Genomic DNA, 57,671 nt, shown 5'->3' on the forward strand with positions numbered 1-57,671 from the left:
GCAGATCGCCTTGGCCCTGGACAATCTGGAAGCCGTAATCAAAGGCGCCGGCATGGATCTGAGCAATGTCGTCAAGTTAGGCGTCTTTGCTACTGATGTGGATGAGGCATTGAAGAATTTCGATCTGCTGGGGATGCGCTTTGGCCCGCATCGGGTCGCCCCGCCCATGACCTTGCTGGGTGTCACACGCCTCGCTATCCCCGGATTGCTGTTTGAGATTGAAGCAACCGCAGCGGCATAGGTGAGATCAGGCGCTCCTTGTTGTCATCTCTCAAGCGGCCGCCTTGTCAGCAGGTTGTTAGTCGACCACCTCCAGATTTTGCGCTTACGGAGAAAGTCTGGTTTGACGGGCGCTCTATGGCATTTGCGCTGCTCGCTGATCCGTTGCCGGCATTGCGCAGAAAGCGGGCTTCGCAATTTCACCGTGGATTGCACAGCCTGCCGCAATGATTGGTTCCTGAGTTTATGTGTTTTGATGACCCTGCCCCGATGGATGCGCTTATGGCGCGATTTCGTGCACTGTCGGCCAAACTTGGGACGCCTCAAGGCATGGGTCTTTGGAGGTTCGTTCGGTCTTGGCGGCGCAGTGTAGCATGCAAAGCCGATTGAAAAAACTTGTTTCTGTGGCCGGATTGGCAACCAACCAGCCGAAAGAGAAGTGAGCGTCAATCGTGAAAAGTTTGCAACTAAGCCCTGCGAACGGGCTCCAGTTGAGAAGCTTGTTTTGAGGGTGCGAACCAATTTGCTGAGGATACGATAGATTTTACTCGCCTTCGGATGCCAATGCTCAACCGGTCATTCGGCGTTCTGAAGACAAAGGCTACGACTGCAAATAGCAGCGCGGCAACAGGTTTCGCAGGCTTCAATCAGAAAAAATTTCAACAGAACGTCGGCCGGGAAACAAATTGTGATTAGAAATTAGACAATTACGGATCATATTTGTGGTAGACTAGGATGAACTTAGCGCGCTGGGACGAAGGAGTACGAAACCTAGAGGAACTTAAAAATGGAGATTTTCGAGCAGTTTGCAGAAGAGTATGGGCGGACAAAGCTCATCGAAATGACATTGCAGGACTATTTGCTGGAATGTCGAGAAGACCTTACGATGCGGGCTACCGCCGCCGAGCGGATGGTCGCTGCGATTGGCGAGCCAGAGCTTATCGATACCAGTCAAGAGGCTCGGCTCAGTCGCATATTTCTTAACCGGACAATCAAGCGATACAAACCCTTCCAGGACATATATGGCGTCGAGGAAACCATCGAACGCATCGTTGGCTTTTTCCGCCATGCCAGCCAGGGTCTCGAGGAACGCAAGCAAATCCTCTATCTGCTGGGGCCGGTCGGCGGGGGCAAGTCAACGCTTGCCGAAATTCTCAAAAACCTGATGGAGCGGCAGCCGATCTATGTGCTGCGGGCAGGTGACGAGATCAGCCCCATTTTTGAATCGCCGCTCGGTCTTTTTGACGGCGAGCGAATGGGGGATCTGCTGGAGAACAAATACAACATTCCCAAACGGCTTTTGAACGGGTTGATTTCGCCTTGGGCCATCAAGCGTTTACAGGAATTCGACGGCGATATTTCCAAATTTTCGGTTGTCAAACTTTATCCGTCCAAACTGCGCCAGATTTGCGTGGCGAAGACTGAACCGGGTGATGAAAACAACCAGGACATTTCTTCGCTTGTCGGGAAGCTCGATATACGCAAGCTCGAAGAATTCAGCCAAAACGATCCAGACGCATATTCCTATTCCGGTGCCCTGAACCGCACCACGCAGGGGCTGATGGAATTCGTGGAGATGTTCAAGGCGCCGATCAAGGTATTGCATCCCTTGCTGACCGCCACGCAGGAGGGGTCGTATGCGGGGACAGAGAACATCGGTGCCTTCCCTTTCCAAGGTGTTATTGTTGCACATTCGAACGAAGCGGAATGGCAGCAGTTCAAAAACAACAAGAACAACGAGGCCTTCCTGGACCGGATCAGCCTGGTCAAAGTCCCCTACTGCTTACGTGCCTCGGATGAAACCCGGATTTACGAGAAGCTGCTTGAGGAAAGCAGTCTGGGCGAATCCCCCTGTGCACCTGAAACGCTGTCAATCCTGAGCCAGTTCAGTGTTCTGACACGATTGAAGGAACACGAAAACTCACCGGCTTTTTCCAAGCTCCGTGTCTATGACGGTGAAACACTGAAGGATACCGATCCCAAAGCCCGATCAGTGCAAGAATATCGGGATGAGGCCGGGGTGGACGAGGGGATGACGGGCACATCCACCCGCTTCGCGTTCAAGGTGCTGTCCGAGACTTTCAATCATGACACCGAAGAAGTCGGCGCCGATCCGGTTCATCTGCTTTATGTTCTTGAACAGGCGGTGAAACGCGAACAATTTCCCGACGAGGTGGAAAGCCGATACCTGTCTTTCATGAAGGACGATCTTTCGTCGCGCTATGCGGAATTCATCGGCAACGAGATCCAGAAAGCCTACTTGGAATCCTATTCTGACTTTGGTCAGAACCTTTTCGACAGATACATCGCGTTTGCTGATGCCTGGATCGAAGATCAGGACTTCAAGGACCCGGATACAGGCCAGATCCTCAATCGCAGTGTTTTGGAACAGGAACTTGAAAAGATCGAAAAACCGGCCGGAATTTCCAACCCCAAGGATTTCCGGAACGAAGTGGTCAAATTCGTGCTGCGCGCGCGGGCCAACAATCGCGGTCGTAACCCCGACTGGCGAAAATATGAGAAGCTGAGACGCGTTATCGAAAAGCGCATGTTTGGTCAGATTCAGGATCTGCTGCCGGTCATCAGTTTTGGGGCCAAAAGGGATAAGGAAACTGAAGCCAAGCATAACGAGTTCATCGATCGCATGATCGGTCGCGGGTATACGCGCCGACAGGTCAGGCGCTTGGTTGAATGGTACATGCGGGTCAACAAGGCAGGATGAGGAGTCTATGCTCAAATGGCCCATTTCATCGACCGAAGGCTAAACCCCAAAGATAAGAATCTTGGGAACCGCAGGCGATTTCTGCGCCGGGTTCGCTCTGCCGTCAAAGAGGCGGTTGAAGAAAGTGTCCGGCGCCGGAAAATCGCGGATGTCGGCCAGCAAGAAAACATCTCGGTACCGTCAGAAGGGATCGGTGAACCGCATTTTCAGCATGACAACAAAGGCGGTTCCAAACACAGGGTTCTGACCGGAAACAAGAAGTTTAAGGCGGGTGACCGTCTCAAGAAACCTCCGTCCGGCAAGGGCGGGCAGGGGCGACGTGAGGGGGCGCCCGAAGGGGAGGGCGAGGACGAGTTCATGTTCGTTCTGTCGCGGGACGAGTTTCTTTCCCTGTTCTTCGAGGATCTCGAACTGCCTGACATGGTCAAACGCAGTCTCAAAGAGGTCACCGTCTCGAAGCCGCATCGCATGGGCTATACTGCCGCCGGGACGCCCGCCAACCTCAGTGTTTCCCGAACGATGCGCAATGCTTTTGGCCGACGTCTTGCGATGCGACGACCGACCAACGCCGAGATCCAGGCTCTTACAGAACAGGTTGAAGAACTGGAGGCGCTGGAAAAGCCAGATGCAGCGCGAAAGGCGGAAAGGCAACTGCTGCGTGAGCAGCTCGACAAGATGCTACGGCGACGCCGGATCGTTCCCTATATTGACCCGCTTGATGTGCGTTACAAGTATTTCGAGATGTGCCCCGAACCGGCGGCGAATGCAGTGATGTTTTGCCTGATGGATGTTTCGGCCTCGATGGGGGAGCGTGAGAAGAACCTTGCCAAGCAGTTCTTCGTCCTGCTGCATCTTTTCCTCAAGCAACGCTACGATAAGATCGAACTTGTATTCATCCGCCACACCCAGGTCGCAGCGGAAGTTGATGAAGACACCTTTTTCCACTCGCGCCAAACTGGTGGTACGGTCGTGAGCAGCGCGCTCACCGAAATGAAAAAGATAATCGAAGCCCGCTATCCGCCTTCGCTATGGAACATTTATGCCGCGCAAGCATCAGATGGTGAGAATTTCAGCGGCGATTCACAACTATGCGCCGACCTGTTGACCAGCGATCTGATGAAGCGCTGCCAGTACTTTGCCTATACGGAAATTGTCGACGAGACCGAAGCAAATCTGATGAACAGCGAAGATAACGGCATGGAACTATGGCGTTCGTACCGACAAGTTGCAGAGGCCTGGCCAAACTTCGCCATGAAACGGATCGCGCGAGCGAGTGACATCTACCCGGTTCTGCACGAGCTGTTTGCGCGCAAGACGAACGGAGTTTCCAATGGTTGATCGGGCCGAAACTGGAGCGCCGCTGTTTGACGGCGCGGATTGGGATTTTGAGACCATCCAGCGCAGCTATGATGCAATCGAGCGTGTGGCGATTGATGACCTCGGACTTGACGTCTATCCGAACCAAATCGAAATCATCTCGTATCAGCAAATGCTGGATGCCTACTCGTCGACAGGGATGCCGCTCATGTATCGGCATTGGTCCTTTGGGAAGCGTTTTGTTCACGAAGAAAAGGCTTATAGCAAAGGCGCAAATGGCCTTGCCTATGAAATCGTGATCAATTCCGATCCATGTATTTCCTACTGCCTTGAAGACAACACGATGGCGCTTCAGGTCCTTGTGATTGCCCACGCGGCCTTCGGGCACAATCATTTCTTCAAGAACAATCACCTGTTTCGCCAGTGGAGCGATGCGCAAGGTATACTCGACTACCTCGACTATGCGCGCGGATTTATCGCCCAATGCGAAGAACAGCACGGGGAACGCGAGGTTGAGCATTTACTCGACGCGGCCCATGCGCTTATGCCGTCCAGCGTTTTCCGGCACAGGCGCCCAACCCACTTATCGCTCGCAGAGGAGAGAATCCGGCAGCGAGAGCGGCAAATCGAAGAAGAGCGGGCGGTCCATTACCTGTGGGACGCCTTCGATCATCCCACACAGTCTTCGAAAACCGATGAAGAAGCGGAAAAGCGCAAGCGCGAAATGGGGCTGCCGGAAGAAAACCTGCTCTATTTCGTCGAACGTCACAGCCCGGTTCTGAAGCCCTGGCAACGCGAAATTCTACGCATCGTTCGCAACATAGCACAGTATTTCTACCCGCAACGTCAGACCAAGGTTATGAATGAAGGATGCGCCTGCTTCGTCCACTATTATATTACCAACGAGTTGCACCGCGCTGGATTGCTGACGGATGGCGCGATGCTCGAAATATTGCACAGCCATACCAATGTTCTGTCCCAGCCCGACTTTGACGCCCCGAACGCGATCGGGATCAACCCTTATGCGTTGGGTTTCGCGATGATGCAGGATATCAAGCGCATCTGCACCGACCCGACCGATGAGGATCGGGAATGGTTTCCGGACATAGCGGGCAGCCGTGCGTGGCGCGAAATATTAAAGGATGCCTGGGCCCACTATCGCGACGAGAGTTTCGTTCAGCAGTTCCTCAGCCCCAATGTCATGCGCCGGTTCCGGATGTTTTCGCTAACTGATGACGAGGGGAAGCCCTTCTACACAGTCGACGCGATTCACGACGAACGCGGTTATCACCAAGTGCGCGACACCCTGGCGCGCGGCTTCGACGTTTCGGAATACGATCCCGATATTCAGATCGTTGATGTGGACTTAATGGGGGATCGCCACCTCAGACTGCATCACTCTGTGCGTGATGGTGTGCCGCTGGACAAAAAGACCAGCGAAATGACTTTGGGTTATCTGCGGCAAATTTGGGGTTTCGACGCGGCGTTCGAAAGCTAGTAGCGATTGTGTTGCAAGCTCTGAGCTTGGATGGACATGAGTGCTTTGGTTGTGCCCCTAACTTTTGGTTTTGATTGTCCCACAGTTCCCCGACACGGTCAGGGTTACTGGATGTATCTGTATCGGGCGGATGATCGCGATCGGAAAACCCTTGATTTCATGCTATCCGAACGGCGCGACGCCGCAGCGATTGGTCTGGAGCCTGGGCCTACTCAGCATCTGAATGGCTGAGGCACAGTCGTAGCGTTAAAAGGCGACGACTTGTAATTGGTAGCAAAAGGTGAGGACCGGTTATTTAGACAGATGTAGTAGAAGGGAAATTTGTTTTAGGTCTCTTCATTGACACTTTTCTCAGGTTTGCGTTCATAGCGAATGGCTGCGACTGCATCATTTTAACTTGGTGCCCAAGGTCAGCACTGGGCCGTGATACAACGTGTTCGGCTCAGCTGTTGAACCAAATCGGAGCGTCGCCTTCTGACCAAGTTGCGTATTTTCTCATCACAAGCGAAAATACTTCACTATCCAGGAATTGATCCAGCCATGCTGTTATATTCGGCCACTCCTGCACGTCAAACCACGCCCGATCTATAAACGCAAACTGGCGCACAAATGGTAGAAGCGCCAGGTCGGCTAGGCTGGGGCGATCTCCGAAAAGCCAAGCCTGCCCAACTAACCGCTCGTCGAGACTGAGCAAGTAGCTTGCCGCTTTCCTGCGTTCCTCTTTGGCATCTAAATCCGGATACCGCGTAGCGTATTTCGTGTGATCTAAAGCGGCCTTAAAGGGACCATCACTTACCCTAATCAGATCCCAACCTTCTTGAGGCATGTCCAAAAGCCGCTGTGGATCATTTTGTTGGAGCGCCCAAACCATGATTTCCAGACTTTCATCTATAACTTTGTCTGGAAGTCGAAGCGTGGGCACTGTTCCGGATTGGGATGTTTGTAAGAAGGCCTCTGGTTTGTCCCGTAGAACAATTTCGCGCAGCTCGACTGTAACTCGTGAACTCGCCAATGCGAGGCGAGCCCTTATCGCGTATGGGCAACGACGGAACGTCCATAAGATAGGGTGGTGAGCCATATGAGGATTTATCTCCAAACTACCAGCTTGGTCAAACCTCCCATTGTTTCCCAACAGGTACTCCTGCTTAACCGCAATCAAATTGTGATTTGGATGTCATGTGACACAAACTGCGGTGATCCATTGATTTTTCTCGCTTGGCAACAAGTCAACGCATCCAGCCGCTGACGGCGTCATGCCCAGGGTGTGTTGAGATCCGCGTGGCTCACATTGATCAATTGACAGGGCAGGGGGCCAACGCGCCACAGCGCGCGCACCGCGACCCTTGTCTTTGCGATAGCAGACCGCCTTGCGGTCTGCGGTGATTGTTTTTCCGGGCGTCAGGGGTCGAAAATCTCTCGCATCCGATCCTGGGGAAAGCGCGAAGTGAAAGCCGCACCGATTGTCCGACTCAAATTTCTAACTCCAATGCGGCTCAAGCAGAAATCGCGAAAATCCCGGTTCCTCCCACGCAGCCCGCGCGTTTCCCTCCCAAATATTCTTAATTTCAGCCTGACCCCTAGCCCTCAGATCAGAGACGGTTCTTTTTCATCGGCCCTACTCCTTTCCGGGAAAGGCGAACGCGGATTGCCCAGACGTGCTTAGGCTTCAAGGGGCGTTTTTGACCAGTGACGCGGCCCTTGTTCCACGCTGGTCGGCAGGCTCGAATGGCAGGTAAATTCGCAATTGTTATGGCGTTACTCCTATCCGCCTCAACGCCAATCCAACGTTGGCGCTGGAATGTACCAATGAAAGGCGCGTCAGATGCTAAGGTCTGTAGTGAGCCCTTAGCGCTGGATTTCGCGGCGTGGTATTTGGATTAAATCACCAAAGTTGGGGAAACCTCATGACGCTGTCCAATCCTATTAAGAGATTTTATCACGATATATGGAACATCGCGGACAATGTCTGCGCCTGGGAAATCCTACACCCAAAAGTTCGATTGTCGTCGGAGCCTCGGCACTAAGCGCTCGGGGTCGGATGAATTCATTCGATACATGGAGGAAGTTCGAGCGGCTCTCTCAGATTTTAATGCAATATCATAGAAAATTGTCGATGCAGGAGAAAACGCAGCTGCACGAATGCCCTTCGTCGGCACGCACCAAGGCAAATTTTTCGGGGTTGACGGAACAGAGCAGCGGATCGAGTGGTCCGGGGCAGCGTTCTTTACTTTAGGGACCATAAAAATCGGGAGCCTTTGGGCTCTGGGTGACATAGATTCAATCAAGAGACAATTGAATGCCCACCCGAAAGAAGCGTTTCTCGATCCATAGATATGACGGCAGTTTTGTTGCGCCAACTGGAAACCAAAGCGTTGGAACATCGTGCATCGAATGTTTTGTTCGATGAGCACACCGTGACGCCGGAGCGGCAGGGCCAAGGTTCGTTATGGGCCACTCGATACCCATGAAAGTGGATACTTTCCGGTCATTCGCTGCGCCAGAACTTATAGTCAGCTCCCATCTTTTATCGGCGGAGGAGCATGGTTGCTTTCAGATCGGAGCACATATGCGCAAGGCATCGAGAATTGCGGCGTGCATATTTCTGCTTGTAACAGCGTCGCCAATGCGCGCCAGATAGAATTGACCGCTACGATTGGTGTCAACGAATGGAAACGTTCCGTCAATGAGTGCCTTGTGTTCCACCTGCCCAAGGTTGCGCGAGATTGGTTTGAGTTCGTGATAGAGTTCCGCCATCGGGGAAAGTCCATGTTCAACGACCACGTAATCGACAAGACGTTCAGTGACATCCCGCGTAAACACATGCCGCAGGCTGGCGCGAACTCGGTCGCCCTTGCGCGTCAGAGAGGTAAGCTCTTGCAGACAGGTGAAGGCAACCCCGTTAGCGGCCAGATCGCGCAATGCAACGGCAGAGGTCGTTGGGCCGAGGTCATGCAGAAGGGTCCGGTCCGGGGTTACAAGATTTACGCTACAACCGGAACCAGCCAACGCGTCAGCCGTAACGGCCGCAGGGTGATCGCCGACTTCGTCAAATAACAGCACCTCACCTGAGACACGTGCCTCACCGGACAAAACTTCCCAACTGGAGATCGCCAGTTCTCTGCCGGGGATGGCTAATGTTTCAGGCCAGCCACCTGTCGCAATGATCACCAAATCGGGAGTTTCGGACAGCACGTCATCGGCTTCGGCAAAAGTGTTCAGGCGGATATTGACCCCAAGCACCGTCACTTCAGAAATCAACCAGTCAGCAACGCCCCAGACCTGCCTGCGCGTCATACCCTTGGCGGCCAGAACCAACTGCCCGCCCAGGCGATCCGACGCCTCGAACAGCGCCACATCGTGGCCACGCAAGGCACAAATCCGCGCGGCCTCCAGGCCTCCGGGCCCGCCACCAACGATAACCACTTTTTTAGGGGTGTCGCTGGGGGTGATGATGTGCGGCAAGGTCTGCTCACGCCCCGTCGCAGCATTGTGTCCGCACACGGCAGGTTTGCCCTGATTGACCCGGTCCACACAGTAGCCCAAGCCGACACAGGGGCGGATGCGCTCTTCTTCCCCGCGTGCGAGTTTTTCCACCAGATAGGGGTCGGCCATCTGTGCGCGGGTCATGCCCACCAGATCGACATGGCCGCCAGAGACAGCGTGGCGAGCCGTGGCAATATCAGCAATCCCTCCGGCGTGCAGAATCGGTAGATCGACGGCATCACGGATGCGTCCGGCCACTGTGATATGCGGGGCCGCTGGCAAACCCATGGGGCGCACCCATTCGGCCAAGCCAAGATCATCGTAGGGTGCGCCGGCAAGGATGTTGAGCAGATCGACATGGCCGGAGCCTTCCAACATCCGGGCGGCGGCAACGCAATCTTCTGAGTTCAGCCCTCCCTCGGTTAGTTCATCACCGGTGATACGCATCGACAGGATGAACTCGGAGCCGACTTCAGCACGTACTGCGTCAAGCACCTGCAAGGTTAGTTGCATGCGGTTCTCCAACGGCCCGCCATAGTCATCGTCGCGCTTGTTGGTAAGTGGAGACAGGAATTGCCCTAGAAGGTGTGAGTGGGACAGAAGCTCAATTCCGTCGAACCCGCCCTGCTGACAGCGTCGCGCAGCAGCTGCGAAATCGCCAACAATGCGGTTGATATCCTCTTGTTCCATCACTTTGGGAAAGGCGCGGTGAGCGCGTTCGCGGATACCGGATGGAGCCAAAACCGGCAGCCAATGCCCATCATCCCATGCCGTGCGGCGCCCCATATGGGTGATCTGACACATGATCGCGGCACCATGTTCGTGAACGCCATCCGTAAGCTTACGGAACCAAGGAATTATGCTGTCATCGCCGGCATAGAGCTGGCCAAACACCGATGGGCTATCAGGGGCGATATTGGTCGACCCGCCGACCATGGTCAGGGCGACTCCGCCCTTTGCCTTTTCCTCATGATACAACCTGTAACGGTCCCGGGGTTGGCCAGCTTCGACAAAATTCGGTGCATGGGATGTGCTTACGATACGGTTGCGCAAAGCCAGATGTTTCAATTGAAACGGATCAAGTAGGTTTGCCACATTCGTATCCCTTCGGCCAAATCTTCAGTTTGAAAACTGTCCAGGGTCGGGTCCGCTGGTCAAATTCCATGCCTGATGAGCTTCGTTCTCGAGGGAATGTTATTCGGGATACAACGTGTGAGAATTCGCAGCTTCCGACATGCTTGTATGAAAAGACGACTCCGCGACGAGACTCATATGTGGAAAACTCGTTGAGCAGAGACGGAGGCCCGACAGTTGCCGCTCGATCCACCAAGGTCGGTTAACCGGATCGACCCAAAGGAGTTCGCGAATGAAAGAAGGTATGGAACGGAACAATTACGCCCCCAGAGTCTGACGGCGCAATCGGTCTACATCGACCTTGCCGGTAACTAGATCACGGCGCGTGCGTAACTCCAACAAGGCCACGGCCTGCGGGCCGATCAATAGGCTGGATACATTTGAGCAACTTCCGGGAACATGCCACAAATCGTTTACGAACTGCAGGCGTTACATATAATTGGGTCGCCCACAGTTACTGGAAATCAGTACATCGCAAAATTTGCTGCGGCGCGACGAATGTCGGCTACGCACCAATACGGTGACTTCAGCTGAATCAATTTTACCACTGCTCACAACACTTCGCGTCTCGCCCTTCGTAGGGCTCCAAAACATTCGCCTGGTCCAGTTCGAATTGATGTTCGTTGTCTTCGTCAGCGCCGTCAAACGCATGCCGTTCAATGCGGAGGGGCGCGATGGAAATGCGCCGGTGGTGCTCTCTGGGCTGCGTCCGACACCAAACAGCAGGTGTTGCGGCTTCAGCAGCCTCTATCTGATATGTTGGACGGGGGCAGACCCGCTTGTCCGGCGCTATGGTGAAAGTTACGGTCAAGGGATGTAATGCAAATGGGAAAGCTCGGATGTCTGTTCAAACCGGTTACCTGCTAATCGCTGATATTACCGGTTATACCGGATATCTGACCCGGTCAGAGTTGGAGCACGCCAACCCAATCATCCGTTCTTTGCTTGAGGCGGTTGTAATTGAACTAAAGGACCCAATGAAATTGCGAGGTCTCGAAGGCGACGCCGTTCTTGCCTACTCGAGCGGGCCCTTCCCCTCTGGCGAGACTTTCCTCAATATATGTGAAAGCCTTTATCGGGCGTTCGCCGAACGCCGTCGGAACATCGTGCAGAACACAACTTGCCCCTGCAATGCTTGCCGCAACGTAGCCGATCTTGATCTGAAGATCCTCGCGCATCACGGAAAATATGAAGAACTGTCGATCGGACCGATGAAGGATATTTCCGGTGCTGACGTCATACTCGTGCATCGTATGGCGAAGACAGATGTGAAGGAGGATACTGGTATCCTCAGCTACGCCCTGTTCTCGGAAGACGCGTTCCGGGCAATGGGCATCGAGTCTGACCTCATGCAATACAGCGCTCAGTTCGAGCACTTTGGTGACGTGCCCATGCGGGTCTATGACCTTGCAGCCGCCTGGCAAAGATACCGCGAGATTGCCGGGCCGGTCCGCGTTTCCGATGAGGATGCTGTGTTCACAACCCGGCACACACTGAAGGCACCACCGGTAGTGGCCTAGGAGATGCTTACGGACCCCCGGCTCAAGATGCGCTGGATGATGTTGAGGGACGCTTATCGGGAAGGGGGCGCGTCGCGAACATCCGCCGGCGTCCGCCTGCACTGCGTGCATGAAGCGGCTCACTTTCAGATGCTGATCGTCGACTGGCATCCTTTCGAATACGTGACCGACGTCCTCCACAATTCTTCCACTGAGGGCCTTACAAACCTAGAGACCTATGAGTTGGTCCCGGTAGAAGAAGGAACCGAGATCGTGTTTCGGATGGGGCAGCTGACTGGCGCCAACGGCAAACATCATCCAGCAGAGGAATCTGCAGTAATCGATCTATTTGAGAATTTTTACCCGGTGGCTTTCAGTATTCTGGACGAAATGGCGTTGGAGTTCCAACAAGTGAAACAATAGTAATGAGAATGATGCTTGGGCGACTATTAATCGGAACCACCATTGTGAGGCAGCCGGTCGCTGTGAAAATCCCTCGCTCAGGGTTTTCAACCGCCCAGCGATCAGGAACGTGTTGCTGTCATAATTTTCGAAAGTTGGCTACAGAATAGGCGAGGTTTTATCATTGCCAACGTTAGGCAAAGCGGTCGCTGACGCAATGCTGTTTAACGGTGGCATCTTTGCGCTCTTCGGACCTCCATCCGTCTTCCAGTTTCGCTCGCGCAGCGAATGTCTCCTTTGACGGGCCACACCGCAGCGACGGTGATTAAGATCGAACGACCGCTAGGGACCGTCAAAGATGAGCCAACCCGCCGCGCCACTACAGATGCTGCGCTGCCTCTGAGGTCGGTTGTGAGTCCAAAGTATTTGAGACAGCGCGTCGTACGAACGTCTGATTACTAAGATTGGGATACAGTACCCGGTTTTTCCGCTAGGTTTCAATTTGAGGCGTGAACCCTTTTGGATGCACAACAGTCTTACTCTCGCCATCCACCAGCACACTCGGTGTTTTTTAGACCTCTTGTTTAATTGGACTATTCTGAGACCTCATGCGCCGCAAAGGCATCCGCATAGTCGGGATGCCATCGTGAAAGAGCCGGGCGATTGTTGATAATATCACCCGCGGCCCATTCAACCCGTTTGCGGTCGAGCTCTTCGGGCACATCATTGTCCGGGCAAAGTATATAGAAATCCCCGTCCGACATGCGCTTCAGCAAATAGTCAATTGCCTCTTCACTGGTCCAAGCGGCGGCAGGTTTTTCCGGCATGAACTTCTCAATCATTCTGGTATAGGTAAATCCCGGCACAAACAGATGAGCGGTGATAGGCACTTCAGCCTGTCGCAAATCGTGTGCCAACATTTCTGTCATGACCTTTACGGCGGCTTTGCTGGTATTATAAGCAGGGTTTCCGGGCGGTGTGGTAATGCCCTGTTTTGATCCGGTGTTGATCACGACAGCCGGGCGCGCCGCTTCGATCATGCGCGGCAGAAAAGCATGCACGCCATTCATGACGCCGAAAAGATTGACCTCTAGTAGTTTGCGCCAGTTTTCCGTGTTTTCCCAACTACCGGTTGGCGCGGCGATACCGGCATTATTCATCAGGACAGCCACCTCACCCAGCGCAAAAGCCTGATCCACCAAGGTGTTCACAGCAGAGGTGTCTGTGACATCAGTCGGAACTGCCTGAACAGTTGCGGACGACCCAGCTTGATCGCGCAATTCCGCCTCGGCGCTGGCCAAGGCCTCGCCCGCCAAATCGACCAGCACAACCCCTAGACCGTCCTGAATAAATCGTTGGGCCGCGGCTTTGCCGACGCCGCTGGCCGCCCCGGTTACAACGGCAAAGCCGCCTTTTTCGATAGCTTCGCGGTACATGGATCATCCTCTTTTCCTATGAATGACTGAACGGCCCTTCAAGGCGCCATCTTTTGCTTGAGATCGCCGATGAACGTTTCGTCATTCTGTTGTTTGCGCGCATCAAGCAGTTCTTCAGCATCAGGCCCTGCGCGAAAACGCAGGCGGTTTCGGGTCTCGGTTGCCGCATCCCAAATGACCTGCGCGACAGTTTCTGGTGCTGAAGGGTTCGCGGCCAGTTTGCCGAACAGGCGCCTCATGGCTTCGCCCATTGGTGCATAGTCCGGCAGGTTCTCATCCATTGCGAAATCGAAAGAGCTGCCGCCAAAGTTAGTCCGTATCATTCCAGGTTGGACGATACGGACCCGAATGCCAAGGGGTTCCATCTCGTAGTGCAGTGCTTCAGAAAGCCCCTCTACTGCGAACTTGGTGCCATGATAGAGCGCGCCGAGTGGAAATGCGATCTGTCCGCCGATGGAGGAGATGTTGATGACTGTGCCGGACCGGTTCTGGCGGAAATGAGGCAGAACCGCTTTGGTCACTTCCATCAACCCGAGCACGTTGGTGTCGAACTGACGCCGGATGCGGTCCATTGTGAAGGCCTCTAACGCACCATATGCGCCATAGCCCGCATTGTTCAGCAAAACATCAATCTGTCCAAACCGTTCGATGCCATCTCGCACGGCCGTTGCAATTGAGTCCGCATCCGTCACATCCAGTTGGGCCAGATGCACGCTATCCAAAGCCCCAAGATCCGTGCTGCCTGCAGGGTTGCGCATCGTGGCGACGACATTCCAACCCTTCGCTTGGAAATGTCGGGCGGTTGCCGCGCCAATTCCGGATGAGGCCCCGGTGATCAGAATGGTTTTCATGTTTTTGCTCCGCAAGTTACGAAACACATAATAGTATTTAGGCACGGATGGGTCTTTAAGTATTATCCAGTTTTCTTGCACAATGCTCCAGAAGTGGAGATCTTCTGTAAAGGTTTTCCCACCTCCGTGCTATCGATAAGAGCAACCACTGGAGGCGTATATGGGATCTCAGACACTATTGGACTATGTTCTGGCACTGCTTGACCGCGCGGGCGTCGCGCAGGGCGTACTGACACAGAAGGAAAGCGAGACGGTTTTTCTCATTCACCCGTCGACCACCCTAAACGACGCCAATGTCTACCGCCCGCTGTTGTGCGCGGTCCTACAAGGCGCCAAAGAGGTAGGAACCAGTAACAGAACACTCACTGTTCGGGCCGGGCAGTCGCTGATCGTCAGTAACGCGCTGCCGGTTGTCTCAAGGATCACAAAGGCCACACCCGAACGTCCCTACGTCGCGCTCGTGTTCCCCCTCGATCTGGAACTCTTGCGCGTCCTGGCCTCGTCAGGGCCGCGGTCGTCTACCTATCAAGTGTCGGATCCATTTTCGATCTGCCTCGCTGAAACCGATCACGAAATGAAAAGCGCCCTATTGCGATATTTTCGCCAGTGCGAAACCGAAGAGACACGTCACATGCTCGCTCCGATCACGGTGCGGGAAATCCATGCCCGCCTGCTGACTGGGCGACATGGTGGCACGCTCCGAAAACTGGCGTGGCACGAAAACACGGCAAGCCGGATTTTCGCAGCTACACACGAAATCCGGTCAGATTTAGCTAAATCCCTAGTCGTTGGAGAACTTGCAGGGCGCGTGGGTATGAGCACTTCGGCATTCTTCGAACAATTCAAGGCTGTTACGGGAACCTCGCCGCTGCAATACCAGAAAGACTTGCGTTTGCTCCAAGCCCGGAATGAGCTTCAAACCACCGGCTCAAAAGTCTCAGAGATTGCCTACGGGGTTGGATATGAAAGCTCGGCTCAATTCTCAAGAGAGTATGTCCGCAAATTCGGACGTTCCCCAAGACAGGACCGCGTTCCCGAATCTGTCCAATAGGGCTGCAGGTATAAAACCAAACGTCGCAGCCCCGACACGAACCTAGGCTTTCGAACCGATCAATTTTTGAAAGCGGCCATTGGCGCAATCGAGGAATTGGTACATTTTCTGCAAAGTGTGAATCGGCCGGGCCACAGGTACTCTGACTCGACCATGAGTTCGTCTACCACCCATTTCTCAATAGAGGCGCGGGTGCCCTTGGATATTTCGAAGCGCACAGGTTTCTGCGTCTCGCTTCGAAGTACTGAAGCCCGTTCCTTGATCTGACCCGATGACATGACATCTGTCACTTTTATTTTTACCAGATTGCAGCCGCGGAGCTTACTGTCGGTTGCCATGTTGAAGAGCGCAAGATCGCGATGGTTTTCGGCAAGCTCGAGGCGCACTCGGATCGCCCAGACATGTTTTGTTTTCAAGGGGTGCTTCTGACCCACGACACGGCCTTTGTTCCAGGCTGGGCGAAGTGCGCGAATGGCCGGTAAGTTTGGTGTTTCCTTAACTGATCCTCCAATCCGTCATGCCCACTCAGGAGGATAACCCGACGTTGACGCAACCCTCGCTGCCTGCCAAGACCTCCCTAACTATGTGTGCGAGCTTTTTCGGGGTCGTAAATTGGGCTGGACACAATTGTTGCGTTTGTCGCGAAATCATTTCCTGAAACCTTTAGCGTGGTTCCGATGGCAAGCTGTGGCTGAACATGCGCAAGGGCAAGCGATTTGCCCAAACGGTGCGAGAAGCAGGGGCTGTTGATGACGCCCACCTCCGCGCCATTCAATGACAGTGTTTCTCCGCCTTCGACCATGTCAGAATGATCGATATCCAGGCAGAAGTTATTGACCTTTTCGGAACCTTTTGCGGCCATGACGGCCGATTTGCCGCGAAAATCGCCCTTGGATTTGTTGACAGTAAAGCCAAGGCCGACCTCCCAGGGCGTGTTGACTTCGGTCATGTCATATCCGTAGAACAGCAGCCCCGCCTCGATCCGCACCTTGTCGAGTGCTGTAAAGGAGCAGGGCATGACGCCTGCCTCCGCCAGTTTGTCCCAAATGTCGGTGATCACAGAGCCATCGGCAAAAATCTCATAGCCGCGTTCGCCGGAATATCCGGTTCTCGAGATACGGCAGGGGTGACCGAAAAGCACCGCAGGCGTATGTTCGAAATAGGCCAGATCGGCCAGGTCAAAATCCGCGTTCGCGTTGAGAATTTCCAATGAGGCTGGCCCCTGTACTGACAGATCATGCAGATCATCGGTAAATTCGATCTGCACGTTCCGCCCTTCCGCCGAATTCTCCAGAAGCGCCATCGTGTTGCCCGAGCCATGCACGATCATCCATTCGTCGCCGCTGTTATTGGACACTATGGCATCGTCGGCGATCCCGCCCTCATCTGTCAGCACGCACAGGTAAGCCGCCTTTCCCGGTGTGACCTTGGAAAGATCGCGTGTGGTTAGGTGATCAAGAACCGCTTGGGCGTCAGGACCGCGCACGAACACCTTTTTCAGAGGCGACATGTCAAACATTCCCGCGCGCTCGCGAACCGCATCGTGTTCATCGTTGGGATCGGTGTGGTAGGTCCAGGCGGTGCCCATACCATTCCAATCCTCTAGTCCCGAGCCAAGGCTCTGGTGGCGGGATGCAAGCGCGGATGTGCGGCTAAGTTCTTCGGCCATGGGGGTTCCTCTCTCTAGTACCATTCGTCCGGCATTCGTGCTTTGCGATCTGACACGAAGTCTTCAAGCGCGGCTTGGATTTCGGGTTCCATTTCGGGGCATTGATAGTCGTTCAACATCTGACGCCACCGCCCAGTGGCACGTTGATCTGTTGTAAGAGCACCATTTTCGGACCAGGTTTCGAAGGGTCCGGCGTCAGAAATCTGTGGCTCAAAATTCGCCGTCGCATAGTGCCGTAGCGTGTGACTGGTCGACAGGAAATTTTCGCCCGGGCCTGCTTCGAAATAGGCATCACGACCAAAGGCCTCGTCATCCGTTTTGAAGCCCTGCAACAGTTTCAGCATCGCGCCACAGTGGTCGAGATCCATGATGAATTTCTCGTAGGACATCACAAGCCCACCTTCGAGCCAGCCCGCTGCGTGCCAAACCTGATGAGCCCCGGACAAAAGCGTGGACCACATTGCACCGGTGCTGTCCTGCATCGCGTGCCCGTCGGGCGCATTGGAGGCGGTGATCTGTCCGCCGCCGGACCGCACAGGCACGCCAAGCCTTCGTCCCAATTGAGTAAGCGCCATCGTGGTCATGTTCGCCTCGGGCGATCCAAAGGTCAGAGCGCCCGTACGCAAGTTCATTGTGGAGTGGAACGAGCCGAAGACCACCGGACAACCAGGGCGCACCAGTTGCGCAAGCGCAATGCCAACCATCGCTTCGGCCAGAGTTTGCGCTGCTACCGCCGCCGGCGAAAGCGGCCCCATGGCACCCGCGAAAATCGCTGGGGAGACGCAGACACATTGGCCTGCCTCCGCATAGATACGCAGAGCCGACGACATGGTATCATCATAAACCAGCGGCGAATTGACGTTGATATTTGCCTGCATCACCGCGTGACACTTCATGAAGTCGCGCCCAAAGACTAAGCGAGCCACCTCGATACTATCCCGCGCACGATCGGGAGTTGTGACAGATCCCATAAAGGGTTTGGACGACAGCGTCAGATGCGCCAGCATCATGTCCAGATGTCGTTTGTTCACCGGTACATCTGTCGGCTCGACCACCGTGCCGCCGGAATGGTGCAAGGCAGGCGCAGTGTAGGTCAGTTTGACGAAATTGCGGAAGTCCTCCAGCGTCGCATAGCGGCGGCCATTCGCCAGATCGCTGACAAACGGAGAGCCGTATCCCGGCATCAGCACAACATTGTCGCCGCCAAGTGTCACTGTTTTGGCCGGGTCTCGGCCATGCAACTGAAATTCACTAGGGGCGGTAGCGCAAAGCGCGCGGATGTGACCCGGTTCAAACCGTACACGTTCGCCATCGATGCGTGCACCAGTTTGGGCGAAGTGATCCAGCGCTGTACGATCTCCTCGGAACTCGACACCAATATTGTTCAAAATCCAATCGGCTTGATCTTCGATCCGGGTCAGTGCCGTTTCGCTCAGAAGATCGTATGCAGGTATTTTGCGCCCCGAGAACGGCGTGCCCTCAGAGGGCTCATTGTCACGGGCCAAGCGGCGTCGGCGCACGCGTTTGCGGTGCCCCGTCAGTGTTGATGTGTCTGCTACAGCGTTCAAAGGGTCCAACGTCATTTGTTCGTTTCGCGCAACTAGGTGCAAATTTTGGGCTTAAAAAATTATGTTGAAAATCGAAAATTTCTTTTCTCAGTGTTTAGAAAATTTGTACGCTATACTCATGGCTGCCCGCTTTCATCACCACGACTTGCTTAGGCTATTTGCTGAGATCGCCCGTTATTCCAGCTTTTCGACGGCGGCGTCGGCGCTCAATATGACAAAGGGTGCGATCAGTTATCAGATCAAAACGCTTGAGGCCGATCTGGGGATGGCCTTGTTTCAGCGCACAACGCGGGGTGTCACACTCACCGGTGAAGGACTGAAACTGCTCGCAATCTGCCAGACCCGATACGAAGAGATCGAAACCGAAATTCAGGCGTTGAAAGGGATTTCATCGCGCTCTTTGACTGTTGGTGTCTCGACCTATTTCGCTGCGCGTTGGCTGTCGCCACGCCTGATGTCATTCATGCAAAGCCACCCGGACGTGCAGCTTCGCATTCAGCCGATGGTCGAGTTTTCGCATGCAGAGATGCAGGAAGTGGACTTGGCAATCAGGTGGGGCAACGGGAATTGGAGTGACGGTACCGTTACACCGTTCATGCACTTACGGCCCTATCCAGTAGGTAATCGGGCGGCGGCCGACCTGGTGAATGAGTTGGGAATAGAAGGCGCAATGTCGCAACTTACGTTGCTGAGAGATCGCGATGACAGCAGCGCCTGGTCAGATTGGCTGAACGTCGCAAAGCTTCCTCGGCAATCAAGGCGAGATGTGCTGATCGTTCCTGACCCGAATGTCCGGGTGCAAGCCGTCATCGACGGACAGGGCATCGCTTTGATGGATGACTTGGTTGGGGACGATTTGAATGCAGAAAGGCTGTTTAGATTGTCGGAAACCGTTCTGCCTGAATACGGGTATTTCTTAGTTCAGCCGCACAGAACCGCCCCAATTGGCGCAGTGCGGGCATTCTCGGATTGGGTTCAGAGCCAGGCCTGATGGTACTCCCCCTTGAGCGGCGTCAAGAAAAATATTATACGGCATATAAATAATATGAGGAAGATCCAGACGATGCCCACAGGACATATTATGATGGCAATGAGTCTAGACGGCTTTGTTGCAAGGCCGGATCACAGGCTGGATTGGTTGGATAAGCAACCCACCAAGGATGAAGACCACGGGTTCACAGCCTTTCAAGACAGTGTCGACGTGATCGTAATGGGATCGGGATCATACCGGACGGTTAGGGGGTTTGGAGCGTGGCCATACACGAAACCGGTGGTGGTTCTCAGTCGTTCGATGACAGCCGACGACATCCCTAGTGACCTGCGCGACAAGGTTGAGGTTTCAGACAAATCTCCAACCGAATTGATGCAGAGCTTTGACGCGCGTGGTTTCAGCCGAGTTTATGTGGATGGCGGAGCAATCGTTCGCTCTTTCCTCAAAGCCGGGCTGATTGAAGACATGCGGATCACCTTGATTCCCATCCTAATCGGGGAAGGCATTCGGATATTCGGCGAGACACAAGGTGACGTTGATCTGGAACTGGTGTCGGTTAGCAGCTTTCCCTCCGGTCTGGTGGATCTCGATTACAGATTGAAAATCGGATGACGAAAACTTCCCCACCAGGGCGGCCGCCAAAGGCTGAGCAGCGCCTTTCGAAACAGCTGATCCTGAAAACTGCATTGCCGATTGTCCAAAGCAAAGGCGTTGACGCGCTATCGTTTCGCATGCTCGCCAATCAGCTTGGGGTCACCCCGATGGCGGTGACCTATCACGCTGGCACCAAGAGACAGCTTTTATCCGGTCTGGTGGAAAATGCTTTCGCCGGCGTTCTGGATGGCGTGGACGGAGATACTCCGGTTGAACGCGCCCAAAGCATCATGATGACCTACTATGGATACGCCTTGAAGAACGCCAACCTTCTGCGCGCGATCCTTGAGGATGTGACGCTGATGAGCGCGGATCTCATAAACGTGTCCGGGGAATTAAAGGCCAGCACGGACCAGCTTGAAAACAGCGATGGCGGCGACGTCCTTGTTCACGTGCTAATAGACTATGCACATGGGTTTGTACTCTCTGCCTCCAGCGGAGAAAACAATCCCCTGACAACAGATGACTTTCTGCGCGGGATTGACTGGATTCTTGATCAAGCAGCTGGTGACCGCGAGGTCCGGTTGCGGAGAAAACAAGCGTATCAGGGTGGTCCGGCAGAACGACCTTAACGACCCAAACATCCACACTGGGCTGTGTCTTCGCGACTGCAGCGAATGACCGGTAAGCGAACTGCGAGCGTAGAATCGTTAAGGCAGTGTGAAGGTCCGGAATGGGCCATCTTTGGGGATGGCCTTGTACCTAATTTCCATGACGCCTGAGCACAGTTCTGAGGTACTCGGTCGAATGCCAGGTTTGATATGCACAGAATACCCCGGCGCAGCCTTTAAGTGTCAACTGATGCTTGGCCGATTGCTGGATGGATCCACGATATGTCCGTCCAGTTTCTGGATCGCGTAGCGCGCTTTTCCATACCGTGCCGTCAAAGACCAATTCGGTCAGGATCATATCACCAACCTGCGCATGGGGCGTGTCGTCCTTGTTCCAAACCCAAACAAGACGTCCACACTTTATTGCTTTATTCGATGTGCAATCTTCAAACGCGACGATCACGCCGAGTCCGGGGGACGCGTAGTGGCCTTTTAGGTCAAAGGCATGTCCTTGGGTGGCCAACATACCCACGATAACCGCAATCACCAAAAGAGCTGTTTTGACCATTCGGATGCGCAATCGCGGCGCGACGCGGGCGAATTCGGTCAAGTATCTTGGATGCTCGGTCTTCATGAACCGATCCCACCACGAAAAATAGAGCCCGTGGTTATAGCCCGCATGTGCATGGTGCATATCGTGATGAGTAACGCTCGTGAGCCAGCCAAAGACCGGCCTGCCTTTTGCATTGGCAGGAAAGATTTCGATCCCACAGTGCCCGATTGCATTGCGCAGCATCATATGGGTCACAAAGATGAAAAGCGCGACAGGGTGTGTTGGCAGAATGATAAGAACGAAAGGCAAGTAGACGGCGTTCACCACGGCCTCGCCAACGTCAAAGCTGTAGGAGGTGAAGGGAGTCGGTTGGTGTGACTTGTGATGCAAGCGGTGAAACCGGCGAAACAGGGGCGGGTAGTGCAGGGCACGGTGCGTCCAATAGAACCACGCATCATGAAGGATAATCAGCACCGCGATACTGAACGCGAAATAGGTCCAGCCATATGCGGCTATGTCTTGGTAGATTGTGATGACACCTACCCTCGCACCAAGCGCGATGGATGTCCCTGCGGCAGTAAAGATAAGCACAGTGCGCAGGCTCGTTAGAATCTCGCGCAGGATTTGACCTTGTGGCACTGTAGAGGGTCTAATTTTCTGCGCACCAAGACGCCGTGCCAGCATGATATTGATCAATAGATACGTGCCGCCGGCGCCAAGAATATACCGTAAGAGGTCTCCGCCGAAGACATCCGTGTAGATGGATAAGAGTGTGGCTAACTGAGTCATTGTCTGCTCCGAATGCGAATTGACATGTGGCGGACACTGGCTGGCGACGCAAATCAGAGCGCGCTGAATTTGAAAACCGATCCGTTTCTTGCAAAATCGGCGAGGATTTTTCAGTTTCAGTATGGCTATACCGTTGACCGGCGGGGTAAATCCGACTTCGATTGCGCCTGTTATGTCAGACCCAATGATTTTGGATATCTTCCTGCGCGGCAGTGCCATCGGCACACTCGCGTTATGCGCCGCTGTCTTCATGAGAAACGGGGGATTCCAGCGCAAAAGCATGGCAGTAGTCTTGCTGTGCCTCAGTTTTGGCCCCTACTTGATTGTGTCCTCACCAAGCATTGATCTAACCGACAGCCCGGTTCGGATTGTGCTTGTGATGATCGCAGGTGTGATCCCTGTCTTGCTCTATTGGGCCGTGATTGAGCTGTTCCAGGATGACGTTTTTGTTCGACCTTGGCAGATCTTGACCGCTGCGTTGATAGTCGGGTTGGCATGGCTTTCTCAACTACAGCTGCAACTTGGTGCAGTTCGCGGTATCTGCGTACTGATCTTCTTTTTCCATGGCCTGTGGATCGTAGTTTCAGGTCAGGCGGGGGATCTGATCGAGGCCCGTCGCCGGTTTCGGCGTTGGTTTCTGATCTGGATCCTCAGTTTGGGAATTCTCATTACCGGATTTGAAATCACCCATTTGGATAAAGCGCTTCCTGTCTGGGTATTTGCACTACAGGCGAGTGCGTTTTTCCTGTCTGCAGGCGCATTCCTGCTGTGGTCGGTTCGCGTGGTTCCAGACATCTGGATACCGAGCACTCCAAAGCGGGATGACCAAGCCAACCCGGCGCAGTCCGCGCTCATAACGCGTATTGAAGCCGCGATGTCTGAGGGTCTGTGGCGCATCGAAAGGCTGACCGTTGCCCAAGTGGCCGCACATCTTGGGACACAGGAACACCGCATTAGGTCCGCAATCAATCAAGGCTTGGGGCACCGGAATTTTGCGAGCTTCGTGAACGCGTTCCGCATTCAAGAGGCGCAATCCATGTTATCATCGCCCGAGCTGGCAGAGCGTTCGGTCCTGAGCATCGCTTACGATGTGGGGTTTTCCTCACTGGGACCATTCAACCGCGCCTTTCGCGCTCAAACCGGGATGACGCCTTCGGAATTTCGAAGGGCGCATTTACATGAAACGACAAAGTCACGTTTGTAAGCTATCCGCAAAACCACTTTCCAAGCCTGCTTTGCAAAAAAAATCAAAATTACGGCTGCCGTACCGCAGCAACGATCAATGAGGCGGACGTCTGCCAAGGGTTGTTGCCAATACCCGTAGTACAGCCTGCTGTCGTTCGGGGCTTGGGAGTGCGCAGTAATTGGAGCCAATTTGTTGCGCTTGATCGCGTTGGTCGGCCTTCAGTTCACCCGAAGAAGCCGAACCCCGACGCATCTGTGTCGCAAATTCTAATAGGATGTGCGCTCTGACCGACGGTCCCACACTGCTAAACTTGGTTTCTTCCGCAGATCACACCGCTTCTGGATCATTCCAATGGAGGAGACCCATATGTCTGCGAATGAAGACAACATACGTCAACCCGGCTTAGTGCTGGCGCTTGTGCCAATCGTGCTGACCCTGTGTGTGCTTGGGCTGCAGCTATTCTATTTCGGCGATTTTACCCCGCACATCCCTTTGGCCTTCGGGATCGCGATCACCGGCATCGTTGGCCTTATGTTGGGTCACAAATGGCCCAGCATCGAAGAAGGCGTGTTCCACGTCATTAATATATCCCTGCCGTCGGTCTCGATACTGATCACGGTAGGTATGATCATTGGCGTGTGGATCGCAAGCGGCACCGTCCCGACGCTGATCTATTACGGCCTCAAGATATTGTCGCCCGAGCTTTTCCTTGCCGCAGGAATGATCCTTTGCTCCATTGTCTCTGTTTCATTGGGCACATCGTGGGGAACAACCGGTACAGTTGGTTTGGCGCTGATGGGGATTGGTGCCGGGTTTGGTATTCCAATGTATTGGACGGCGGGGGCGGTGGTCTCTGGCGCGTTCTTCGGCGACAAGATCTCGCCTTTGTCGGACACAACTAACCTTGCCCCTGCCGTGACGGGGACCAATCTTTTCGATCACATTCGGAACATGCTTCCGACCACTGTTCCTTCGATGCTGATCGCGCTGGTGATTTACTTTGTCGTCGGTTTCACACTGATCGACACGTCGCAGGTTTCGTTTGATCGTATTCACGCGATCACAACCGCGCTGGACGACGCATTTTGGATTTCACCGATCATGCTGTTTCCGGCGGTTCTGGTCATCGTTTTGGCTGTCATGAAGCAACCTCCGATCCCGTCGCTGTTTGCAGGGGCTGTTGCGGGCGGTGTTATGGCAATCTTTTGTCAGGGGGCCGGGCTTCATGAAACGTTCACTTTTGCCAACAGCGGCTATTCAATCGATACCGGGGTTCCGGAGATAGACCCTTTGCTAAACCGCGGGGGCATTCAGTCGATGATGTGGACCATCTCACTGGTGCTGCTTGCCCTGGGTTTCGGCGGAGCGCTTGAACGCGTGGGTTGCCTTCAGGCTATCATCAAAGTCGTCATATCGAAGGTGAAGTCGTTTGCCGGCATTCAGATTTCCGCTATCATGACGTCTGTCGCCACCAATACCGTTGCAGGCGATCCATACTTATCCATCGCACTGCCGGGCCGAATGTATGCGCCTGTCTATCGCGCGATGGGCTATTCCCCGCTGAACCTGTCCCGCGCCGTCGAGGAGGGCGGAACGCTGGTGTCCCCTCTGATCCCATGGAATGCGGGTGGCGCCTTTGTCATCACGGCACTGGGCCTGGGGATCGCGGATGGGAACTTTGAGAACCTGCTGTACATCCCGCTCGCATTTGCTTGCTGGCTGTCACCGGTCATCGGTATCATCTATGCCATGACCGGGCTCTTCTCACCAAAGGCGAGCGAAGATGAGATCCGCTCGTGGGAGGAAAGCGGTGAGCCTGTTGCCCAGATGAGCGCCTGACCGTACCGCACCAACACCGCAACAGGTGTTGGTGCACTTCATCCGCCTTGGTCGATACTGGGAGGAGAGACAATGAACCCGAGAAACTTTGTTCCAAAAGGTGCGGCCAGCTATCGCATAGACCATGAAGGGTCGGCCAAAGAAATCTACTTCTTGCTATTGCCGAAACTGACCATGCTGGCCTTTAGTGCTGCGGTAGAGCCACTGAGGATCGCCAATCAGGTCACCAACAAAGAGCTTTATAAGTGGTTTCTGATCACCGAAGACGGGACACCGGTTTCCTGTTCCAACGGGATTGAAATTACGCCGGACTTTGCATTGCTCAATCTTCCGCGATCCTCGCGGTTGTTTGTTTGCTCAGGCATTGAACCAGCCGAAAGTACGAACCCCAAAGTCCTGTCCTGGATCAGTAGACAGAGAACCTTTGGCTGCAATCTGGGTGGAATTTGCACCGGCGCTTTTGCCCTGGCTAAGGCCGGGGTTCTGCCGGGAAAAAGGTTTACGTTGCACTGGGAAAACCACCCGGCTTTCATTGAAAGTTTTGTCGATTTGGAGCCATCGGCAAACCTGTACGAGATTGACAACGAGCTTATGACATGTGGTGGTGGAAATGCCGCAACCGACATGATGCTGGACATGATCGAATCCGATTTCGGAAACGATCTGGCGGTCATCGTATCAGACATGTGCATCCACTTTCGATCCAACAATAGCAAAACGCTTCAGAAATCGGCCTTCTCGGTGGCCTTGGGCAGCCGCAATCAATACCTGATCAATGCTATGCAGATCATGCATGAAAACCTGGAAGAGCCGCTGGATATCTTTGAAATTGCCGAGGCCGTGCAGATTTCGCGTCGTCAGCTGGAACGGCTTTTTCAAAAATATGTCGAAACTTCGCCGGTCCAGTTCTATATCGAACTGCGCGTCGCGAGGGCATACGCATTGCTCAGCGAAACCGAGATGTCGGTCGCCGAAATTGCGGCAGCCACTGGCTTTAGCAGCGCTACTCAGCTGACCGTACGATTCAAGAAACGCTACGGCGAGGCGCCAACTTCTTTCCGGAGAGGATGGTCTGAAAGACGCGATTAGATTGCATCTGACCAGTATCGGAAGTCAAAAATTTCGAATTTTTGATTTAGGTAATGTGCGGTTAGGGTCGGGCATCATAACCAATAAATGACGAGAGCCGCGAGCGCGATTGCATAGCGTCTTGTGCGACCCGTATTCCTTGGCGCATCGCGCCAGCGCAACCCATTGCTATTGATGAAGATAATCCTACTCTGAACACGTCGATCATCTACACGTGGCTTGCCATGAGACTTAGGAAAGAAGGGCTCAAGGCGCGCCATCTGCTCGTCGCTCAGCCAGAAAAGGTCAGGCATGGTAACCGCTTGTTTTCGGCAACGTGAATCACGCTGAAACCAAAAATCAATGTGTCCTGAGCCCAACCACGGTCCGCTTTCCGGCTCTCGGTTCGCGAGACGTTAAGGCTCCCAAGGCCTACGCTTATCGGCGTATCATCTGCGAAATCAACCACCGATACGATCCGGATTTTGACTGCACAGGCAAATTGATCGAAAGTGGCGGAACAATTTGGTCGAAAGTGACCATGTCGCAATGAAGCGCCTACTTAGGTACCGTCAGAGCATTCGAGCCTTGCGAACCGTGAGGGCAACACTGAGTGGGATAGAGACGATCCGGACCAACAAGCGCGGTCACATTTGACACAAATAGACCGGTGTTCGAGGAGAGACCGGCTTCATCTCAAACTGTTCGAGCGCGTATAGTCCGGCCGCATGCGCTGCACTTGACCCAGCTTCAACCAATTAACGCAACAGTCCTCTTACCGCAGGTCACCGATCCGACCAGCACCCCTGTACACGTCGCCAAACCCTGCGATCAGCCGTAGGCAGAATAAATTCGACCTAGCAGACCTCGGGCACCTTCGTCAGAGGTGATGCGCGCAGAATGCGTTCGTAACCAAGATGCGCACCTAGCGGATCTTTGTGTGGCACCTCGCCGGGCAGGGTCTCGACAACGAGGCAGCTGAGCGGTGCATCGGGGCCGAGCGTTATGTCGGCCAGAAGACTCGTGATCTCTGCGGCCGACCAGCTTGTCTGGCCGGCGGGCTCGGTTGTGGCGGTAAATCCAAAGCTTCTGTCATCGAAGGGCTGGCGCGGGCGGCGCGGAGCTGCAAGCTGGCGACGACCCAGAAGCACGTTGCGCCGGTCTTCGTCATCAGCTTGCACCGCTTGTACGTAAAGCAGCACCCAAAGGTCGGTGCGTGGCACCACAGGTTGCACGGAGCGACCATTCTTGACCGGGTCGGCGAATTCGGCGCTGACGGTCAACCGCTGGGTCGAGCGGGTGACGCCGCAGGTGAGCGGAGGCGGCGCGTGCTGGATACCTGCGACTTGCAGGGGCCGCCCGTATCTGCCTTGCGCAGTACTCCACATCTCGGCGTGACCGACGCGGAATTCGTAAAGGAAGAAACCGAAGAGTTCGGGCGCTTCGGGCGGCAGCCCTTGGGGCAGCGGTAGCATGAAGTGCCGAGGACTGTTCGTGGGCAAAAGCTTCTGCATCGCGCCCAGTCCGCTGCGGTCATCGGCCTGCTCGGGGATGATCGTGCGGATCAGTTCAAGGTCGATGGGCAGGGGCGTGTTACCCAGCGTCGGATCGCCGGTAAGATCCCCGGTGAGTACCGGATCCGGACTGGTGGCGAGCATGCGCGCGAACAGGCTATCATTCGGATCGTCGGGCGGTCGGTCGAACTCGAGCCAGACCAGCCGGGTTCGTTCCTCGGAGTGGGAATACGCTGGGTCGCGCAAGTAAGGTGATAATGCGATGCCTGCTGAGACAATCTTGGGCACCTGGCGCGGAGGCCGGGCGACAGGCAAGGTCAGATCGACCTCTTCGGCACCGTCCTCTTGTGCGGGGTCAACCTTGTATTCGGGGATGGCGGTGTATTTTAACTGCAAAGGACGCGGGAAGCTGCCGTCCGCGGGCTCGGGGTCGATCGCATCGAGGAAGATCAGCGTCGTTTCTCCATTGGCGGCGGCACGGGCGACCTCGTGGGGGGCGGACTGCCGCCAGCTCACGCGACCCACTTGGTTGCCGTCACGCTCGATGCGCAACCCACTGAGCCCATCCCATGTCCAGTCCCTTTCGATGTTGACAATGACCGCGACGATCCACTGGCTGGTCACTTCGGATTTGGTTGCGAAGCGGACTGAACCGCCGTCGGGACCGATAACTGCGTTCAGACTTGAGTGCAGTCCGAATAGGCAGCGCTGTCCCGGGCGAGCGCGCAGGCTTGCGCCCACATGATCGAGGTCGAGCGCGGAGGCAAGCCGCGCGATCGGGTTCTCGGCCCCCTGACCGGTACGACCTCCGGCACGGTTGGCTCTGACAAGCGCCCGGCTTCCCGGTTCCGTAGGTTGCAGGTAGAAACCCTCGGCCACCCATCCGCGTGGCAGGCTAATGAGGCCGCGTTCGTCCTGGGCCGGGCTGCGTAGGTAGCGCCGCGCAGTTTCGCCGCGGCGCACGTCATCGGCACCGAAGTAGTTGGGTTTGTCCGAGCAGATAGGGGTCAGGTTCAGCCGCACATTGCGCGAAGTCGGAATAGTGATCGCGCCGTCTGTGGGGATTGCCATGGTCCCGATGTCGGCGGTGTCAACGTATTCGAGATCTAGCAGGGCCTGACCATCGGCATCGAAGGCGCGCTTTATAGTGTAGAGTTGTTCGTAGACCGGCTCATCGTCTTCCGGGTTCACGTCTGGACGCAGCACTTCAACCGAGATCTCGAGGATGTCCACATCTGGGTCCGGAAGGCCAGGTGCGCGCTGCTCGGCGGCGGCCTGGGGCATATCTGCCTCAAGCTCGGCCTCGGTTCCGCCGGCCACGAGGCACGCGGGGTAGTGCAGTCGGGGTTTGCTAACTGTGAGCGAGGCTGGAGGGTCGGTGGGATCGGCTGCCGAAGGCAGGGCGGGCGTCGTACGCAGTCCAGCGGGCCGGACGTAGCGCTTCATCGTTGCGGTGTAGACAGGCTGTGCGCCAGGGTTCAGGGCCTCGGTTTCGATGCCGGGGCCACCGCCGGAAAGATCGCAAAGTCGAATGCGCAGATCGTAGGTGGTGCCATAGCGCAACGGGATATCGGGGGGCACGCCTATGACAGGTTCAGGTTCATCGTCGCCGCCCATCAGCCGGTCGGCGAAGCGGTCGACCCCCACAAGCGGCCGGCCGTTCCAGGCAGCAAAGTACGAGGGAAGCCACATGTTGGCAGTGGGATCGCCGAGGATCTTGTTCGGTCCGACCTCGACGGGGAAGTTGGCCTGAACACTACCAAGGTCATTGCCGCCGAGAACAAGAGCGGTTTCCCCCATCGTCAAAGGAACCCAGTCTGAATTGCCGGTTTCCCGGGCATCGATGCGATAGCCGCGTACGCCCATCGGCGCATCCAACGGCGCAGCACCGGGGCTAATCTGACGGTTGAACCAGGTGACTAGTTGCGAGTCGTCGCACCCGACAAGCAGGCCGCGTTCTGTCGCGGGACGCTCCGCTTCGTCCTCACCGTCCTCGTCGAAGGGGTCGGCCCAGGCCGGTTGCGCGCCATAGACCTCTTTGGCGAAGCCGTCGTCATAACGTACGGCCTCGGTGAAGATATCGTCGTAGCCTGGGATGGGTGCTGCTGTGACGGGGAACTGTACGGCCGTGAACAGCGGGCGTGGCCCCGATAGCGGGGACAGCCGCGCGGCGTAGAGACGCAGCGCTCCGGGAATGCCGGCAAGCGACTGCCACGGACTGCCGGGGGCGAGATCGACATAGACCCAGCCCCCTTGTGAGACGACGTCTGCAGGAAGGGGGATGTCGATTGCGCGAATGAGACCTACGGCTTCGGCAAGTAAAGGCTGGCGAAGTACGCCGGCCAGAACCTGGCCCCACGACAACGGTGGTGCCGTATCGGCGATGGACGTGCCTGCTGGCGGAACGGCCTTGAGCGCGCAGCGATACGTGTCATCGGTCAGAAGGAAGGGATTGGCACCTTGGCCATAGCCTGTGGCCTCGCGATAGGGCGGTGGCGCGTACTTCATGATCCGGATCGAGGCGGTGCGTGGGTCGGTAGGCGTGACGGAGTTGTCGATGGGGAGCTCGGACGCCAGTGATTGAAACAGCGTTTCGGCCTGAGGCATTGCGGGCAACGTGATCGCAGTCTCGCCGGTGGCGACGCTGGCCGGTGACGGCAGCACCGTCGGGTCCGCGATGGTGCGAACAACAACGTCGAAATCCGTTGTCGCATAGGGTGGCAGGCCCGGTGCGGGGGCCGAGGTCGGATCGGTCTGGGGGGTCACCATCAGACGTAGCGAGAGATTTGCGCCATCCCAATTCTGGAGGAACGGCAGCAGCACAAGGCGGGACACGGCAGTCATGGGGCGATCCTCCCCTTTTGGTTATTACAGCACATCTGGAGCATCCTCTTTGCCGAGGGGGCCGCGCGTGATTTCAACCATCTTTGCGTCCCAGGAGGCGGAAAAGCTCAAGACCAGGAAGACCGAGATGTCGATCGATACGGTAACTTTCGAGACGAAGAACACGGTCTCGTTGCCGGTGCCCGGTTGCGCGAGTAGTCGGGCCCCCATTGCCTCGAACCGGATGGCGACGGATATGATTGGTTTGATGGCTGCCTCGGCCTGTAGCAGAATCCCTCCGCCCCAACCCATTACGGTTTCACCTATAATGGCGATGAAGGTGAACCCAACCATACCCTTAAGCTTGAGGAAGTCGCCCGGTCCGACCTTTTTCATGTAGGCAATCCCAAAGCCGATAGTGACCACGAAGGTCGTGCCGTCCTTCACAGACATGATGAGTGAGAACTTGATGATCGCAACGGCGTATAGGCCGGGAACAGTCTTGATCGCGAACATCGGTTTGCCGCCCAGCGAGAACTTCGCTTTGGTCTTTTCCTTCGCCAAGGTGACCAGAACTTCTACGCCTGTGTCCGCAAAGATGATGTCTCCCGGCAGCGGTGAGGGCGGGATCTGAAGATCGGCACCGCTACTGGTTTTGAAGGGAACCTTCATTCCGAACGTGAATTTCCATTTATTCTCCATCCGGACATCCGGTTCGCCGGAGATACCCAGTTCCTGCAGGATTGTCAGAAGGTCCTGCACGATCTGTACGGGTCCGCCCATTCGGAGTTCGGGCGCTTCGAAACGGGTGTCGGGGTCACCAAGGGCGCTGACCTGCGCAACCGTGGTGATCACATCGCCCATATCAGTATGCGCCATGATGCGGGTGGCGTTGGTTAGGCGGAACTCCCATGGAGTTGGCTGACTGGTGTCAACTTCGTATGTGACCTCTGAGTTGGTGTAATCAACGTCGCTTTGCACGCTTCCGGCAGACGCGGTCGTGCGTCGCCCGATCCCCGCATTGAAAGTGCCGGGACCGTCAAGGCGGAAGCTGCCGCCATCAGCCACCAATGCGAAATTGGCACTCGGGAAGGGGATGCAGTCGGACTGCTCGGGGAACATGGACAACGAGTCGGCGAGGACGAAAGGATCGGCGATGATCGGGCGTTCGGTCGAGACGATGCGATTGGGTTCGGTCGGCTCGATCCGGGGTCGGCGAAAGAAGGCACGCTGCATCCCCATGGAGTGCAGGATGCCGTAATCCTTGGCCGGGTTGACGGCGAAGAGATCCTCGGGGTCGGCAAAGCGGTAAGGTTCTCCTGTCGGCAGGCCGGCTGCGCCGCGCCGGATCAGCGGCAAGCCTTCATCCTCAGGCACCGGCGAAGGGGCGCCGCTGGCGTCGAGCGTCTCGAGCACAGACCATTCGCCGCCGGGAAAGACGAGGCTGCCCCATGCAGTCATCGCGAACTCGGTTCCCGCCACAGCAATGCCGACGCGGTTCATACGCATCTTCTGCTCTCCGCCTGCGACGGCACAAACCGCTTCGACAGGGCCGCACATCGGCCCGACCTGATTGATCAGGTCGGTGTAGGTGGCGACGTCGAAGGCTGGCGGGTCGGCGGTAATGCGCACGTAGCCCAGGTGCTGTTTGACCGGTACAGGAGCGTCGGCGCCATCCATGACCAGATCGCCTTGGAAGTAGACGACCATGAAATCCTGCCCATTGGCGGTGACGATCTGGCCGGTCTCGGCGATCTCGGTGACATTTGTGATCCGGCTTACGACTCCGGGATGAGTGATCAGGCCGAGACCTGGGAAGTCATACAGGCCATCGCCGCCCGCAACCCAGCCGGTGTCGCTGCGACCGACAATGGCGTCTGCCTTACGCTGAAGCGTGATCGTGCGCACAACAGGCACGCCGTAGGGAACCAGAACCGATTTGACGGTGACGACTTCCCGCGCGGTGCGTCCGACGGGCACGTCCAGTTCGACCTTCTCGACCTGAGTTGTGGCGTTCAGTGGGTTGTCCCACTTGCTGAAGATGCTTTCGCCATAGCCCGAAAGGTCGAGCCGCGTGACGGGGACGAGCGCAGTGCTGGGTGAACCAGCACCAAGGCTAGAGTTGAATATGCTCGTCGCGCTGGTTCCCAGGATACTGACTGGCGCACCGGGTACATCCGCAGGCACGGCAACGGGAAGTTGCACCGTATGGCCGGGCATGGCCGGGGTCTGGCGACCTGCGAGCGTGCGGTCCCGCGCGCGCAGCGAAAGCTGGTGGGCGCCTTGCATGTCATCAGGGGCCTCCGGGCGGGTTTCCTGCACCCGAACACCGCGTTCGGTATCGGTCGGCGCCGTCAATCGAGCGGAGGCAATCATTCCAAAGGGGAGGGTGACTCGCGCCCGGCTAGACGGGTGGGTGTCGCCGCGGAGCCGGTCGAGGATCGTGTCATAGGCGGGCACCGGTGCGAATGGTACGCGGTCCCCGTCGGGCAGGTCGATGACCGCGGGGACGCCGGAATTGAGAAACACCACACGTTCGGGAAAGGCGATAGCGTCCGCAGGCTCCGGCGGAACGACGACCGCGGGTTCCCATTGAACCGCAGGAAGGGTCAGCAGCACCATCCAATTGGGATCCACCTCGAAAGCCAGGTCCTCAATGGCGACGACCTGGTTAACCGCAGTCGTCGGTGCAGTGCTGGAAACTCCGATAGGATCGCGCGGGCCACGTGGTGGGCGCAGCGCGACACCAAACTGGCCCGCGCCACTGGAGACATCGAGAAGGGTGATCTTAGGGACAAATTCGAAGTCTAGCGCATCGCCAAGCGCTTTCCCCCAACTCGGATCAGCGGCGGCCGCGGCGGTGTTGGGACGCGCGGCGATGGAGATGTCGGTGACCGAGGCAACAGCCGCAACGGAGTTCGACAGTAGGTTCATGGATGCGCCGGTGTCGCCATCGTTGGGGGCCGCTACAGGCGCTGGGCCCGGGAGGAAAAAGTCCAGTGTCCGGCTGCCTGGCTGGACGGCGAACCGGCTGATCAGAAGCTGAGCGCCCCGTTTCTCGGACGTGTCGCGGATACCGACGTTGGCGGCATAAGGGTCAGGCAGTGTAGGTACGATCCCCTCCAGCCTGTAGCCTGCCCAAAGGGCGCCGGAGTTTATGCGCTCGCCATCGAAAAAGCCGTATAGAAGGGCGTTGATCGGGTCGTTGGTGCGCAGGAGACCATTCTTTATCTGAAAGCACCGTCGCCGGTCCCCGCGGTTTCGACCATAGATTGCGAGCGCGCCGATATCCCCAATCTGAGCGATGATGACGACCGCATCCAGTAAACGCAGCGGCACACGATCGCCTGCGACATCGCGCGGAAGGTCCGGGCGCAGGCTGACATCGGCCACATACTGGACGGCCTCCTGCCCGCCAGTCTGGGCGAAGTAACGCACCGAACCTTGGGTCGCACGCCCGATTTCAGCGCGTGACGCAGGTGTCACGTCGCCAATCTCGATCAGTGTGCGGTGGCCATCCTGTTCGGCTTGCAGGGCGGTGAGTGCAAGTCGCTCCTGATCGACCATCAAAGTGGTTAGCCAAAGCTGTCCGGGCGCGGTTTCAGAAGAGATTTGAGCCGAAAGTCCGGGGTCGATCTGGAGCATCAATGCGCCGACTCCCGCCGCCTCGCCCAAAAGCGCGGGGGCGATCCGCGCGGCCGGCAGTGCAAGGCCACCGCCGGTGATCGGGGCCTCGCCCGCGATCGCAAAGTCCTTGGCATCAGAGGCGGTGACCGTGAACTCCGTTTCGGTTGGGGTCATTGGCACCAACAGGCGGTTGAATTCCGGCAGGTACTGTGCTGCGGATTGCGCAGGCGTTAATTTCACCTCTTCACCGAAGGCACCAATGGTGGCGTCTGCCGTCGCTTCAATCTGATTGCCGCCAGGGCCAATGACGATCTGCAGGGCTTCTGGTGGATCGAAGATTGAGGCGCGCGCGTCGGCGCCGGCGTGGTCCAATGGGACGCCCGAAGTGCCCCGCGCGGGCGGATCCAGCAAGATATCGAGCTTGCAAGTGACATTGGTCGGGACGACGACCTCGTCGCCATTGACCGCAATTGGTGAAGAAAAAGACAGCGAGCCGCCTTTGATCCGGATGCCAGTGTAGGTGTCGCCAGCCACGGTCGCAAATAGGTTCGTTGCCATCCAAAAGCTGCCGCCCGCGAGGTCATGATCGACTTGTGCGGCGGAATGGAACACTGAGGCAAACTGGACGTGCGGGACGCTTAGGAACGGGGCACCGCCAGGGGCACGGACAAATCGGACCTGGCGGACGATCCGGAAAATATGGATCCAAATGTCACGACCGAAAGCATCACGTACTGGCCCGATGACCGCTTCGGCCGCCAAGCCACTGGTCCAGGCCGGAAGAGCGTCATTCAGTTGCGTACTGAAGATCGGAACCCGGCGCACCGCCACCACGCGGTCGGAGCCGGAGCGCAGTACTCTCTCCGCGCCGTCGATCCGGTCCCAAGAAAGCCCGTGCTCTGCAAGACTTGCAAGCGTATCGCGATCCTGGGCGCTATCGACGTAAAGTGTTCGAAGGGCCGCAGCCGCTTCCTCAGCTTCGGTTACGCTGATTTCCGCCGGAGCAGCCCCTGAAAGCGCCGCAGCGAAGGCTTCGCTCGACCCTGCCAGCGCTGCACGCCGCACGTCCAGGGCATTGGAATCGGGAACGGTATCTGGTGTGTTGGGCCGCTCGTCCTGGTTTCGCAAGAATTCTACGGCAAAGTTGTAAAGTGTTGAATCGGCTAACATATGACCTCCAAGAACAAGTGGAGAGATGCGACGATAAACTAATACTGGTTGAAGAATTGAGGTTAAAAGACCGGCGTTCTTGATGAGAAATCCTAACATATTTTGCGATTCGATACGAACTTGCGACAGCGGTTTTTTCCGGTCGTCGCCTTTCCGCTTGGTTCACCGATCCGCTTTTTTCGGGTGCGAACAATCTCGCGGGGGCTCCGAAATCCGGCGCTCGCATCGTGGCGATGAACGGTATCCGCGACCGCCACGTGGCAGATCAACAGGAACAGTCGTCTTCGGCGTCTGATCTACAAATCAGCGCCAATTTTGGCAAATCGAGGTCAGGATCAATGAAATCGGTTTAGATGCTGGATGAAGGGCGCGCTGCGAAAATGGATGAGTTCATTCGCTGGAGGCAGAACTATGTGTCGCCGGCATTTCCATCTGTGGACAGCTCCCTAGTCATTCCCTCACACCCTGCTTCAGCAGGAACTGGTTCTTGAAATTTTGCAGCCCCGGCATGACGTCGGCCTTGGCAATATCGTCACTCGCGTGGATTTCATGTTCAAGAAATTCCTTTAGTGCGTCACCGTCGTCGCTGACGAGTTCGATAATCAGGTCATAACGGCCCGCGACCCACAGGATGAAAACTACCCTTGGGTTCTTTTCAAGCCGTTCCGCCACTTGGCGTGGTGTCACGCCAACAGCCACATTTAACCCAATCATCGCGTCGGTTGTGTACTCTGTGGCCACAGGATCCGACATCGCAACAATCCGCAACATGTTGTTGTCTCGCAACCCGCTCACCCTGTTGCGGATGGTTCCTTCGGACACATTCAACTGCTGCGCAATCTCAGAAAAGGCCATCCGGCCATCTTGCTGCAGTAGCCGGATGATCTGTTGGTTCAAGTCATCCTTTGGGGACCTAATGCTCTGTGCGGTGGCGCGCATGTTTGATTGCTTTTTGACTGCCATATACCCGATGCTCGATTGCTGCATTCGTAGCTGAGACTAGGTGAGGACATCGAAATCCGCAATTCTCCCCTGTGAATTCTGTGGCGGGAAGTGCAGAAAACGACATCCATTGCCCTCGACACCCTAGATTTTAAGGACGGTGACGCGAGTCGATTGCCAGATTTTCTGTAAAATTCCGTTGGAATTGCGCCTTTCGCAATCCACACGATCCCGCTATACGAAATTCGCACCACTATGCCGTTTTTTGACCAGATTATTTCTGATTCTTGCCTCAAGATTCCAATTAGTCGCGAAAAACGGAAAAAAATGGACGAGAAATTCGATATTCGCAGTCAAAACCTCAAGTCCCGGCGCGGCGAAACAGAGCCGGCAAGTAGGAAGACCGCGAGAGACGGTGGAAACCATACGCATACCGTTGAACAGGCGGGTGCAGGTGGCAGTGTCGAAGGGAGGACAAATGACAATTGCCGAGGAAAGAGCGCAGGCCGTTGGCGGGCCTCAGCACGGGCTGACTGCCGGGGCGTATCGCAGCGAAGAGTTCTGGCAGAGGGAATGCCAGACTGTCCTGGCCAAGAACTGGGTGTTCATCGGCTTTGCCCATCAGATGGCCAACCCCGGTGATGCACATCCAATCACCTGCGCAGACTTGCCACTGCTGGCGGTGCGCGGTCGTGATGGCGACATCCAGGTTTTTCACAACGTTTGCCTGCACCGGTGCATGACATTGGTCGACAAGCCTAAGAACGTCGGCAAGCTGATCCGATGCCCTTATCACGCTTGGGCTTATGATCTGGATGGCCACCTGCGTGCTGCACCGCATTTTGCCGGAACCGGAAAGCAGGAGTTCGACGGGTTTGACATCAAAGCACACCGCCTGAAGCCCGTGCGCACCCATGTCTGGCATGATTGGATTTTCGTCAATCTTGATGGGAACGCGCCGGAATTCGAAGACTATGCCGCACCTTTGATCAGCCGGCTGGAGGGGATGGACTTCACCAAAGTGGAACCAATTGGCCTGCTCGACTTTGGTGAGATTGGCACCAACTGGAAGCTGATCATGGAGAACTTTATCGAGCCTTACCACGTCCAGTTTGTCCATGCCTCAACCACCGATCAGCCGTTGGAAAACCACTATACGCTCATCGATGGCAACTGCATCGGCAGCGCCGTGGACCTGAACGAAGAGTTGGGCACATCCGGCAGTCTGGGCGTCAGCTCTCGCTATCTGACCCTGTACCCCAATTTCATTCTGGGCCGCTATTTCCCGGACCAACTGGGCGTCTATCTGAACGTGCCCATCGGTGCCGGAAAAATGCGCCAGTACCGAGCTCTTTACACAACGGAAGGCCAGGAACTGAGCGCCGAGGAAATACAAGCCCTCAGAAACCTTTGGTGGGATGTCCACAAGGAAGATCACGAGATGGTTGAGCGCATGTTTGAGGGCCGCAAATCCCCAGTCGCCGAGGACGGAGGCCTGTTGTCGCCCGCCTGGGAGGACAGCGTGCGCGCCTTCCAGGATCTGATCGAGCGTGATGTGGCCGGTGCTTAAGCAAGAAGGAACAATATCGATGAATAAGTCCATATCCAAAGGGTTTCGTCTGGCCCATACGATGATGCGGGTCACCGACATGGAGAAGTCACTGGATTTCTATTGCGGAATTCTGGGTATGGAAGTGCAGCGGCGCACGGACTACCCCGAAGGCAAATTCACCAATACCTTTATCGGTTATGGGCCTGAGGCCGAATTTCCCACGCTGGAGCTGACCGCCAATTGGGATCAGGGCACGCCTTATGACAAAGGCGACGGCTGGGGTCACATCTGCATCGAAACGCCGGATGTTTATGCCGCGTGCGAACAGCTGGCTGCAGCGGGGGTAAACATCACCCGTCCACCGGGGCCAATGAAAAACGGCACTAGGGTCATCGCCTTTTGCGAGGACCCTGACGGTTACAAGGTCGAATTGAACGAATCCATACTGAAACACCTGGCACAGGAAGGCTGACCAAATGGGTGACACACCTCAACTTTTCAAATTCGATCTGGTTCAAAATCGCTACGACTCGATGGGGGACACCGATACTTACATCAAACCGATGGTGACCAGCGAATTCAGCAAGTCCATGTGCGGCGGTATCAACGTCCTGAACAACATCAAGGTGCCGTGGGATCTGACCTGCGACGAGATCATTTATTGCCTTGAGGGCACGTTCCGACTGGTTTGCGATGGCAAAAGCTATGTTTGCAACCGTGGTGATGTGCTGTTTGTCCCGAAGGACAACCACATCTCCTACGAGTCGGACGGCAAATGCGTGATCTTCTATGCCGCCTACCCTCACAACTGGAAACAGCTTGCCGGGATCACGCAGGTTCCGGGCATCGACCCAGACGATTTTGTCCCCGGCTGAACACCTTTTCGCTGAGCGACAGAACAACCGAAACCAGCGCCAACACTGAGGGGTCACCCTCGGTGAACCAATTCTGATTGCCATTCGATGGGAGGACGCCGAATGCCCAAGGATAATGCCAGCACCCGCATCTACTACGAGACTTTCCATGACGCTGTCGAGCGTAACCGCCCGCGTATCGCAGAGGTACGGCAACGTCTGGAGGAGGCTGGTGTCAAATACGTGATGGCCGCCTGGATTGACCTGCACGGTATTCCAAAAACCAAACCCGTACCAATGAGTGATTTTGAACCGCTATGCCTTGGAAAAGGCCCGCAATTCGCGGTGCATTCGATTTCGTACGTGCCCGAGCTAAGCCCCGCCGACAGCGATCAGGTGGTGGTTCCGGATCTCGATGCCGTCTACGTCTGTCCGTGGGACACATCGATGGCGATCATCTTCTCGGATCTCTACTGGGAAGACGCACCCTATAATGTCTGCCCGCGTCAGGCCCTGAAACGCGCCATGCACGAGGCGGCGCTGGAAGGGTACACTGGTTACGCCGGGGTAGAACCCGAGTTTATCGTGATGAAATATGACGACGCCGGGCAGCCGGTAAAGGCATTTGACGATGACCCTGCAGATGGGCTTCGTCCGCGTCGTCAGGCATTTGGCTATGATGTTGAGTATTCCATCGACTCGATGCCATTCCTTAAAACCCTGATCGACATCATCGAAGGATTAGGCTGGAACCTGCATGACGTGGTGGCCGAGGGTGCATATTCCCAGTTTGAGCTTGATTTCCACTATACCAACCTGCTGGAAATGTCCGACCGGTTGGCTTTTCTGCGCATCACGTTGAAAGAGGTGGCCAAACAGAATGGGTTGTTTGTGACCTTCATGCCCAAGCCAACTGTGGGGGACTGGCGGTCCGGGGCGCATATCAACATGTCGATGCAGCATGAAAGTCGCCCCGGCGAAAATATTTTTGAGACACCCGATGGCAACTGGAGCGACGAAAGCCGCTGGGCCGTAGGCGGGCTGATGCAGCATGCCGAAGCAATCACGGCGATCACCTGTCCGACCGTGAATTCCTATAACGGGTTGGTGCCGCGCGTTGGCGGTTTTGAAGGCGGCACCGTCACCTGGGCTCCGACCAATATCACATATGGCTTCAACAACCGCTCGGCCCAGTTCCGCCTGCCGCAAAGCCGTCACTGCATCGAAAACCGTGCCTGCGACATGACCATGAATGTCTATCTGGCAATGGCAATGCATCTGAGCTGCAGTGTGAAGGGGATCAAAGAAAAGACCGATCCGGGCGAACCAACGGATTTTGATCTCTACTCAAAGACCGAAGCTGAACTTGCCGAGCTCGGAATCCGCCGATTGCCGCGGACCCTGTTTAACGCGATCGAGGCCTTGCGTGGCGATGCCATGGCGGAACATGTGATGGGCCCGGTGATGCGTAATTCCTATCTCGAATACAAAAACGATGAGTGGGAGCGGTATCACCAATCGGTCACCGATTGGGAAGTGCAGGAATATCTGCGGCTCTACTAAGACAGGAAAGGAACAGGTGGTGCCGGATTTTGAGATTTACGAACTGGGCGACTTTCCGCTTTTGTCGGGCGAGGTATTGAAGGATGCCCGGCTTGCCTATCAGACCTACGGTACAATGTCGGCCGCCCGTGACAACGTCATCGTTCTGCCCACCTTTTATACCGGCACAAATTCCCGTAACGAGGGGTTCTTTGGCCCGGGTCGCGCGATTGATCCAAGCCGCCATTTCATCGTCAGCCCGAACCTGTTCGGTAATGGTCGCTCATCGTCGCCATCGAATACGCCTGCGCCGCAGGACGGCCCGCGATTTCCGCTGTTGCAGATGTGGGACAACATCGCTGCCCAGCATCGGTTGATCCATGATCACCTGGGGATTGAGAAAATCGCCCTAGTCGCTGGCTGGTCAATGGCAGGCTGCCAATCCTACCAGTGGGCGGCGCAATACCCGGACATGGTGCTGGCGATCCTGCCTTTCTGCGCCTCGGCCAAAACCTCACCGCATAATTTCGTCTTCCTCGAGGGGGTCAAGGCCGCCCTTTGCGCGGATCAGAGTTGGAACGGCGGCAATTATGACAGCCCACCTGAGGCCGGGCTTAGAGCCTTTGGCCGGGTTTACGCAGGCTGGGCCTTCTCTCAGACCTTCTATCGCGAGGGGCTATATCGGCAGCTGGGATTCCAATCGATTGAAGAGCTGATGCAGGATTGGGAACAGGACCATGTGCAGGGCTGGGATGCAAACAATCTGCTGGCCAAGCTTGCCACATGGCAGGCAGGCGACATCTCAGCCGGGCCGCTTTACAATGGGGATTACAAACTGGCGCTGAGTGCCATCAAGGCTCGTGCCATTCTGATGCCCTGTACTCAGGATCTCTATTTCCCTCCAGAGGACAATGAAATTGAGGCCCACCACATACCTCGCGCCATCTTCCGCCCTTACAATTCCCCTTGGGGCCATTGCGCTGCCAACCCAGGCAATGACAAAGGTTTCACGGCGCAGTTAGATGCCAATATTCGTGAACTTTTAGAAGAGTAATGCTTGGTGAAGAATTGGGGGACCGCAGCCGATATCCGGCGGCCAACCGTGATGCTGAGGGCGCAGCCCGATTTTCCGTCATTCGCTGCATCGACCTGTTCAGGGCGGGCGTTGATTTCGGTGGCGATGGTGCGGGTGATGCGGTCCAAGGATGCCCCCTGCATTCATTTGGGAGGCACTTCTTGGCCAGCCGCACCGCCAAGGGAAAGAGACGATCGAAGTCGTTAAGCCTGTTCGGCCAAAACCAGCAAATCGTCGTGCAGGGTTTTTGCGATCTCAACGTAACCGCGGGACGTGTTGTGCGCGCGCGCCGCGAAACGTCTTTGCGACGGCAAGCGCGCACCCTGATCGATGATATCGGCAAATAAACGTTCGGCGCGATCGTCATTTAACGCGGCACGACCACCGCTGAACTGGGCGGGGTCAAAGGCCAGAATAATCTCGCCGTGATAGGGCGCCCCGCCTTGGCCCTCGGCAAACTCCATGCTTTCCAGGCTGGTCAGGTCGTCGATCAACGGACCAGCCAACAGTTCGATCATGATCGACAGGGCAGACCCTTTGTAGCTGCCGAAGGTCAGCATCGCGCCCTCCATCGCAGTTTGTGGATCGGTGGTCGGATTGCCGTCCTTGTCTATGGCCACGCCTTCGGGCAGGGGCTTGCCTGCCCGGCGATAGAGCTCGATCTCACCACGGGCAAAGGCGCTGGTCGCAAAATCAAAAGTAAACGGATCTTTGCCCTGGCGCGGCCAGCTGAAAGCCAATGGGTTCGTACCCAGACTGCCCCGAGTTCCCCCAGCAGGTGCGACCCAGCTGTGGCTGGGCACCATCGCCATCGCGGCCAGACCTTCTGAAGACAGACTTTCCACTTCGGGCCAAAGGGCCGAGAAGTGAAAACAGCGGTTGATTGCCATTGCAGCAATGCCGTGGGTGCGGGTCTTTTCGATAAGCACAGGCAACGCTTCACGGAAAGCCAGCAAAGACATGCCGCCGCGCGCATCAACACGAACAATGGCATTATCCGAAGGCGCAACAACCGGGGCGACATGCCCGTCAATCTTGCCTGTCTTCATGGTGTCATTGCACATGAACAGGCGGAACAACCCATGAGATTGGCAATCGTCGGTTTGGCAGGTCGTCAATACATCGGCAATGGCCGCCGCATGTCCCTGGCCAAACCCCGACTTGGCCAGGATGGACAGGCTGAGGTCCCGGATCTCGTCCAGTGTCAGTTTGACCGTGTCGCTCATGCCGCGCGTCTCCCTTGTCTGAGGTCAGACAAGGGATAGCGTGGCGATGCGTGTAAAGGGAACCCGCTTTATTAGATTGGTTCAGGTTTAACCCTGTGCTTCGGCTTGCAAATAGGCGATCACATTCACGATATCGGATTCCTTTTTCAGGCCGCGAAACTGCATCTTGTTGCCCGGAACTGTGCCTTTGGGATCCGCTAGAAAGGCGGTCAGGGTGTCGGTTGTCCATACGATACCCGACCCCTTTAGAGGTTCCGAGAACTTAAATCCGTCAGCCTGACCCGCCGTAGCGCCGATAATGCGGTGAAGCGATGGGCCCACCGTATGGCGGTTTTCGTCCAACTTGTGGCAAGCGCTGCATTTGCGGAACACCTTCTTACCTGCTTTGACGTCACCTTCGATAGCAACCGCAGCAGTTACGGCTGTGGCGGCAGGTTCGGCTTGGGCTTTCTTTTCGTCCAGGTTGAATATCAGACGCGCTGTAATGGGTACGGTCCGTGTGATGCCGGGCAGGTCGGCCAATTCCATCAACTTATCCACACCCGCATCGACGCCTGCATCTTCTGTACTGATGAACACCATGTCATTTGTTGAAACCATGACTGATGTTTCAGACAGGCGCGCCACAAACATCTCGGCATCAAACGCTACATCTGTGCCTGCCAGCGAAAGCATCGCATCGACATCGACAATCGTGGTTTGGCCAACGCTCAGGGCCGTTACATCTGCCATGTCGAACTGCGCCGTCAGTGATGCTGTACCCGCTTTTTGGAACACGTATTCGACCATACGTTCATTGCGAATGTCGATATTGGTTTCCACCGATGACAGGTCAATTTCAATATCGGCTTTTCCGTCGGGTCCAACCTGACCGGAGAGACCTGTGAAAGAGTTTACCTCACCCACGGTGTCTTTTTTGATCGAACCATAGGCCAGATGCGAGCCTTCAGGGTCCAGCGTCCAAGTTTGCGCAAGAACCGGGGTTGCAACAATTGCCGACGCGATTGTGACTGCCTTCAACAGAAGTTTCATTTCTTTCCTCCTCGGGTTATGTCAGTCCTGACCTCGCGGGCCCGGTCCGTGAATGACAAACACACACAGGTCGCGATTTATTCGATGAGTCCCGAAATTAACTCCGAACAGGCCGTGCGCGGCGCAATCCAGACGCATTCCAAGCGGGTCTGGCGGTTTGGTCTTGCACTATCGGGGGCGTCGGACGTTGCAGATGATCTTTTGCAATCGACGTGTTTGCGCGCGTTGGAGCGTCATCATCAGGTCACATCGCATGATCGGTTGGACAGTTGGCTGATGACGATCTGCCGCTCGATCTGGCTGAACGAGGTGCGCGCACGCTCGGTGCGCAAGGCCCAAGCGCTGTCCGTGACGCCCGAAGCCGAATTAATTTCGGTCGGACCGGATTCAGAAACGAATATTTTCGCCGCTGAGGTGTTTACACAAGTGATGCAGTTGCCAGAAGCGCAGCGGGAGACAGTCATGCTTGTGTTTGTTGAGGGATATAGCTACCGCGAGGCCGCCGCGTTGCTGGAGGTTCCGATAGGGACTATTATGAGCCGGTTGTCTAACGCCCGGCAGAAACTGAAAAACGTGATGCAGCATGATGCGGCAGACACCGTTCGACGGAGTGGCAAATGAAGTTTTCCGACGAGACGCTGAAGGCGTATCTGGAAGGCAATGCGGATGCAGCCGAGGCCGCCGCAATCGAAGCGGCGATCGAGACCGATCTTGCGCTGGAACAACGCCTGATGACACTGGACCTGCTGGCACCTGTGGTTCAATCAGTGTTCGAAAACATTCCTGCAGACGCGCCACAGATTGAATTGCCGCAACCAATGCCGGTCAGTACGGCCCGCACCTCGGGCGGCCCCTGGCGCTTGATGGCAGTTGCGGCGTCAGTGGCGGTCGTGGCCGTGTCCGCAACGTTCTGGGCCACACGCCCCGAGCCGATGGGGTGGGCCGAACAGGCGGCAATCTACCAGTCACTTTATTCACCGGACACGATTGCATCATTGGACAATTCTCCGGTTGCGCTTGATGCGCAGTTTGCGCGGGCTGAGGCACAGCTGGGCCGGTCGCTTAACCGGGATGCGCTTGAAACGCTGCCTGGATTGGAATTGAAACGCGCTCAGGTTCTGTCTTTTAAGGGGAAACCTCTGATTCAGGTTGTCTTTGCGGATGATCAGGGTCAGCCGTTGGCGTTTTGTGTGATCCGCCAGGGTGAGGGCGCGCCAGCAAAGGATGTCAAACTTGCGGCGATAAGTGGTGTTGCCACTGCGACATGGGCGCAGGATGGATATGGATATATGCTGATCGGCAGCAGCGAGCAGACCGATCTTGACCAGCAACTGGACATTCTGACGACAACATTCGCCGGCTAACCGGGGGCAGGGCGAAATACGTCTTGTGAACCGCACGAAATGTCCGAAATATAGCGGGCATGACGACGAAACCTGTGATGCCGGACCCGGAAGACGACGATGTGGTTGGTCCTCCCAGCATCTATGACACAGATCCGCCTGAGGATGATGATCTTTGGTTCCTCCCCCCGGATGAGGACCTGGCGCAGGATGTTTTTCTGCCGCCCGGTCCGGTGGTCGATCGCCGCCTGCTGTTTGATCCAAGGGACTGGCGTGCGGCCCAGGCCGAGCTGTCTTATGAACTGGCCGAACTGGCAGCCACGTTCGGGGCGTTGGACGAACGTTTGCGCGCAGGCCCGACCGGGTGGGGACACCGGCTGGCGCTGATGGATGTGTCTGATCTGGGTTGGTGGACAGGGGATAGGATCGGTGTCGACCGGCTTGCGTTGTGGGTGGGATTACGGATTGGCGCAACCGGCGATGATGTCCAGGCGATGTTCCGGGCAGGCTGGGCTGTGCGCCGACTAACTGCAGGGGCTGGGCCATCAGAGGGCGGCTGGGCGACTGGCCTGACCGCGTTTCTTGATCGCATGGCACAGGGCATCGAAGACATGCCAGAGGCCGTCGCCGATTTGGCTGAGATTATGCAGAATGTGGAAGGCTTGCATCCCGTCACGCAGGCAGCCATCGGGTTTCATGCTTGGCGCGCCCTTTCGGAAAGCCCTGGTCAGGACACTGAGGCAGCGATCATTGCAGCCCGACATGCTGCGTCGATGGGGCGGGGTGGGGCGATCTTCATGCCGTTGGCGTTGTCGGGTCCGGGGGCGTTGCGTGGGGTTGGTGAGCCGCAGGAAAAACTCGCGGCCTGGATCAGGGGGGCAGGGCAGTCGATATTAGCGGCTTTGTTGCACCTGGATCGGGTCAGCGCCTGGGATCAGCGCGCCCGCGATGCGACAAGTGACCTGAGCGGCCGCACGCCACCGCGCCTGATCGACGCGCTGACCGCATGGCCCATGGTGTCGGCACCGCTGGCCGAGGACCTGACACAGGCTTCGCGCGCTGCGGTGCAACGCAATATCGACCGTTTTATGAACCGGGGTTTGATCCGAGAGGTAACGGGGCAGGGGCGTTACCGGGTCTGGACAGCTGCACTGTAGCCGCTGAACAAACTGCGAATTGCCCGGTCGGCAGGGTGAAAACCCCAATTCATTCAGATAAATTCACGTGAACCCACGTTGAAGCGCGATCTCGGACGTATCTTGTCGGGTCATCCAGTTCAGTGTTCCCATCGGGTTGCTTTCGAAGACTTCTGCAGATGTTCCGTAACCGAAACATTTGCACGGCTTAGAAATGATGGGATGACAAGGTATCGATTTTTCAGCGCCGACGGGTCATTTGACCTTCGAAGCTATTTTCGTAGCCTATTGTGAGTGGTTTCGACGGTGCATTTTGATAAGCCGCTTGTGGGTCGCAAAACCAGTCATCCGCGCCGATCCCGTCACTTAGACGCTGCCAATCTGAGAATTTGGTTCCACAATCAAGAATGAAGGACTGGCGTGCGTCGGTCGGTTTCCACTGTGCATGCCTCTGCCTCGAAACTATGCCTTGTCTGGTGAACGTGAAATCCTAGTGCAAGCACTGGCTAACAATCCGCTGACGCTGATCGATAGCGTGTCGATATTGTGTCACGCAAAATAGGCTTTTCATTCATGTAATTTAAGCCGCCTGCCTTGGCAGAACCTACGAATTGGACGTGGGTGGGAAACGCAGATGAGCATCGGTTTGGAATACCGGTACATTGTTTAACATAGGCCCCAGGCGTGACGCTGCACGATGTCCGCGGTATCACAACACGCGCGACAGGAATGCCTTGGTGCGCGGTTCGCTTGGTTGGGAAAAGAGCACCTCGGGCGGGCCTTGCTCCAGGATGCGTCCGGCGTCCAGGAAACACACTTTGTCCGCCAGCTCGCGTGCAAAGCCCATTTCGTGGGTGGCAAGCACCATGGTCATACCCTGCTTTCGCAGGTCCCTCAGCACGTCCAGAACCTCGCCTACCAGCTCGGGATCCAGCGCGCTTGTAATCTCGTCAAACAGCATGATCTGGGGCTCCATCGCCAGCGCACGGATGATTGCCACCCGCTGCTGCTGACCGCCCGATAGTTGGTCTGGATAGTGCTCCATCCTTTCACCCAGCCCAAAGCGTGTGAAAAGCTGGGTCACCCGCGGGCGCAGGTCTTCTCTGCTCAGCCCGCGTACACGGCGTGGCGCGAGCATTACGTTCTCTGCCGCTGTCATGTGGGGAAAGAGGTTATAGCTTTGGAAGACTATGCCGATCTGTTGGCGCACCGGCTGTGGGTCCAGCCCCGGTTCAGAGATGTCCTTTCCATCCAGCCAGATCTCGCCGTCATCGATGGGTTCGAGCAGGTTCATGCAGCGCAAGAGTGTGGATTTGCCAGAGCCTGAGGCGCCAATCAGGCACACCATCTCGCCCTCAGCTACGTCCAGGTCAATGCCCTTGCATACCTCGTGATCATCGAACCGTTTCCGCACCCCTCGCAAGGATAACTTTGCTGTCATGTACGGGCCCTGTTCTGTTTATTCATAAGGTAGTCCGCATACCGCGTGGCTGGTATGGTCAGCGCAAGAAAGATAAGCGCTGCGCCCACATAAGGCGTAAAATTGGCATAGAGCGATTTGTAAACACCAGCCTGTCGGAAAATCTCAACCGGGCCGATAAAGGACAATAGCGCCACGTCCTTCTGCAAAGCGATGAACAGGTTCATATTGGCAGGAACGACGTTTCGTATGGCCTGCGGCAGGACCACATAGCGCATGGTGTCCTGATCACTTAGCCCCAACGAGGCCGCGGCGGATCGCTGCGACTGATGGATCGAGTCAATGCCCGAGCGGATCACCTCGGCCACATAGGCTGAATAGACCAAAACCAGCGCCAGCGTGCCCCAAATGTAGGGGCTGTTCCAGGGTCTCGGCAGGCCCAACCCGGGCACGCCAAAGCCAATAATGTAGATTACAAGAACCACTGGCAGGCCACGGAAGATGTCCGTATATGCAATGCCGAACAGCCGCAGGGGAAAAAGCGCAGGTGCGCGCGTGTCCCGACACAGCGCGATAACCAGTCCCGTGATCGCGATCAGCGGTGCAGACCAGGCAAAAATCATCACGTTCATCAGAAAGGCTTCGAGCAATCCGGGAAACGTCTCGGCGAAGACCCGGCCGTTGAAAAACGAGCGTTGTACGGCCTCCCAACCTGGGGCGAGCGGGACGAGGACGACGATGGCAAGAGCCACGCTGACCACCGAAATCAGCGCGATGCGATTTGAGCGACGCCGTACCTCAGCTTCATAAACCTCGCGACGCGTTGGCGTCGCGGCAGAGTGCTCAACCGAGTCTTTTTGCAATGATGTTTCTTCCATTTACTCGATGACCGGCACACCTGTAGCCTCGGACAGCCATTGGGTTTCAATCGCGGCAAGCTCGCCGCTTTCGGTCAATTCTGTGATGGCCGCGTTGACGCATTCCTTCAAGGCGTTGCCCTCTTCCATCAAAAGGCCGAACTGATCAGGACTTTCGGATTGCCCCGGAGGGAACTGGCCAAGCAATGCACCGTTTTCGACCACGACAGCCGACAGATAGAGTGCCGTAGGCAGGTCATAAATTGCGGCATCGATCTGGCCAGCCATGATGGCCGCATTCACATCAGCATTGTCGTTGTAAAGCAGCGGTTCACTAGACGGCTGGATCACGTCGTTCAGCATCGGGATCGCGGTTGTCGTGGCCACAGCGCCCCACTTCAAATCCTTAAGGCCGTCCAACGTCGCTTCTGCACCGGAATCGACAACGTTCTGGGTTGTCAAAACCGCCATGGCCGAGGTGTAATATGGCAGGCTGAAATCAACCATTTCTTCGCGCTCGGGCGTGATCGAGTACTGCTGCATGTTGAAATCAAAGTTCTTTGCGCCGGGCTGAATCGCCTCGTCAAAACTTGTGCGAACCCAGGTGACATTTTCCTGGCCAAAGCCCATTTTTTCGGCGATGGCATAAGCAACGGCAGCTTCAAATCCTTCGCCGCTATCGGGCGCGTCATTCATTACCCAAGGATAGTAGGCCGGATTACCTGTTGCGATTGTCAGGGTGCCCTCTGTTAGGGTCTTGCCTTTGGCGCAGGTCCCATCGTCCGCAGCAAGCACCGAGGTTGTTGAGAAAAGTAAGGCCAGAGCTGGGCCAGCAATCAGTTTCATCAATCTTCTCCCTGTTTTTGTTTGGTCACAGGTTCTTATGCGCAGGGGGATTTGTCTAGGTGTTTGATCCCACGGTGTGATGGCGGGGAATTTTCATTGGAATGAGAGACGGTACAATGAATTTAGCGGCCAATCGCACATCTTCTCAGGAACCGGTCGAACGGTATCGTTAAGAGATCTGTTACAAACATTTGGCCATTGACCGGACCTGCGTCTTTGCTGCGGGTCAACTGGTGGAAATCGTAAACACAAAGGAAGCTTGAGCTTTTCTGGAGCACCTGCTCGAAACGGTTCCCTGCCATATCAACACCACCTTGACCGTCAATGGCAGCCAGTTGCAACAACCAGCTTCGCTCGAACTTGACTGAAATCCATGATGCCTACACTTGCGTCACCGATTGAAAACACCAAGTCGCCTCGCTCCATACGAAAAATCTGCAAAATCTGGACTTAAGAATCGTCTCGATTCCTTCTCGATTCGGTCCACCAGATGCCAGTACTAAACAATTGGTTTCGACATCTGGTTGTCCTCAATAATGAAAAGGACTAATTGGAGGTTTTGGTTTGAGAGGATCACTGTAATCAGTGATCTTCTTTATTAGGATCGGCAAAACAACATGATAGACTTAAGTAAAATTCGGCCAATGCGAAGAAGCCGCAACTACGAGATTTATCAGCATCCGTTTGTTGAGCGCGCGCTGTTGAAAGTCAGGGTGGATGAACCGGTGCGCAACCACGTGATTCCTCGTTATGCCGAGAGACGCTATGGCAACCTCCGTCAGTGGAACCGGGAAGCAAACGAATACTTAGCCGCGCTGACTCGAGGCTGCCCCGAGATTGAACGCCTTGCGGATTTTATGGGGTATGCTGCGACATCTCAAGGACCAGCACTGGTGGTCGAAAAGATGACCGGCCCAGATGGTGATTTGGCACCAACGCTGGAGTCTGAACGGGCCGCATTGGGCGATGATTTGTCAGAGCGCAAACAGCTGCACGGTGAGTTTATGGAACTCATGGACGACCTTGAACGTGGCCGGATTATCGTGGGCGACCTGAGTTTTGAAAACATTGTGCGGGCGCAAGAACGCGATGGGAAACTGGTCGTTATCGATGGTTTGGGCGAACGAGTGCTGTTTCCGCTGACGCTGGTTTCTGATTTAGCATTCCGCAAGTCCATCGAGCGTCGTCGGACGCGCATGGGCCAGGCATTTGGTCTGAGCTAGTAACACCCGCTCTGCGACCAACTACTGGCGTCGATTTGGCTTCGCTTCATAAGCCACCAACCGAATAGGCGCCTTCCCGCCCGAACCAAACAAGGACCTGTTGACTCCGATCAACTGGGTTAGCCAGACGATTAGCCTTTTGCGGCGCCAATCAAATCAAAGAACTTTTTTCGAACTTGGCCGAGCTTGCGGTCATTGTAACTGCGAACCCATCTTCGCAGAGGAATGACTTGTTTAGACCCAAAGCTGTCAATCCAAACCCATCGCCCGGATCCGTCGGGCCATGTTTGATAGACAAGATTGCCAGTGTTTTTGTTGCTTATGATGACACGTTCATCTGACAGTTGCTCAAAATGTCTATTGAGATCGCTCAAATGCTGAGGGGTGAGACGATCTTCGGCTATTAACTGAGACAGACTTGGGGAAAGCTGGCCATCCGGATCAGAAATGCGTTCATAGACCAGCGCCAGACCCTTGTCTGTCGGTGCAGTGCCAAACACCCTGCAAACGGGCATAACGTCCGGGCTTTCCTGATGGCGGACCATCAGAAAAAAGGCTTCATCAAACTCACGCATGAAACCCTTAAAAGCGGTAGCTCTGCGGAACAGCCGGTCATACCATTTGTCGGTTACAAGCCTCGAACCTGCATCCATCGTATGAGGTTGTGGAACCTTTAACAGCAACCCCTTATCAAATGGGTGTTCATACACGAATTGCCTGTTTCCCTTCGCGATAACAGGGCTGTTTCCTAGTTCAAGCAAGGTGGGGTTTTGGTGGCATTTCATTTTTTCTGTTTAAGTTGATTACAGACCAACGCAAGTCGTTTTTTGATCGTTGAAAGCGATAAGACGACGCGAACTACCTTTACTTTCTGGCCGATGGTTATGTCCGCCTGAGCAGCCTGACACGGAACGGTTCCGAGTTTACCTATGCTATTCTGCGCCCCGGTGACACGTTTGGTGAGTTGGGTGTATTCCAAAAAAGCCAATATGCAGGCACCGCAACCGCGCTGAATTCTGTCACTGTCTACCGCATTCGCAGAGATTTTCTGAACATGCTCAGCCGCTCCAATATGTCGACCTGTCTGGCCCTGAGCGATCTGGTCGCGGAAAGGTTCCGAACATTCGTTGACGCCACGCGTTGTCTGACAATGAACAGCCTGTCGGCGCGCCTTGCGGAAGCTTTGTTGCGCGTTGCCAGTCAGATCGGCGAGCCGATCTCGGTCGACGGACGGCAGGCGATCAGGATCGGGGCGTTTGCTACGCAATCCGATATCGGGAGTATGGTCCGCAGTACCCGCAGCAACGTGAATCGAGGCCTGAAAGAGTGGGAGCGCGCCGACGCAATTCGAATCCAGGATCGCGCAATCATTATTCTGAATGCATCCTTCCTGGAACGGCTTCATGAAATGGAGTACGGTGCCGTTTCAAGACCCTGAGCGCTGTGAGGCTATCACAGGAATTCCGAAGCGGCATCGAATGTATCGGTCAGGTTATGCGCAGATCTTAGTGCCCCCTAGAATGCCACTCCGTCGGCATTGCCACCAAATCGCCTCGGGCCAAATAAGAGACGACGAAACTGGGAAAACGCTGCTGTTCAAAGTGATTTAGCGGGGTTTGTCGAGCACTGAAGACGGGGGAAATGTGCTCCTTCAGTTGTGCCTGTTTGTTTTGATCAGCCTCGCAGCCAGTTGACTGCAACCTACACACCTTTGCGACAGGTGACGGCCGATTTAGATGTCGGGTGTCAACGTGCTCGTGCCAAGCTGGCAACCCAAGGAGAGGGGGATCTTTGTGTTGAAGACACCCCGAAAAGGTGCCAACTGAATTGCGCGGGCCACAGTACGCGAGCGATGCGGCTTATTCTTTTGACAACTTAAGGGTGGCATCGGTCGAACCGGTCTTTTTTAAAGACCCGGCCATGTCACTTAAGGCGCGATAAACCTCTCCGGCTTGGGGGTGCCAGTTTGCCACGTCGCGTCCCTGAGTGGTCACGACTCGTTCATCTCCGCGCGCGGCCGGGCCCGTCAATGCCTGTTGCGGTCCCAAAGCAACGACATTTTTCGCAGTGCTTTCAAGAAGCCTTGCGTTCAGCAGTGGGACCACATCGGCCCTGACCCCGGCTTCAGCCCAGGCTTCGCGCGCGATGGCTTGCAGCACTACTGCAAAGTTGTTCGAGATCACGGCCGCCGCGTGATAAAGGCTCTTGCCATCAGAGCGGATCGAAAAGCATTCGGCCCCCATTCTTTCCAAAATGGGTTTGAGGATGGCTAATGCATCGGCGTCACCTTCAAGGCCGCACAGGGTGCCCGTGAACTGTTTTATCGCTTTATCGGGGTCAGCGAAGGACAGGACCGGATGCACACTGGCCAAACGCCAGCCCAGCCTACGCAACGCGGCCAGCTCATCAGCCGGGAAGAATCCGCTGCAGTGAAATACTGTGGGGCGTTGTTCTGTCGCTGTTTGCGTCGCGGCAAGGTCCGAGGCGACGCAAGAGATTTGCGTGTCCGGTACTGCGACAACCCAGAGATCGGCTGGCCGCATATCTGATAGGTCAGTTTCGGCCCGACCTGCGCCGACGCGTTGAACAGCGTTTTCTGCCGAGTTCCGACTTGCACTAAGAACATCCTGTATTTCGCAATCCGCCAAAGAGCTGAGAAGGCTCAGAAATGTCTGACCGACCCGGCCCGCTCCGATCAGATTTACTTTGATCCTGTCCATTTTTTTCGGCCTTTGGCGACTGGCTTTGTCAGGACTATGCCTGCGGCGCAGGGCCATTGCAAAGGCCCGGCTTGACAGGATTGCAATTTCAAAGTTTCAGCGACCACCTTTCGGTTTTTGCCGGACATCACCAATCCGATCTATTGGCGTTTCTCGCAAAGTGCCTCATGTACAGTGACAACCATTGAGGCTGTGTCTCAGTCCAGATTACCCGCGCACAGTTCGGTCGTGACAGAGCCGATTGGCTATTCTGGTGGAATTTGATCCAGAAACTTCGGCAACGTGCGAGCATCTTTGACGTTGCTGCAGCTCGATCGACCGCGGGTTTCAATGGACCTTTGGAACAATGACACAGTATTCTCACGTTCAGCGTCTTTAGACGTCGACACTGTGTGCTGAAATCCGGAATATATCTTTTCAACCCGATCAGGTGAAAGAGACTGGCGACGAACCCGATCGTTTGCCTCGGCGGTGATCTGAACAGCACTTTCATGGCCGGCTAAGCCGGGAAACGCTTGGCTTACTCGCGCGACAACCGAGATGAATAGTAGTATGCAATCGCTTGGGTTCGGTTCTTTACGGCCAGTTTCTCATAAATGTTGGACAAGTGAAATTTGACCGTGTTGGTGGAAATCTGAAGCTCCTTCGATAAATCCCGGTTGGACATACCCTGTGCCAGAGCCTCGAGAATCGCGCGCTCTTTGCGGGACAGGCTTTGGATGGGGTCCTGCTGCATTTTGCGAACGTCAACGAAGGGAAACACCATCTTGCCATCGGCGACGTCTGCACAGGTTTTCAGCAAGCCTTCGACCTCGCCAGATCGCGCAGCAAACCCGGCGGCCCCCGCTTGCATTGCCAGTCTTGGAACGTCACCGGACGTATCGCCGTAAACGACAAACCGTGGTGCATTGGCCTGTTCGCGCAGCACCTCAATCAGTTTGGCTGCACCCAAAACGGGAAGATTCCAGTCGATAACTCCGACTTTCACGGGAACCCGCATCACCGTCCCCAAAAAGCCTTCGGCCGTCGCCGAGGTCGCAACAAGCGAGAATCGTGAGTCGCGTTCAAAGATCTCCGACATGGCCGACAGGACCAGAGGATTGCTGTCGGCCAGCATGACGTCAATCGGTTTCTGTACGGTTTCAACCATCTGATTTCTGTCCAATTTCCGCAAAAACTACCCGTATAGGTAGGTGGAATTTCAGTATACCTTTGTATTTTTACCTATAAAGGTGGGAAATTTCCCACCCAAATAGCCATCCTAAAGCAGTAGTAAGTTACGTTGTGTCACGAGGCAAGTCCGCGTTTCCTAATTGGCAATGCAACCCAATGGGCCCAGATGCCCCTTCAAATGCCGAGGACGTCAACCGATGACATTTCAGATTTTCCCTCCGCTTGAGATCCCCGAGACCTTGGCCGCCGGTCCCGGGCCGGGCAATACGGATGCACGTGTTCTGCAAGCTTTCACCAACGCGGGCGTGGCCGATCACATGCAGGGCGATGTTCTCAGGGGCATGGTTGAATGCAAACACATGCTTCGCAAGGTCTGGGGCACCCAAAACGCATATACTTTCGCCGTCGCCGGGACAGGTTGGAGCGCGCTGGACACCATGTTCTCTGCCGTCATGCCCGGTGACAAGGTCGTGGCCTTTGCCAACGGAACCTTCTCCGGGATCGACGCGCTGACTTTGCGGATCAAGGCGGCCACACCAGAGGAACATTCCGCCAATCCGCTGGATCCTCAGGCAGCAAGTGTCACAGTGATTGATGTTCCGCATGGTCAGCCGGTGAATGGTGAAATGGCCGAGGACGCGTTGGCGGAACACAAGCCCAAATGGGCTTTCATGGCGCATTGGGAAACCGGATCTGGTCGCGTCAACGACCTGCGCGGGTTCTCGGATGCGTGCGAGCGTCACAGTGTAATGGGTCTGATTGATGCAGTTTCATCGCTGGGTGTGGATGACTTTTCGATCGATGACTATCCGGGGATCGCCGGTTGGGCGTCATGTCCGCAAAAGGGGCTTTGTTGTCTGCCTCTGACTTACGCGCCGGTCAGTTTTACGGATACCTTTATCCGATCTCTCAAGACCACAGGTGCCTACACTTACGTGCACAATCCGATTTTCGAAGCGCGCCATTGGGGCATTGTCGACGGTCAGGATGTTGAAAAAGGGACCTATCACAGAACGCATTCCGGATACGCCGTCGCCGCATTCCATGAGTCCCTGCGTCTGACATTGCAGGAAGGTCTGGCCAGACGGTCGGCATCCTACAAGACCCACGAGCGCGTGCTGCGCGACGCCGTGACAGCCATGGGGTGCGAGGTGACCTCGGATATGCCCAGCCTTGTTGTGCTCAACCTGCCGCCGGAACTGGCCGGTCGAGAAATGGAATTGGTGCAGAATTGCCGGGCACAGGGCTTTGGCATCTGGCCGACGCTGAGCGCGCCGGTTCAGGTTCGTATTGGCATTCTCAATCAGCTCAACCGACAGGCCGTCAGCCGCATCGTGCGTCTGTTTGCCGAGGCCATCCGGGAACTGGGCGGTCAGATCGAATTCGAAGAGATCGAGGCACTGCTCGAAAGCCGGTACGGCACGTCGATCGCGGCTTAATCACACTGCATGAACGGGAGGATTGCAGATGGATATTCATGAATATCAGGCGAAAGAGGTTCTTTCGAATTTCGGTGTTGCCGTGCCGTCGGGCGCTTTGGCTTACAGCCCTGAACAGGCGGCCTACCGCGCGCGTGAACTGGGCGGAGACAAGTGGATTGTCAAAGCGCAGGTTCATGCCGGCGGCCGCGGCAAAGCGGGCGGCGTCAAGCTGTGCAACACTGAAAACGAGATCTATCAAGCCTGCGACGATCTGTTTGGCCGCAAGCTTGTGACACATCAGACAGGACCCGAAGGCAAGGGTATCTACCGTGTTTATGTCGAATCCGCTGTGCCTATCGACCGCGAGATTTATCTGGGCTTCGTTCTGGATCGCTCCAGCCAGCGGGTGATGATCGTTGCGTCGTCTGAAGGTGGGATGGAGATCGAAGACATTTCGGCCGAGCGCCCCGACAGCATCGTGCGGTCTATTGTGGAACCCGCTGTGGGCCTGCAAGAGTTTCAGGCGCGCGAGATCGCGTTCAACCTTGGGCTGGAACCGCGTCTGGTTCAGCAAATGGTACGGACATTGCAGGGCTGCTATGCCGCGTTCAGCGAACTGGACGCCACGATGGTTGAAATCAACCCGCTGGTCGTCACAGGTGACGACCGCGTGTTGGCACTGGATGCCAAGATGAGCTTTGACGACAACGCCCTGTTCCGGCATCCCCAGATTTCTGAACTGCGCGACAAAAGCCAGGAAGACCCGCGCGAAAGCCGCGCGGCGGATCGCGGTCTTTCCTATGTTGGGCTAGAGGGCAATATCGGTTGCATCGTGAACGGCGCCGGTTTGGCCATGGCCACGATGGATACGATCAAACTGGCCGGAGGAGAGCCCGCAAACTTCCTCGATATTGGCGGTGGCGCGTCTCCAGAACGAGTGGCCAAGGCGTTCAGGCTGGTTCTGTCGGACAACAATGTTCAGGCGGTTCTGGTCAACATCTTCGCCGGGATCAACCGTTGTGACTGGGTTGCCGAAGGCGTCGTGCAGGCACTGCGCGAGATCGAGATCGACATTCCGGTCGTTGTGCGCCTTGCTGGAACGAATGTCGAAGAGGGCCAGAAAATTCTGGCCAAATCCGGTCTTCCGATCATCCGCGCCACTACTCTGATGGAGGCCGCAGAACGCGCTGTCGGCGCGTGGCGCAACGATCTGTCCCAAAACACCAAGATGAGGGCTGTGTAATGAGCATTCTTCTCGATCGCGACACACGGGTTATCGTTCAGGGCATCACCGGACGCATGGCGCGCTTTCATACGAAGGACATGCTGGCCTATGGCACAAACGTCGTTGGCGGTGTTGTCCCCGGCAAAGGCGGCGAAACCGTCGAGGGTGTGCCGGTTTTTGACACCGTCAAACAGGCCGTCGAAGCCACCGGAGCGGATGCCAGCCTTGTTTTCGTACCCCCACCGTTCGCCGCGGATTCCATCATGGAGGCCGCCGACGCAGGTATTCGCTATTGCGTGTGCATCACCGATGGCATCCCGGCGCAGGATATGATCCGGGTCAAGCGCTACATGTATCGCTATCCCAAAGACAAACGCATGGTGCTGACCGGACCAAACTGCGCGGGTACAATCAGCCCAGGTAAAGCGCTATTGGGGATCATGCCCGGACACATCTATCTGCCGGGCAAT

47 protein-coding genes and 6 pseudogenes (1 of these 53 running past the window's edge) are annotated in these 57,671 nt (G+C 55.9%); 30 read left to right on the plus strand and 23 right to left on the minus strand.

All coding sequences use genetic code 11. The annotated features are described in order from the left end of the window. From AC2FFP_RS12005 to AC2FFP_RS12025, 5 genes and pseudogenes are all read left to right on the plus strand, one after another. Positions 1-241, plus strand: a 241-nt coding sequence (locus tag AC2FFP_RS12005) for a RidA family protein (RefSeq protein WP_496881074.1), incomplete at its 5' end; no start/stop codon positions are given. Positions 242-1,006: 765 nt separating this feature from the next. Next, the gene (locus AC2FFP_RS12010; protein ID WP_496844264.1) at positions 1,007-2,941 is read left to right on the plus strand and encodes a PrkA family serine protein kinase; all 1,935 of its coding nucleotides are present in this window, start codon (positions 1,007-1,009) and stop codon (positions 2,939-2,941) included. A 15-nt stretch (positions 2,942-2,956) separates the two neighbouring features. After that, positions 2,957-4,279: a YeaH/YhbH family protein gene (locus AC2FFP_RS12015; protein ID WP_496844265.1), complete on the plus strand. Its 1,323-nt coding sequence runs from the start codon at positions 2,957-2,959 to the stop codon at positions 4,277-4,279. Next, positions 4,272-5,756, plus strand: coding sequence for a SpoVR family protein (locus AC2FFP_RS12020; RefSeq protein ID WP_496766120.1), 1,485 nt, complete (start codon positions 4,272-4,274; stop codon positions 5,754-5,756). Before AC2FFP_RS12015 ends, AC2FFP_RS12020 begins: the two co-directional genes overlap by 8 nt. Before the next feature lie 99 nt (positions 5,757-5,855). Then, a pseudogene (locus AC2FFP_RS12025) lies at positions 5,856-5,945 on the plus strand (IS6 family transposase); the annotation flags it as partial. A 253-nt stretch (positions 5,946-6,198) separates the two neighbouring features. On the opposite strand, the gene AC2FFP_RS12030 reads toward AC2FFP_RS12025, so the two are convergent. Both AC2FFP_RS12030 and AC2FFP_RS12035 read right to left on the minus strand, forming a co-directional pair. Beyond that, positions 6,199-6,834 (minus strand): glutathione S-transferase, encoded by a 636-nt coding sequence (locus AC2FFP_RS12030; protein WP_496766532.1) that lies wholly within the window; start codon positions 6,832-6,834, stop codon positions 6,199-6,201. A gap of 553 nt (positions 6,835-7,387) precedes the next feature. Next, positions 7,388-7,507: pseudogene (locus tag AC2FFP_RS12035) on the minus strand (site-specific integrase); the annotation flags it as partial. Between the two features lie 355 nt (positions 7,508-7,862). Here AC2FFP_RS12035 and AC2FFP_RS12040 point away from each other — a divergent pair. Further along, complete coding sequence (locus tag AC2FFP_RS12040; RefSeq protein WP_496881143.1) at positions 7,863-8,087, plus strand: ester cyclase; 225 nt, start codon at positions 7,863-7,865, stop codon at positions 8,085-8,087. A gap of 219 nt (positions 8,088-8,306) precedes the next feature. On the opposite strand, the gene AC2FFP_RS12045 is transcribed toward AC2FFP_RS12040, so the two are convergent. Next, entirely contained in the window at positions 8,307-10,334 is a 2,028-nt protein-coding gene (locus tag AC2FFP_RS12045; RefSeq protein ID WP_496881075.1) for an oxidoreductase, read from the minus strand. An 878-nt stretch (positions 10,335-11,212) separates the two neighbouring features. Here AC2FFP_RS12045 and AC2FFP_RS12050 point away from each other — a divergent pair. Beyond that, positions 11,213-11,893 (plus strand): DUF2652 domain-containing protein, encoded by a 681-nt coding sequence (locus AC2FFP_RS12050; RefSeq protein WP_496881076.1) that lies wholly within the window; start codon positions 11,213-11,215, stop codon positions 11,891-11,893. Positions 11,894-11,920: 27 nt separating this feature from the next. Beyond that, the gene (locus tag AC2FFP_RS12055; RefSeq protein ID WP_496881077.1) at positions 11,921-12,295 is read left to right on the plus strand and encodes a hypothetical protein; all 375 of its coding nucleotides are present in this window, start codon (positions 11,921-11,923) and stop codon (positions 12,293-12,295) included. A 572-nt stretch (positions 12,296-12,867) separates the two neighbouring features. On the opposite strand, the gene AC2FFP_RS12060 is transcribed toward AC2FFP_RS12055, so the two are convergent. Further along, positions 12,868-13,710 carry an SDR family NAD(P)-dependent oxidoreductase gene (locus AC2FFP_RS12060; RefSeq protein WP_496724987.1) on the minus strand — a complete coding sequence of 281 codons (843 nt, stop codon included), beginning with the start codon at positions 13,708-13,710 and terminating at the stop codon, positions 12,868-12,870. 38 nt (positions 13,711-13,748) lie between these two features. After that, positions 13,749-14,561, minus strand: a complete 813-nt coding sequence (locus AC2FFP_RS12065; RefSeq protein WP_496844269.1) for an SDR family oxidoreductase — start codon at positions 14,559-14,561, stop codon at positions 13,749-13,751. A gap of 160 nt (positions 14,562-14,721) precedes the next feature. On the opposite strand from AC2FFP_RS12065, the gene AC2FFP_RS12070 reads away from it, so the two are divergent. After that, a complete protein-coding gene (locus tag AC2FFP_RS12070; protein ID WP_496766134.1) occupies positions 14,722-15,612 on the plus strand; it encodes an AraC family transcriptional regulator in 891 nt (296 codons plus the stop codon). Between the two features lie 119 nt (positions 15,613-15,731). On the opposite strand, the pseudogene AC2FFP_RS12075 reads toward AC2FFP_RS12070, so the two are convergent. The 3 genes and pseudogenes from AC2FFP_RS12075 to AC2FFP_RS12085 all read right to left on the minus strand — a co-directional run. Beyond that, positions 15,732-16,124: pseudogene (locus AC2FFP_RS12075) on the minus strand (site-specific integrase); the annotation flags it as partial. A 65-nt stretch (positions 16,125-16,189) separates the two neighbouring features. Further along, a complete protein-coding gene (locus AC2FFP_RS12080) occupies positions 16,190-17,281 on the minus strand; it encodes an aminomethyl transferase family protein (RefSeq protein WP_496881078.1) in 1,092 nt (363 codons plus the stop codon). A 14-nt stretch (positions 17,282-17,295) separates the two neighbouring features. Further along, a complete protein-coding gene (locus AC2FFP_RS12085) occupies positions 17,296-18,864 on the minus strand; it encodes a trimethylamine methyltransferase family protein (RefSeq protein ID WP_496881079.1) in 1,569 nt (522 codons plus the stop codon). 103 nt (positions 18,865-18,967) lie between these two features. On the opposite strand from AC2FFP_RS12085, the gene AC2FFP_RS12090 reads away from it, so the two are divergent. The 3 genes from AC2FFP_RS12090 to AC2FFP_RS12100 all read left to right on the plus strand — a co-directional run bounded on the left by AC2FFP_RS12090 (position 18,968) and on the right by AC2FFP_RS12100 (position 21,066). Then, entirely contained in the window at positions 18,968-19,840 is an 873-nt protein-coding gene (locus tag AC2FFP_RS12090; protein WP_496766142.1) for a LysR substrate-binding domain-containing protein, read from the plus strand. A gap of 93 nt (positions 19,841-19,933) precedes the next feature. Beyond that, positions 19,934-20,452, plus strand: coding sequence for a dihydrofolate reductase family protein (locus tag AC2FFP_RS12095; RefSeq protein ID WP_496766144.1), 519 nt, complete (start codon positions 19,934-19,936; stop codon positions 20,450-20,452). Beyond that, complete coding sequence (locus AC2FFP_RS12100) at positions 20,449-21,066, plus strand: TetR/AcrR family transcriptional regulator (protein ID WP_496844272.1); 618 nt, start codon at positions 20,449-20,451, stop codon at positions 21,064-21,066. The genes AC2FFP_RS12095 and AC2FFP_RS12100 overlap by 4 nt, the downstream gene beginning before the upstream one ends. A 130-nt stretch (positions 21,067-21,196) precedes the next feature. Here the strand turns inward: AC2FFP_RS12100 and AC2FFP_RS12105 are convergent, their stop codons facing one another. Next, positions 21,197-22,387: a sterol desaturase family protein gene (locus tag AC2FFP_RS12105; protein ID WP_496881080.1), complete on the minus strand. Its 1,191-nt coding sequence runs from the start codon at positions 22,385-22,387 to the stop codon at positions 21,197-21,199. Between the two features lie 121 nt (positions 22,388-22,508). Between AC2FFP_RS12105 and AC2FFP_RS12110 the strand changes: the two genes are divergently transcribed. From AC2FFP_RS12110 to AC2FFP_RS12120, 3 genes are all read left to right on the plus strand, one after another. Beyond that, complete coding sequence (locus AC2FFP_RS12110; protein ID WP_496766152.1) at positions 22,509-23,591, plus strand: helix-turn-helix domain-containing protein; 1,083 nt, start codon at positions 22,509-22,511, stop codon at positions 23,589-23,591. Positions 23,592-23,939: 348 nt separating this feature from the next. Beyond that, complete coding sequence (nhaC, locus tag AC2FFP_RS12115; protein ID WP_496881081.1) at positions 23,940-25,412, plus strand: Na+/H+ antiporter NhaC; 1,473 nt, start codon at positions 23,940-23,942, stop codon at positions 25,410-25,412. A gap of 72 nt (positions 25,413-25,484) precedes the next feature. Continuing rightward, the gene (locus AC2FFP_RS12120) at positions 25,485-26,501 is read left to right on the plus strand and encodes a GlxA family transcriptional regulator (protein ID WP_496881082.1); all 1,017 of its coding nucleotides are present in this window, start codon (positions 25,485-25,487) and stop codon (positions 26,499-26,501) included. Positions 26,502-26,606: 105 nt separating this feature from the next. Here the strand turns inward: AC2FFP_RS12120 and AC2FFP_RS12125 are convergent. Then, positions 26,607-26,794, minus strand: a pseudogene (locus tag AC2FFP_RS12125) (transposase); the annotation flags it as partial. A gap of 113 nt (positions 26,795-26,907) precedes the next feature. Here AC2FFP_RS12125 and AC2FFP_RS12130 point away from each other — a divergent pair. Then, a pseudogene (locus AC2FFP_RS12130) lies at positions 26,908-27,134 on the plus strand (DDE-type integrase/transposase/recombinase); the annotation flags it as partial. A 203-nt stretch (positions 27,135-27,337) separates the two neighbouring features. On the opposite strand, the gene AC2FFP_RS12135 reads toward AC2FFP_RS12130, so the two are convergent. The 3 genes from AC2FFP_RS12135 to AC2FFP_RS12145 form a co-directional block, all read right to left on the minus strand. Then, positions 27,338-30,838, minus strand: coding sequence for a hypothetical protein (locus tag AC2FFP_RS12135; RefSeq protein ID WP_496881083.1), 3,501 nt, complete (start codon positions 30,836-30,838; stop codon positions 27,338-27,340). A 24-nt stretch (positions 30,839-30,862) separates the two neighbouring features. After that, on the minus strand, positions 30,863-35,614 hold the full coding sequence (locus tag AC2FFP_RS12140; protein WP_496881084.1) for a hypothetical protein: 4,752 nt from the start codon (positions 35,612-35,614) through the stop codon (positions 30,863-30,865). Between the two features lie 450 nt (positions 35,615-36,064). Further along, a complete protein-coding gene (locus AC2FFP_RS12145; protein WP_496844280.1) occupies positions 36,065-36,601 on the minus strand; it encodes an Lrp/AsnC family transcriptional regulator in 537 nt (178 codons plus the stop codon). Between the two features lie 433 nt (positions 36,602-37,034). Between AC2FFP_RS12145 and AC2FFP_RS12150 the strand changes: the two genes are divergently transcribed. From AC2FFP_RS12150 to AC2FFP_RS12170, 5 genes are all read left to right on the plus strand, one after another. After that, complete coding sequence (locus AC2FFP_RS12150) at positions 37,035-38,126, plus strand: aromatic ring-hydroxylating oxygenase subunit alpha (protein ID WP_496766168.1); 1,092 nt, start codon at positions 37,035-37,037, stop codon at positions 38,124-38,126. Positions 38,127-38,145: 19 nt separating this feature from the next. Further along, positions 38,146-38,580 carry a lactoylglutathione lyase gene (gene gloA / locus AC2FFP_RS12155; RefSeq protein ID WP_085823161.1) on the plus strand — a complete coding sequence of 145 codons (435 nt, stop codon included), beginning with the start codon at positions 38,146-38,148 and terminating at the stop codon, positions 38,578-38,580. Positions 38,581-38,584: 4 nt separating this feature from the next. Further along, positions 38,585-38,983, plus strand: a complete 399-nt coding sequence (locus AC2FFP_RS12160; RefSeq protein WP_496881085.1) for an AraC family ligand binding domain-containing protein — start codon at positions 38,585-38,587, stop codon at positions 38,981-38,983. Positions 38,984-39,085: 102 nt separating this feature from the next. Then, positions 39,086-40,525: a glutamine synthetase family protein gene (locus AC2FFP_RS12165; RefSeq protein ID WP_496881086.1), complete on the plus strand. Its 1,440-nt coding sequence runs from the start codon at positions 39,086-39,088 to the stop codon at positions 40,523-40,525. Positions 40,526-40,544: 19 nt separating this feature from the next. Next, positions 40,545-41,558 (plus strand): alpha/beta fold hydrolase, encoded by a 1,014-nt coding sequence (locus tag AC2FFP_RS12170; protein ID WP_496881087.1) that lies wholly within the window; start codon positions 40,545-40,547, stop codon positions 41,556-41,558. A gap of 224 nt (positions 41,559-41,782) precedes the next feature. Here AC2FFP_RS12170 and AC2FFP_RS12175 read toward each other — a convergent pair whose 3' ends face one another. Together AC2FFP_RS12175 and AC2FFP_RS12180 are read right to left on the minus strand one after the other, a co-directional pair. After that, positions 41,783-42,805: an Ldh family oxidoreductase gene (locus AC2FFP_RS12175; protein WP_496881088.1), complete on the minus strand. Its 1,023-nt coding sequence runs from the start codon at positions 42,803-42,805 to the stop codon at positions 41,783-41,785. 87 nt (positions 42,806-42,892) lie between these two features. After that, complete coding sequence (locus tag AC2FFP_RS12180) at positions 42,893-43,837, minus strand: c-type cytochrome (protein ID WP_496766176.1); 945 nt, start codon at positions 43,835-43,837, stop codon at positions 42,893-42,895. An 18-nt stretch (positions 43,838-43,855) separates the two neighbouring features. Between AC2FFP_RS12180 and AC2FFP_RS12185 the strand changes: the two genes are divergently transcribed. From AC2FFP_RS12185 to AC2FFP_RS12195, 3 genes are read left to right on the plus strand one after another with little or no spacing between them, the layout of a single operon-like run. Further along, positions 43,856-44,458: an RNA polymerase sigma factor gene (locus AC2FFP_RS12185; RefSeq protein ID WP_496844284.1), complete on the plus strand. Its 603-nt coding sequence runs from the start codon at positions 43,856-43,858 to the stop codon at positions 44,456-44,458. After that, positions 44,455-45,201 carry an anti-sigma factor gene (locus AC2FFP_RS12190; protein WP_496741138.1) on the plus strand — a complete coding sequence of 249 codons (747 nt, stop codon included), beginning with the start codon at positions 44,455-44,457 and terminating at the stop codon, positions 45,199-45,201. The genes AC2FFP_RS12185 and AC2FFP_RS12190 overlap by 4 nt, the downstream gene beginning before the upstream one ends. Positions 45,202-45,260: 59 nt before the next feature. Further along, on the plus strand, positions 45,261-46,337 hold the full coding sequence (locus AC2FFP_RS12195; RefSeq protein WP_496766178.1) for a helix-turn-helix domain-containing protein: 1,077 nt from the start codon (positions 45,261-45,263) through the stop codon (positions 46,335-46,337). A gap of 688 nt (positions 46,338-47,025) precedes the next feature. On the opposite strand, the gene AC2FFP_RS12200 is transcribed toward AC2FFP_RS12195, so the two are convergent. The 4 genes from AC2FFP_RS12200 to AC2FFP_RS12215 form a co-directional block, all read right to left on the minus strand. Beyond that, complete coding sequence (locus AC2FFP_RS12200) at positions 47,026-47,757, minus strand: amino acid ABC transporter ATP-binding protein (RefSeq protein ID WP_496766180.1); 732 nt, start codon at positions 47,755-47,757, stop codon at positions 47,026-47,028. Beyond that, positions 47,754-48,614: an amino acid ABC transporter permease gene (locus tag AC2FFP_RS12205; RefSeq protein ID WP_058273739.1), complete on the minus strand. Its 861-nt coding sequence runs from the start codon at positions 48,612-48,614 to the stop codon at positions 47,754-47,756. Before AC2FFP_RS12205 ends, AC2FFP_RS12200 begins: the two co-directional genes overlap by 4 nt. Further along, the gene (locus tag AC2FFP_RS12210) at positions 48,615-49,442 is read right to left on the minus strand and encodes an ABC transporter substrate-binding protein (protein WP_496741130.1); all 828 of its coding nucleotides are present in this window, start codon (positions 49,440-49,442) and stop codon (positions 48,615-48,617) included. 119 nt (positions 49,443-49,561) lie between these two features. Further along, positions 49,562-49,780, minus strand: a complete 219-nt coding sequence (locus tag AC2FFP_RS12215; RefSeq protein ID WP_496766183.1) for a hypothetical protein — start codon at positions 49,778-49,780, stop codon at positions 49,562-49,564. 276 nt (positions 49,781-50,056) lie between these two features. Here AC2FFP_RS12215 and AC2FFP_RS12220 point away from each other — a divergent pair, with 276 nt between their 5' ends. After that, positions 50,057-50,662, plus strand: a complete 606-nt coding sequence (locus AC2FFP_RS12220; RefSeq protein ID WP_496724932.1) for a YrbL family protein — start codon at positions 50,057-50,059, stop codon at positions 50,660-50,662. A gap of 131 nt (positions 50,663-50,793) precedes the next feature. Here AC2FFP_RS12220 and AC2FFP_RS12225 read toward each other — a convergent pair whose 3' ends face one another. Beyond that, positions 50,794-51,447, minus strand: a complete 654-nt coding sequence (locus AC2FFP_RS12225) for a YrbL family protein (RefSeq protein ID WP_496766185.1) — start codon at positions 51,445-51,447, stop codon at positions 50,794-50,796. Between the two features lie 74 nt (positions 51,448-51,521). Here AC2FFP_RS12225 and AC2FFP_RS12230 point away from each other — a divergent pair. Next, positions 51,522-51,713: pseudogene (locus AC2FFP_RS12230) on the plus strand (cyclic nucleotide-binding domain-containing protein); the annotation flags it as partial. After that, the gene (locus AC2FFP_RS12235; RefSeq protein WP_496881144.1) at positions 51,696-52,100 is read left to right on the plus strand and encodes a Crp/Fnr family transcriptional regulator; all 405 of its coding nucleotides are present in this window, start codon (positions 51,696-51,698) and stop codon (positions 52,098-52,100) included. The pseudogene AC2FFP_RS12230 and the gene AC2FFP_RS12235, both read left to right, overlap by 18 nt. Before the next feature lie 421 nt (positions 52,101-52,521). Here the strand turns inward: AC2FFP_RS12235 and AC2FFP_RS12240 are convergent, their stop codons facing one another. The 3 genes from AC2FFP_RS12240 to AC2FFP_RS12250 all read right to left on the minus strand — a co-directional run bounded on the left by AC2FFP_RS12240 (position 52,522) and on the right by AC2FFP_RS12250 (position 54,532). After that, positions 52,522-53,382: a Rossmann-like and DUF2520 domain-containing protein gene (locus tag AC2FFP_RS12240; RefSeq protein WP_496766188.1), complete on the minus strand. Its 861-nt coding sequence runs from the start codon at positions 53,380-53,382 to the stop codon at positions 52,522-52,524. Between the two features lie 127 nt (positions 53,383-53,509). Continuing rightward, positions 53,510-53,875, minus strand: coding sequence for a transposase (locus tag AC2FFP_RS12245; RefSeq protein WP_496881089.1), 366 nt, complete (start codon positions 53,873-53,875; stop codon positions 53,510-53,512). A 27-nt stretch (positions 53,876-53,902) separates the two neighbouring features. Next, a complete protein-coding gene (locus AC2FFP_RS12250; RefSeq protein WP_496766192.1) occupies positions 53,903-54,532 on the minus strand; it encodes a response regulator transcription factor in 630 nt (209 codons plus the stop codon). A gap of 220 nt (positions 54,533-54,752) precedes the next feature. Between AC2FFP_RS12250 and AC2FFP_RS12255 the strand changes: the two genes are divergently transcribed. The 3 genes in view from AC2FFP_RS12255 to sucD are tightly spaced (at most 28 nt apart) and all read left to right on the plus strand, a layout consistent with a single transcriptional unit that may run on beyond the window. Next, complete coding sequence (locus AC2FFP_RS12255) at positions 54,753-55,994, plus strand: pyridoxal-phosphate-dependent aminotransferase family protein (RefSeq protein WP_496881090.1); 1,242 nt, start codon at positions 54,753-54,755, stop codon at positions 55,992-55,994. Positions 55,995-56,022: 28 nt separating this feature from the next. Then, positions 56,023-57,219 (plus strand): malate--CoA ligase subunit beta, encoded by a 1,197-nt coding sequence (locus AC2FFP_RS12260; protein WP_170559666.1) that lies wholly within the window; start codon positions 56,023-56,025, stop codon positions 57,217-57,219. After that, a protein-coding gene (gene sucD / locus AC2FFP_RS12265) for a succinate--CoA ligase subunit alpha (RefSeq protein ID WP_496739150.1) crosses the window boundary here: on the plus strand, positions 57,219-57,671 show its 5' portion. It continues 438 nt past the right edge of the window; the window shows 453 of its 891 coding nt (coding positions 1-453); its start codon is at positions 57,219-57,221; its stop codon lies off the right edge, out of view. The genes AC2FFP_RS12260 and sucD overlap by 1 nt, the downstream gene beginning before the upstream one ends.

This window comes from Ruegeria sp. YTSC004 (assembly GCF_059609805.1).

What these genes read in the sequence shown, in the direction of transcription:
- AC2FFP_RS12195 (WP_496766178.1), top strand. Translation starts at nt 45,261, where the DNA reads ATGACGACGAAACCTGTGATGCCGGACCCGGAAGACGACGATGTGGTT.
- AC2FFP_RS12205 (WP_058273739.1), bottom strand. Translation starts at nt 48,614, where the DNA reads ATGGAAGAAACATCATTGCAAAAAGACTCGGTTGAGCACTCTGCCGCG.
- AC2FFP_RS12055 (WP_496881077.1), top strand. Translation starts at nt 11,921, where the DNA reads ATGCGCTGGATGATGTTGAGGGACGCTTATCGGGAAGGGGGCGCGTCG.
- AC2FFP_RS12260 (WP_170559666.1), top strand. Translation starts at nt 56,023, where the DNA reads ATGGATATTCATGAATATCAGGCGAAAGAGGTTCTTTCGAATTTCGGT.
- AC2FFP_RS12060 (WP_496724987.1), bottom strand. Translation starts at nt 13,710, where the DNA reads ATGTACCGCGAAGCTATCGAAAAAGGCGGCTTTGCCGTTGTAACCGGG.
- AC2FFP_RS12140 (WP_496881084.1), bottom strand. Translation starts at nt 35,614, where the DNA reads ATGTTAGCCGATTCAACACTTTACAACTTTGCCGTAGAATTCTTGCGA.
- AC2FFP_RS12185 (WP_496844284.1), top strand. Translation starts at nt 43,856, where the DNA reads ATGTCAGTCCTGACCTCGCGGGCCCGGTCCGTGAATGACAAACACACA.
- AC2FFP_RS12095 (WP_496766144.1), top strand. Translation starts at nt 19,934, where the DNA reads ATGGCAATGAGTCTAGACGGCTTTGTTGCAAGGCCGGATCACAGGCTG.
- AC2FFP_RS12120 (WP_496881082.1), top strand. Translation starts at nt 25,485, where the DNA reads ATGAACCCGAGAAACTTTGTTCCAAAAGGTGCGGCCAGCTATCGCATA.
- AC2FFP_RS12070 (WP_496766134.1), top strand. Translation starts at nt 14,722, where the DNA reads ATGGGATCTCAGACACTATTGGACTATGTTCTGGCACTGCTTGACCGC.
- AC2FFP_RS12050 (WP_496881076.1), top strand. Translation starts at nt 11,213, where the DNA reads ATGTCTGTTCAAACCGGTTACCTGCTAATCGCTGATATTACCGGTTAT.
- AC2FFP_RS12220 (WP_496724932.1), top strand. Translation starts at nt 50,057, where the DNA reads ATGATAGACTTAAGTAAAATTCGGCCAATGCGAAGAAGCCGCAACTAC.
- AC2FFP_RS12080 (WP_496881078.1), bottom strand. Translation starts at nt 17,281, where the DNA reads ATGGCCGAAGAACTTAGCCGCACATCCGCGCTTGCATCCCGCCACCAG.
- AC2FFP_RS12015 (WP_496844265.1), top strand. Translation starts at nt 2,957, where the DNA reads ATGGCCCATTTCATCGACCGAAGGCTAAACCCCAAAGATAAGAATCTT.
- AC2FFP_RS12020 (WP_496766120.1), top strand. Translation starts at nt 4,272, where the DNA reads ATGGTTGATCGGGCCGAAACTGGAGCGCCGCTGTTTGACGGCGCGGAT.
- AC2FFP_RS12255 (WP_496881090.1), top strand. Translation starts at nt 54,753, where the DNA reads ATGACATTTCAGATTTTCCCTCCGCTTGAGATCCCCGAGACCTTGGCC.
- AC2FFP_RS12145 (WP_496844280.1), bottom strand. Translation starts at nt 36,601, where the DNA reads ATGCAGCAATCGAGCATCGGGTATATGGCAGTCAAAAAGCAATCAAAC.
- AC2FFP_RS12180 (WP_496766176.1), bottom strand. Translation starts at nt 43,837, where the DNA reads ATGAAACTTCTGTTGAAGGCAGTCACAATCGCGTCGGCAATTGTTGCA.
- AC2FFP_RS12135 (WP_496881083.1), bottom strand. Translation starts at nt 30,838, where the DNA reads ATGACTGCCGTGTCCCGCCTTGTGCTGCTGCCGTTCCTCCAGAATTGG.
- AC2FFP_RS12110 (WP_496766152.1), top strand. Translation starts at nt 22,509, where the DNA reads ATGGCTATACCGTTGACCGGCGGGGTAAATCCGACTTCGATTGCGCCT.
- AC2FFP_RS12090 (WP_496766142.1), top strand. Translation starts at nt 18,968, where the DNA reads ATGGCTGCCCGCTTTCATCACCACGACTTGCTTAGGCTATTTGCTGAG.
- AC2FFP_RS12100 (WP_496844272.1), top strand. Translation starts at nt 20,449, where the DNA reads ATGACGAAAACTTCCCCACCAGGGCGGCCGCCAAAGGCTGAGCAGCGC.
- AC2FFP_RS12150 (WP_496766168.1), top strand. Translation starts at nt 37,035, where the DNA reads ATGACAATTGCCGAGGAAAGAGCGCAGGCCGTTGGCGGGCCTCAGCAC.
- AC2FFP_RS12085 (WP_496881079.1), bottom strand. Translation starts at nt 18,864, where the DNA reads ATGACGTTGGACCCTTTGAACGCTGTAGCAGACACATCAACACTGACG.
- AC2FFP_RS12030 (WP_496766532.1), bottom strand. Translation starts at nt 6,834, where the DNA reads ATGGCTCACCACCCTATCTTATGGACGTTCCGTCGTTGCCCATACGCG.
- AC2FFP_RS12105 (WP_496881080.1), bottom strand. Translation starts at nt 22,387, where the DNA reads ATGACTCAGTTAGCCACACTCTTATCCATCTACACGGATGTCTTCGGC.
- AC2FFP_RS12190 (WP_496741138.1), top strand. Translation starts at nt 44,455, where the DNA reads ATGAAGTTTTCCGACGAGACGCTGAAGGCGTATCTGGAAGGCAATGCG.
- AC2FFP_RS12010 (WP_496844264.1), top strand. Translation starts at nt 1,007, where the DNA reads ATGGAGATTTTCGAGCAGTTTGCAGAAGAGTATGGGCGGACAAAGCTC.
- AC2FFP_RS12200 (WP_496766180.1), bottom strand. Translation starts at nt 47,757, where the DNA reads ATGACAGCAAAGTTATCCTTGCGAGGGGTGCGGAAACGGTTCGATGAT.
- gloA (WP_085823161.1), top strand. Translation starts at nt 38,146, where the DNA reads ATGAATAAGTCCATATCCAAAGGGTTTCGTCTGGCCCATACGATGATG.
- AC2FFP_RS12250 (WP_496766192.1), bottom strand. Translation starts at nt 54,532, where the DNA reads ATGGTTGAAACCGTACAGAAACCGATTGACGTCATGCTGGCCGACAGC.
- nhaC (WP_496881081.1), top strand. Translation starts at nt 23,940, where the DNA reads ATGTCTGCGAATGAAGACAACATACGTCAACCCGGCTTAGTGCTGGCG.
- AC2FFP_RS12240 (WP_496766188.1), bottom strand. Translation starts at nt 53,382, where the DNA reads ATGGACAGGATCAAAGTAAATCTGATCGGAGCGGGCCGGGTCGGTCAG.
- AC2FFP_RS12225 (WP_496766185.1), bottom strand. Translation starts at nt 51,447, where the DNA reads ATGAAATGCCACCAAAACCCCACCTTGCTTGAACTAGGAAACAGCCCT.
- AC2FFP_RS12165 (WP_496881086.1), top strand. Translation starts at nt 39,086, where the DNA reads ATGCCCAAGGATAATGCCAGCACCCGCATCTACTACGAGACTTTCCAT.
- AC2FFP_RS12175 (WP_496881088.1), bottom strand. Translation starts at nt 42,805, where the DNA reads ATGAGCGACACGGTCAAACTGACACTGGACGAGATCCGGGACCTCAGC.
- AC2FFP_RS12065 (WP_496844269.1), bottom strand. Translation starts at nt 14,561, where the DNA reads ATGAAAACCATTCTGATCACCGGGGCCTCATCCGGAATTGGCGCGGCA.
- AC2FFP_RS12160 (WP_496881085.1), top strand. Translation starts at nt 38,585, where the DNA reads ATGGGTGACACACCTCAACTTTTCAAATTCGATCTGGTTCAAAATCGC.
- AC2FFP_RS12245 (WP_496881089.1), bottom strand. Translation starts at nt 53,875, where the DNA reads ATGAAAGTGCTGTTCAGATCACCGCCGAGGCAAACGATCGGGTTCGTC.